The following is a 57,671-nucleotide window of genomic DNA, read 5'->3' as shown; positions in this document are numbered from 1 at the left end:
TGGAGGCGCATCCGGCGGTGGCGGACAAACTTCGCCGCCGGTTCGATTTTATTTTTGTGGATGAGTTTCAGGATATCAACGCCGTCCAGAAGCGCATCCTCGACAGCATTCGCCGTCCGGACAATGTGTTTGTCGTCGGCGATGTCAAGCAGAGCATCTATGCCTTCCGCCGAAGCCGTCCGGAGCTGTTTCTGGAAGCGCTGCAAGAGGCCAGGGAGGACCCGACGGAGCCGCTGGTCCCGCAGCGGATTGACTTGGGAGACAATTTCCGCTCGCGCCCGGAAATCCTGGCCTTTGCGAATGCGGTGTTTGGGCGGATTATGACGCAGGAGACCGCCTCGATGGATTATGACGAGCGGGCGGCTCTGGTCTGCGGGCGGACGGACGTCAAGCCGGATGACATTTCGATGCCGGTGGAAGTGGTTGTGCTGGATGAGGAGGGGCGGGAACCTGAAGAAGAGGAGTTTGAGAAAGAGGAGAACGGGGCTGACGAGGGTTCAGAGTCTGTCCTGCCGGAAGCGGAGAATTTGTCTGCCGAGCAGCGGCAGGCGATGTGGATAGCCCGGCGCATCCGGCAAATCGTCGGGGCCGACAGCGGAAAACCTGAGTTTCAGATTTTCGACAAAGAGTTGGGCTGCCGCCGTGATGTCCAGTATCGCGACATTGTGATTCTGATGCGTTCGCCGGCCAATCGGGCTCAGACATATACGGAAATCCTGCGGCTGGCGGGCATTCCGCTGCATTCCCAAACCTCGGAGGGCTATTTTGAAACGACGGAAATCGCCGACCTTCTGGCTTTGCTGAAGGTTCTGGACAACCCCATCCGGGATATTGAGCTGGCCGCCGTGCTCCGCAGCGCCCTGTTCGGCTTTACGGATTCCGAGCTGGCCCGGATTCGTCTGTCGGCCGGCAAGGGCGATACGTTTTATGAATGCGTGCAGAAGGCCGCCGGAGCCGACGGTCCCCTGGCGGAAAAGGCACGCCGAGCTCTCGAGCAGCTTTCCGACTGGCGCCGAAAAATTCGAATCGGTTCGCTGTCGGATGTGCTGGGCTCGATTCTGGACCAGACCGGCTATCTGGCCTTTGTTTCGGCCCTGCCCAACGGTCGGCAGCGGCGGGCGAATCTGCTCAAACTGCATCAGCGGGCCGTCCAGTTTGAACATTTCAGCACGGGCCCGCAGTCGGTCTCTCTGGCTCGATTTGTGGAGTTTCTCGAAGAGATACGCCGGGAAAAACAGGACTGGGCCCCGGCCCAGCCCGACAGCGCCGCCGAAAACGCCGTGCGGCTCTTGAGCGTGCACAAGAGCAAGGGGCTGGAGTTCCCCGTTGTCTTTCTGGCGGAGCTGAATGCGAAATGGAATTTCCGGGATTTGAAGCGGACGTGCCTGGCCGATGAAGATGCCTTCGGCATTCAGGCCGTCTGCTCCGAACGCAATATCCAGTTTCCCACACTGGCCTGGCAGGTGCTGAAGGAGCGCAAGCGAAAGACAATGCTCGAAGAGGAAATGCGGATTCTCTACGTGGCCCTCACCCGGGCCCGGGAGAAACTGATTCTGACGGCCTCCCGCCGACGCTCGGCCTGTGAACGGATTGTGCAGGAGTGCGCCCTGCTGGGCGACAGGGGCATTCTCGGCGGGCGCCTTTTGGAGGGTTCCTGTCCGATGGACTGGATTCTGTTTGGGCTGGGCCATCAGCCGCCGATGAAAGAGGTCTTTCTGAACGAGCCCTCTGCGGGACCTACGTTTTTTACCGTCCAGTGTGTGGAGCGAGAGGGTCTGGAGGCGTGCAGCCGGGAGATTGAGGCCGCCTGTCAGAAAAAGCGTACCGCAACTGTGCCGACTTTGACGGAGGCCGAACGGAAGCAGCATCAGCCCGTTATTGAAGAGTGTCGGCGGATACTCGATTGGAAATATCCTTTTTCTTCCGCCGTTGGGCTTGTTGCCAAGCTGTCTGTCAGCGGGGCGCTGGAGATGATGGATGAGTTTGCACCGGCCGTCGAGACAGATTCGTTCGGGTCTGTTCCCAAGGCAGTCCTCGAAAAAGCCGGCAAAAAAAGCACCCTTTCTTCCGCCCAAATCGGCTCGGCGGTTCATTTGCTTTTGGCCCGGCTGGACCTGCATTCCAAACCCGACAGGCAGCAAATCGAAAAGACAATAGAAACCCTTGCTGCAGAAGGACTTATCAATTCACAAACGGCCGCCGCGCTTCAGCCGGAATGGATTTTGGCCTTTTTTGAAAGTGAATTGGGACAATTGGTCCTGAAATATCCGGACAAGGTTCATCGGGAATGGGCTTTTACCATATCGGTTTCGGCCCGACAGGCCCGAGTTGCTCCGGCGGATGAAAAAATCATTATTCAGGGCATTGTGGACCTTCTTCTGGATACTCCGGATGGGTTTCTTTTGGTTGATTTTAAGACAGACCGGGTCTCAGAAGGCGAATTGCCGGGGCGAATCGACCGGTATCGGCCGCAGCTGCGGCTGTATGCTTTGGCGGCGGAAAAGGTTCTCGGCCGGGTGCCTTCGCGGGCTTATTTGTATTTCCTCGCCCATTCAAAATCCATTCCAGTTGACCTGTCCTCTTGACTTTTTCCGGCGGGTTTGCCATACTGCGGCACTTTGCCGCATCAGACAAAACGGGTTCAAAAGGCCCGGCTGCGGTCGTGGGCCTCTTCAAAGCGGAGATGAGTATGAAAGCGTCGGAAATGAAGAAAGGACAGACCATCAAGATGGATGGCGTCCTGTATGTGATTGTGGATTACCAGCATGTCAAACTCGGCAAGGGCGGGGCGGTCTATCAGACCAAACTGAAGAATCTGACGGACGGCGGCATCCGCGATGTCCGCATCCGGGCCGAAGAAGTGCTCGAAGAGGCCTTTCTCGAAAAGCGAAACTTTGAGTATCTTTACTCGACGGGCAATGAGCACGTCTTTATGGACCTGGAGACGTACGACCAGATTACGCTGGATGACGATGCCTTCGGCGAGGGGCCCAAGTACTGCAAGCCGAACACCCCGATTCTGATTAATATGTACAACGGCAAGCCCGTGGTTGTCCAGCTGCCCAATACGGTGGACCTGAAGGTGGTGGATACGGCCCCGGAAATCAAGGGGGCCACGGCGACCAACCAGTACAAGCCCGCCACCCTCGAGACCGGTCTGGTGATTCAGGTGCCGCCGTTTGTTAAGGTAGGGGAAGTAGTCCGCGTCGATACCCGCACGGGCGAGTATGTCACCCGCGTGAAGGAATAGGCCGCATCATTGACAAAAAAGACTGGTATTTTCTGCGGATTTTTGTTAGAATTATGATTTCGCACCCAGCAGGTCCTTATGGGAGCCTGTGAGGATGCGGGGAGTAGCTCAGCTTGGCTTAGAGCGCTGCGTTCGGGACGCAGAGGTCGCAGGTTCAAATCCTGTCTCCCCGATTCAGCTGCCGGAGCAAACAACCGGACGATTGGAGGAGAGGCATTCCCAGTCGGCCAGCCATTTTCGGCAAATCTTTCTTCTTCCAAAAATCTGTTGATTCTTTTTGAAAGATTGCTTTAGGATTCAGCGTTCTTGTTTTTAAGTAGATCGAGGGAGGCGGCGCCGAAACAGCGGCTAATAGATATAGTATATCTAATATAATTGTCATTAAAGGGGAATGATGGACGGGCGGACTCGAAAGAAACCATCCGCGGCGCGTTTGGGCGTTCTGGCAGCGGTTTTGTTCTGCATCGGCTGCCGGCAGCCCGAACCGCCTTCGATTCCCCTCGAAATCCCGCAACGGTTTTCCCAAAGCGGCACGGGCGTCCTGCCGGAAAAATGGTGGGAGTCGTTCAACGATCCTATGTTGAATGCTTTGGTAGAGGAGGCCCTCGGGAACAATTTTACGATTCGTTCCGCCTGGGACCGGCTCCGGCAGGCCGAAGAGGCGGCTGTCCAGGCGGGGGCTTCTCTGTTTCCTGCTGTTCAGTACTCGGCTCAGGCGGCCCGAACGCGCCGCGAGGTGTCCGAGCAGGTTCTGTATTCCAGCGGTTATACCGCCGGTCTGACGGCCTCTTATGAGGTCGATTTATGGAGACGTGTGCGTTCGACTCGTCAGGCGGCCCTGCTGGATGCACAAGCTGCCCGCGATGACCTGGCGGCGGCCGCCGTTTCGCTCAGTGCCTCAGCCGCTCGAACCTGGTATCGTCTTTTGGAGACCCGGCTCCAGCAGGCACTCCTTGAGGAACAGCGGCGGACCAATGAACGGGTTTTGGAGCTTGTTCAGATGCGCTTCGGACAAGGGCAGGGGACCGCCGCCGATGTCCTGCGCCAGCGTCAGCTGGTGGAATCGACCCGCGGTCAGGAAATTGAGGCCCAAAAAACACGGACGCTTTTGGAGTATCAGCTGGCGGTTCTGCTGGGCCGAATGCCGGCGCAGAACTCTTTTGACGTTCCGGATTCGCTGCCTGTGCTGCCTCCGCTGCCGGATGTCGGACTGCCTGCTCAAACGCTCCTGCGCCGGCCCGATGTGGCTTCCGCCTACAAAGCGGCTGCCGTGGCTGACCAGCGGCTGGCCGCAGCGATTGCCGACCAGTATCCCAAAATCACATTGACCGCCACGGCGCAGACCTCCGCCGAGCGGGTGCGCGAGTTGTTTGAAGACTGGCTGGGTCGGCTGGCGGCGGATGCGGTCGGCCCCCTTTGGGATGCCGGATACCGCAAGGCCGAGGTGCGAAAACGGCAGGCCGTTCGGTCTGAACGCCTTCATCAATACGCGCAGAAACTCCTGACGGCTCTGCAGGAGACCGAAGAGGCTCTCGAGGAAAACCGAAGTCAGCAGCAGCTGACGGACAATCTTCGTCTTCAGCTCCAGTTGGCCCGGCAGGCCCGTCAGACTGTCCAGACCAAATATCTGCAGGGACAGGTCGATTATCTGCGTGTGCTCGAGGCTCTGTTGTCCGAGCAGTCACTGGAGCGTCAGGTCCTGGCCGCCGAGCGCATTCATCTGGAGCGGCGAATCGATTTGTGCCGGGCTATTGCGGGACCATGGCCGATGACTGAACCTGCACAGTGAGGTTTCCGATGCAAAATCGTAAGGAATTAACTTCGTCAGCCGGAACGTGGAGAAAGGTGTTTCGGTTCTTTGTACAGTATCTTCTGCCGCTGCTGATTGCGGCGGCGGCGGTCCTGTATTTTCGGTATCAGCTGGAAACCCGCCCCCGGGCTCCGCGTCGTCCGGCTGACCAGCAGGCGCGGCTGGTGACGGTGCAGACTCTCTGCCGTCAGACGCTGCCGGTGGTGATTCAGGCGATGGGCACCGTCACGGCGGCCCGGGAGGTTGTGCTCTATCCGGAGGTGTCCGGTCTGGTGGAAACAATGGCTCCTGAGGTTCTGCCCGGCGGGATTGTGGAGGCGGGACAGATGCTGTATGAGATTGACCGACGCAATTACGAGACGGCTCTGGCGCAGAGGCAGAGTGAACTGGAGCAGGCGCGGCTGGCTCTGAAGATTGAGGAGGGCAGTCAGCGGGTTGCCCAGCGGGAATATCGGATGCTCGGGGAGGTTCCGGACGAAGCGGATGAGGACCTGATTCTTCGTCGCCCCTATCTGGCTGCTAAAAAAGCGGCTGCAGAAGCGGCGGAGGCGGCCGTGCGCCAGGCGCAGCTGGACCTGCAGCGGTGTACCGTCCGCGCTCCGTTTCGGGCTGTGATTCGGACCAAATATGCCGAACTGGGTTCTCGCGTTTCTCCCACCACCCCCTTGGCGGCGCTGGTTGGGGTGGATGAATTCTGGGTTCAGGTGCTGGTGCCGGTTGATCAGCTGGCCTGGATTGAGATTCCTGCGGATGGGTTCGAGGGCGGTGCGGAGGTGCGCATCACCGACCCGGCGTGGGGACAGCAGATTTTCCGCCTCGGACGGGTGCTGCGGCTTCTGCCGCATCTGGAAGAGCAGGGGCGGATGGCCCGGCTTCTGGTTTCTGTGTCTTCGCCGCTGGAGTCGCCCGAAGGACAGACGCTGCCGCCGTTGCTTCTGGGTTCGTATGTGCGGGCTGAAATCATCGGACGGGAGGCCCGCGATGTGTTTGCTGTTCCGCGCGAGTACATTCGAAACGGCAGTCAGGTCTGGCTGATGGATGAGCAGAATCGGCTGCGGATTCGCCCCATCCGGACGGTTTTTCGGGGCCAGGAGGTGCTTTATGTCCGCGACGGTTTGAAAGACGGAGAGCGGATTGTCACCACCGATTTGTCCGGTGCTGTGGACGGAATGCTTCTTCGAACGGAGCAGCCCTCCGGACCCCAGAACGTTCTTTCTGATTCGTCAGGAGGCGCTCTATGAATCATCGTCCGGCACCGGAGGATACCCGCGGTCTGATCGGCTGGATGACGGACAACCGTGTCACGCCGAATCTGATGATGATTGTCTTTCTGGTCGGCGGCTTCTTTTTCGCCCTGAATGTTCGTCAGGAAGTCTTTCCCGAGTTTGATTTGGATTTGGTGATTGTCCGCGTGCCTTATCCGGGGTCCAGTCCGGAGGAGGTGGAGCAGGGCATCATTCTGGCCGTGGAGGAGGCGATTCGCGGTCTGGAAGGCATCAAAGAGATTACCGCAGTTGCCTCGGAAGGATTCGGCACCGTCACAGCGGAGATTATTGAAGGGTTTGACCGCCAGCGCGTCTATCAGGATATCAAACAGGAAATCGACCGCATCACAACCTTTCCGGAGGATGCCGAACGGCCGAGGGTCTCTTTGGCTATGCGCCGCCAGCAGATTGTCGAACTTCAGCTGTACGGGGATGTGTCCGAATGGGTTCTGCGGGAGGTGGCCGAGGAGGTCCGCGACGGGCTGCTGCAGGAGCCGGGCATTACCCAGGTGGAACTGGCCGGCGCCCGCGATTATGAACTGCAGGTTCTGATTCCGCAGGAGACGCTTCGGGCCTACGGCCTGACGCTTCAGGCGGTAGCGGACCGCATTCGGGCGGCGGCACTGGAGCTGCCCGGCGGCCATGTGGAAACCAGCGGCGGAGAAATCCTGCTGCGAGTGACCGAACGTCGCCTCTGGGCAAGGGAGTTTGCTCAAATTCCGATTGTCACAACCGCCTCCGGCACGGTCCTTCGGCTGGAAGATATCGCCCAGGTGCGGGATGATTTTGCCGATGTGGACCGGATGGCTTTCTTTGACGGCAAACGGGCCGTCGGCATCAGCGTCTTTCGGGTGGGAGACCAAACCCCGATTGGAGTCTCCGAGGCCGTTCAGCGGGCGATGAGAAGGCTGGAACCGCAGCTGCCCGAAGGAGTCCGCTGGGTCATTACACAGGATAGGGCGGATGTCTATCGGCAGCGGCTGACCCTGCTGTTGAAAAACGCCTTTTATGGTCTGATGCTGGTGATTTTGCTGTTGGGGCTGTTTCTGGAAATCAAGCTGGCGCTGTGGGTGATGCTCGGCATTCCGATTTCGTTTCTCGGTTCCTTTCTCTTCCTGCCCAGTCTGGATGTCACCATCAATATGATTTCCATGTTTGCCTACATCATCGCCCTGGGTATTGTGGTGGATGATGCGATTGTGGTCGGAGAAAATATTTACGAGTACCGCAAGCGGGGCATGGGGTTCTTTCGGGCGGCCGTGCAGGGGGCCCGGGATGTCGCTATGCCCGTCAGTTTCAGCATTTTAACCAATATTGCAGCGTTTCTGCCTCTCTACTTTATCCCAGGTGTCATGGGCAAAATCTGGAAGACGGTTCCGCTGGTGGTTATTACGGTTTTTCTGATCTCCTTGGTGGAGAGTTTGCTGATTCTGCCGGCGCATCTGGCCCACACCCGCCCGCGGAGCCGTCATCCTCTGGCGGTTTTTCTCCACAGCCGCCAGCAGGCCTTCAGCCGTCAGTTTGAGCGATTTGTGGACTCGGTCGTGGCTCCGCTGATTGACCGCAGCATTCATGTACGGTTTTTGACCGTCGCGGTCGGGTTTTCCGGTTTTCTGATTGTGCTGGGGATTGTGCTCAGCGGACGAATCGGGATGATCCTGATGCCGCGGGTCGAGTCGGATTTCGCCGCCGTGCGGGCGACGCTGCCCTTCGGAAGTGCTCAGGAGCGGGTGATGGCGGTCTGCCGCCTGCTGATGGAAAAAGCGCAGGAAATCATCGAGGAAAACGGAAAGGAGCGGCTCAGCAAAGGGGTCTTTGCCGTCGTGGATGAAGACAGCATTGATGTCCGAATCTTTTTGACGGACCCGGGTGTGCGGCCCATCAGCACCACACGCGTCGCGCAGCTGTGGCGGGAGAAGGTCGGGCAGATTCCCGGTCTGGAGTCCATTCTTTTTGAGGCCGACCGCGGCGGGCCCGGCTCGGGAGCGGCGCTGACGATTGAACTGAGCCATCGGGATATCGAGGTGCTGGACCAGGCCAGCGAAAAACTGGCGGCTCTGCTGGCGGATTTTCCCAATGTCAAGGATATCAACGACGGGTACACTCCCGGCAAGCAGCAGCTCAATTTCCGCATGACCCCGGAAGGCCAGAGCCTCGGGCTGACGGTTCGGGAAATCGCCCGACAGATTCGAAACGCCTTTTACGGGGCTGAAGCCCTCCGCCAGCAGCGGGGACGCAATGAAATTCGAGTTCGGGTTAAATTTCCCCCGGAACAGCGCCGCAGCGAATACGATGTCGAGGAGCTGCTGATTCGAACGCCTTATGGAACGGAAATTCCTCTCCGTCAGGCGGCCTCGGTGGAGCGCGGACGTTCCTATACGAGTATCAATCGGCGCAACGGACGCCGCACAGTGACCGTAACCGCAAATGTCGAACCCATCGGCCAGACCAATCAGGTCAAAGAGACCCTGGTTCAGGAGATTCTCCCGAAGCTTCAGTACGATTTTCCCGGGCTGTCGTACGCCTGGGAGGGGCGCCAGGCCGACTGGGCCGAGAGCATGCAGTCGCTGTGGCGCGGGTTTCTGATGGCGCTGGCGGCCATTTATGCGATGCTGGCCATCCCGTTTCGCAGTTATGTCCAGCCGGTGATTGTGATGGTGGCCATCCCATTCGGAATCGTCGGGGCGGTTCTGGGCCATTTGATGATGGGCTATGAGCTGTCGGTGATGAGCATGATGGGGATTGTGGCCCTGTCCGGCGTGGTGGTGAATGATTCGCTGGTGCTGATTGATTATGCCAACCGGCTCCGGCGGGAAGATTCGGCCCTTTCGGCCTTTGAGGCGATGCATCAGGCGGCTGTCCGCCGCTTCCGTCCCGTGATGCTCACCACGCTGACGACCTTCGGCGGACTGGCGCCGATGATTTTTGAAACCTCCCGGCAGGCTCGCTTTATGATTCCAATGGCAATCTCGCTGGGATTTGGAATTCTCTTTTCCACGGTGGTGACGCTGATTCTGGTGCCTTGTCTGTATGTGATAGTGGACGATGCCGTCCGCCTGATTCGGCGGTTTGTCCCTGCGGAGCCGTCGGCGGTTTCAGAGGGAGAAACGGCGTGATTGCCGGCTTTTTCTGCGGAAGGGCAAAAAGGAGGAAGGCGGAAGGCCGCACCGGTGTGGAGAAAACGGATGAATAAAAAGACAAATACACAATCCTGGACGTCTCGAGAGCGTCTTCAGGCGGTTCTGGACCACAAGATACCCGATCGGCTCTGTGTGGATTTCGGGGCCGGGGGGCAGACGGGAATGGGGGTTTGTGCCGTCCATCGGCTCCGGCAGGCAGTGCTGGGAGAGCCGGATTATCGTGTTAAAGTCATCGAGCCCTATCAGATGCTCGGGGAAATCGACGAGCCGCTGCGCCGGGCACTGGGTCTGGATGTCGTGGGCGTCCATCCCCGCTGCAATATGTTCGGCTTTGAAAACACCGGCTGGAAACCCTTCCGAATGCCCGCCGACGGCACGGAGGTTCTTGTGCCGGAGCGATTCAACTGGACCACGGATGCCAAAGGCGACCTGCTGATGTACCCGCAGGGGGATACAACCGTCCCGCCCTGTGCCAAAATGCCCAAACACAGCTGGTTCTGGGATTCGATTCGGCGTCAGGAGCCGATCGTGGAGGAGAAACTGGACTGGCGGGACAACTGCGAGGAGTTCGGGCTGCTCTCCGAGGCCGACATCGCCCATTTCAAGCGGCAGGTCGATTGGTATTACGAAAACACTGATGCCGGAATCTACCTGACCTTCCCCGGGCTGGCCTTTGGGGATATCGCCCTCGTGCCCGCCCCGTGGCTCAAACACCCCCGGGGCATCCGGGATGTCGAAGAATGGTACGTCTCTACGGTAACCCGCCGGGATTATGTGTATAAGGTGTTTGAATATCAGTGCGAAATCGGCCTGAAGAACATTGAACGGCTGGCCGCCGCGCTGGGCGATAAGGTGCAGGTGGTCTTTGTGAGCGGCACGGATTTCGGCACGCAGCGGGGGCCGTTTCTCAGCCCGCAGATGTACCGCGATTTGTACAAGCCATTCCAGAAGGCCGTGAATGACAAAATCCATAAGCTGACGAAATGGAAAGTCTTCATTCATTCCTGCGGCTCCATTTATCCGCTGATTCCGGACCTGATTGATGCGGGGTTCGATGTGCTCAATCCCGTCCAATGTTCTGCGGCGGACATGGACCCCGTTCGGCTCAAGAACGAGTTCGGCGACCAATTGGTTTTCTGGGGCGGCGGCGTCGATACCCAGCAGACCCTGCCGTTCGGAACGCCCGAGGAGGTCTATCGGCAGGTGCGGGAGCGCATCGACATCTTCAGTCGAAACGGCGGCTATGTCTTTAACAGCATCCACAATGTCCAGAGCAATGTCCCAACCGAAAACCTTCTGGCGATGTTTCGGGCGATTGATGATGCACGGAAATAATAAACACAAGGAGCACGATGACACACAAAGAATCGAACTTGGATGCCGGGGCCGTTGAATACAACCGGGCCTTTTTGTGGCGGGTTTGTCTGGTGGCCGCCATGGGAGGGCTGCTCTTCGGCTATGACTGGGTAGTTGTCGGCGGCGCCAAACCCTTTTACGAACCCTATTTCCAAATTACGGATGACACCCCGTTTCTGCGGGGCTGGGCCCAGAGCAGTGCTCTGGTCGGCTGTATCTTCGGGGCCGTGCTGTCCGGCGTGCTGTCCGACCGGTTCGGACGCAAACGCCTGCTGATTGGGGCGGGCTTTCTGTTTACCGTCTCGGCCCTCTGGACGGCCTTCAGCCAAACGCTTACGGATTATTCGCTGGCCCGCATCCTCGGCGGACTGGGCATCGGGCTGGCCTCCAACCTGTCCCCGATGTACATTGCGGAGATGTCTCCGGCACCCATTCGAGGCCGTTTGGTCTCCATCAATCAGCTGACCATCGTCATCGGGGTTCTGGCGGCGCAGTGGGTCAACTGGATGCTGGCCCGCTCGCATCCCTTATCGCCGGAGGCCTCTTCTGCGGATATTCTGGCGGGCTGGCACGGCCGGGTCGGCTGGCGGTGGATGTTCGGAGCAGAGACCCTGCCCGCCTTCGGTTTTTTTGTCCTGATGTTCCTGCTGCCGGAAAGCCCGCGCTGGCTGGTCAAATACGGCAAACTCAATCAGGCCCGAACCGTTCTGGAAAAAATCGGCGGGTGGGAATACGCCTGTCAGGAGGCCGACAGCATTCAGGCCACGCTTGCCCAGGAGGAAATCGCCTCCGTCCGATTCCGCGACCTGCTGGAGCCGGGTTTGCTGAAAATCATCGCACTGGGGGTCTTTCTGGCGGTCTTCCAGCAGTGGTGCGGCATCAATTCCATTTTTAACTACGCACAGGAAATCTTCGCCGCGGCGGGCTATTCCGTCGGCGATATCCTGTTCAACATTGTCATCACCGGCACGGTCAATCTGCTCTTTACCTTTGCGGCGATTTATACGGTGGACCGCCTCGGACGCAAGGCCCTGATGCTCCTGGGCGCCGGCGGTCTGGCCGGCATTTACGCCGTTCTCGGCACGGGCTATTTTCTGCAGGTCCGCGGCGTCTTTATGCTCCTGCTGGTCCTGGCGGCCATCGCCTTTTATGCGATGTCCCTGGCCCCGATTACCTGGGTGATTATCTCCGAGATTTTCCCCAACCGCATCCGCGGGGCGGCTATGGCCGTCGCCGTTCTTTCCCTCTGGATTGCCTGCACCCTGCTGACTCTGGCCTTTCCCTATCTGAACCGCTCGCTGGGGCCTCACGGTACATTCTGGCTGTACGGGGCCATCTGTCTTTTCGGGTTTTTTGTCATCCTCCGATTCCTGCCGGAAACCAAAGGCAAGTCGCTGGAAGAAATCGAGCGGGAGTTCGCAGACAAAAGGAGTTAATTTTGACTTTGCGCCGAAAGGGAGGTATTATGAAAATGAAATTGTAAATATTTGCGGCTCAAAAAAGGATAATTTATGCAGAAACTTATGCTGTTTTTCTCGGCTCTTATCCCGCTGGCGGGTGTTCTTCAGGCGGCTTCAGAAGAAATGGACATTTTTACACTCAATCAGAAAATCGGACGCGGCGTCAACATTATCGGCTATGACCCGATTTGGCGTTCGCCCCAGCAGGCCCGCTTCAAAGAGCCGTATTTCAAGATGCTCAAAGAGGCCGGCTTTTCGAGCGTCCGCATCAATCTTCACCCGTTCCGGTTTATGCGGGACGAGCCGCCGTATTCGCTGGACCCGCAGTGGCTTGGGACCCTTCGCTGGGCAGTGGAGAAGTCCCTGGACGCCGGTCTGGTGGCCATCCTTGATCTGCACGAATACAATGCAATGGGTTCCGACCCGGCTGCACACAGGGCCAAATTTCTGGCCTTTTGGGAGCAGATATCCGCCGAGTTTGCGACCGCCCCGCCGACCGTGCTCTTTGAGATTCTCAATGAGCCCAACCGGCAGCTGACGGAGGAGCTCTGGAATGAATACTTTCGTGAGGCCCTGGCCGTCATCCGAAAATCCCATCCGACACGGGGCGTTATCATCGGTCCGGCACACTACAACTCCGTCGATGCCCTCCCATCGTTGCAGCTGCCGGAGGATGACCGCAAACTGATTGTCACCGTTCACTACTACAAGCCGATGGAGTTTACCCATCAGGGGGCACGCTGGACACCCGCCTACGCCGACAAAACCGGCATCATCTGGCCGCGAAGTGCCGCCGATGAGGAAGCCGTTGTGGAGGATTTCCGAAAAGTCAAGGAATGGGCCCAGAAGAACAATCGCCCCATTTTCCTCGGCGAGTTCGGAGCGTATGACAAGGCCGATATGGACTCACGCGTCCGTTATATCTCCTTTGTCGCCCGCACCGCCGAAAAATGCGGATTCAGCTGGGCCTATTGGCAATTCGATTCCGATTTTATCCTCTACGATGTGGTTAACGAAAAGTGGGTACAACCGATATACAATGCCCTGATTCCGTAAACAACAGAAAACCTCCGTTGGAACCTTCTGTTAAAATAGAGAAATGTTTAGCCGCCTTAGCTGGCAAATGAGGCCATTTGCCGGTCTTTGATTTCTTGGGCTACCTTAAACCCGACATCCAATGTCAGGGAAAATGCCGGGTCCAGAACATCCGTAATTCGGTGTTCCTGCAGAAAACTTTCCGCCAGCGACGTAGCGTTTGTAAAACCGTCCCGTTTAATCTTCTCGTACATCCATTGGATGATTTGTTCTTCCGTCATCTCTGCAATCTCCTGATTTTCCTCTGAATCAAACCTTTTCAGCAGGAATAAACCTCCTATTTTATCGGCAAACGGCCGCAAAATCATCTACTTTTTTCCGGCTGCTTACGGAATGAATCAGAGTCCCAATGTCTCCAAATAGGCCCCCTTCTTAATATTAAAAACGGCTTTTTTCTTTTTTTGTCCGATAAAAAACTAAAGATTCCGCCATAGTTTGACGAAAATTAAGATACGAACGCCAAAAAACAGCAACCCCTTGCGGGACTTAGAAAAGGGAGTTTCTATGAGAACCGTAGCCATCATCAATCAAAAGGGCGGATGCGGGAAGACAACAGTTGCCATCAACCTCTCCAGTGCCCTGGCTGCCAAAGGATATCGGACACTTTTGGTGGATTTGGACCCGCAGTCCCACTGTGCGGTCGGTCTGGCCGTCCCCGAAGAGCAGATTGAACAGAGCATTTATGATGTCTTAATCGGCAAAGCACGCGGTGAGCCGCTTCGGCTCAAGGAAATTCTCTGGCAAATCAGTGAGCGGTTCGAACTGGCCCCCTCCAGCATAGACCTGGCAGCCTTTGAATCCCAAATGTCCGGCATTATGGACCGGGAAAACTGCCTTAAATCCGTTCTCGAGGAGGTCCGGGCCGATTACGATTATGTGATTATCGACTGTCCTCCGTCGGTGGGGCTGCTGACCTTCAATGCCCTGCGGGCGGCTTCCGATGTGATTGTGCCGGTCGAGATGGGCTACTTTTCTCTGCACGGCCTCAGCAAACAGCTGGAAACCCTTCAGGTACTCTGCGAACAGTGCCGGCAGAAGGTCAACCTGATGGTGCTGGCCAGCATGTATGACATTCGCACCAAAATGGGACGCGAGATTCTGGCGGAGCTTCGCAAGCACTTCGGCGACCGGATGTTCCAGACGGTTGTCAACTTCAATACCAAACTGAAGGAAGCCGCCAGCCTTGGACAGCCCATCAGCGAATACGACCCGGCCAGCAAGGGGTATAAAGATTTTCTCAATCTGGCTGAGGAGCTGATCGGCACCGATACATTGGTTCACAAGGCTGAACTGGTTGATACCCTCGAGGCACGCCTCCAGTCCATCAGCGCCAGCGCCGAAGAACTGCTGGCTACCATCAAAGAACCCCGCAAGGCGGCGGAAGAACCCGCGGCGGTCTCCGCTGCAGCGCCGCAGCCCAGGGACACCCGCACCTTCGAAGAGAAAATCGCCGACTTCTACGGTGTTCGTCAGGAAGGCGATACGGTCATCTTCTCGACCCTGTATCCGCGGGCCAAGACCGTCCAGATTGCCGGCGACTTCAACGACTGGATTCCGGAACAAACCCCGATGCAGCGGGCCGGCGAAAACGGCAAGTGGATTCTCAAGCTCCCGCTCAACAAGGGAACCTACCGGTATCGGCTGGTTGTGGACGGCCAGTGGCAGCAGGACCCCTACAACGAAAACGCCGAGCCCAATCCGTTCGGAGAATACAATTCCGTCCTGCACGTCAAGTAGGTTCAGACAGATTCATGCAATAAAAAACCCGGCCCTGCAATCGGCCGGGTTTTTTTGTGAATGGAACGGACTCCGCCGGACGGGTCTGTCTGCAGAATTCCGCCGAAACAGTCAGGAGGTTTCCTCGTTGATGATTTCCGTCGGGGAAAGGTACTCATCCTCGTCGGAGTCCTCCGACTCCTCGTTCTCTTCGTCAGTGCGGACTTCGTGCTTTTCTTCCCGTCCGGAGAGGTCTTCATACTGAGCCACCTGGTCGGGCAGCTGATTGCGTTTCATCTGTTCATACTCTTCGAGGGTCATTGTGACTTCGCGGGCCTGGCTGCCTTTGTATTCCCCCAGAATCCCCGCCGCCGCCATCATTTCAATGATTCGGGAGGCCCGGGCATATCCGATGCTCAGCCGCCGCTGCAGCAGCGATACGCTGCCCCGCTGGGTTTCCAGCACAATCCGAACAGCTTCGTCGAACAGCTCGTCTTTTTGTCCGGCGGTCAGGTCGGCCCGGTTCAGCTGCATCAGCTCCGGATGGAACTGCGGCTGAGCCACGTCCTTCAGGAAGGTGACGATGTTGCGGATTTCGTCGTCTTCCAGATAGGCTCCCTGTGCACGAATCAGGTCGCTTGTGCCCGGAATCAAAAACAGCATATCGCCCTGCCCGAGGAGCGATTCGGCGCCGTTCTGGTCCAGAATGATTCGGCTGTCCATCCGAGCCGCCACGCGGAAGGCGATGCGGGCGGGCATATTGGCTTTAATCAGGCCGGTGACGACCGTTGCCTGCGGACGCTGCGTCGCCAGAACCAGGTGAATCCCGACCGCCCGGCTCTTCTGAGCAATCCGCACAATGTACGACTCCACCTCCTTGGCGCTGGTCATCATCAGGTCCGCCAGCTCATCAATCACAATGACAATATGAGGCAGCTTCTTGGGGATTTGGGCCTCTTCCTCCTGCGTGCTCGGCTGGAACCGTTCAATCAGCTCTTCCGGCGTCAGTTTGTTGTAGGAGGCGATATTGCGAACCTTGGCCTCCGCCAGCAGTTCATACCGCTCATCCATCTTTTCCATCGCCCACTGAAGAATCTGTTCGGCCCGGCGCATTTCCGTCACTGTCGGGCACATCAGGTGCGGAATCGATTCAAAGGCCGCCATCTCCACCATCTTCGGGTCAATCAGAATCAGTTTGACCTCGTCCGGCCGGCGGGTCATCAGAATCGATGTGATGATGCTGTTAATGCACACACTCTTGCCTGAACCGGTCGTGCCGGCAATCAGCAGATGCGGCATCGCGCCCAAATCCGATACGAGCACCTCGCCGGAGGACCCCTTGCCCAAAAACAGCGGAATCTGCATCTTGGAAGCCGCGGCGCCCCCTTTGAGAATCAAATCCCGCAGCCGAACAATCTCCCGCTGACTGTTGGGCACCTCAATGCCGATGGTGCTCTTGCCCGCCAGCGGGGCCACCACCCGCACCATTCCCGAGCCCAGGGCTCGGGCGATGTCGTTGGCCAGGTTGGAAATCTGATTGACCTTGACGCCCGCCGCCAGCTGCAGCTCATACATCGTAATTGCCGGGCCCGGCTCCGCATTGACTACCTCCGCTTCGATGCCGAACTCCTGCAGCAGTTCCTCCAGCGTGCGGGCCTTCTGCTCGACCATCTTTTCCTGAACGGCCGTAAAGTTCGGTTCCGGTTCCCGCAGCAGCTCCAGCGGCGGAAACTGATAGTCATCATAGGTTCGCGGGATATAGGGTTCCGGTTTGGCCGCCGGCTGTTTGGGTTTTTTGGCGGGTTCTGCCGGAACGACGGTTTGCTCGTCCTGTTCTTTGGAGGCGGCAGAGACCGGCTCGGAAGCAGCTGCCGGCTCCATCGGCTTTTCCTCGGCGATGGGCTGAACCGGTTTGGCCGGCAGGACCGCTTTGTCCTTTTCCTTCTCTTTCTCTGCGGCGGCGGCACTGTCCGATGCCTCTCGCTTTTGCCGCAGGGCTTCCTGAAGCTTCGTGGTCTCTTTCTTTTGTTTTTCGCTCAGCCGCGACCAGATGTCTCCGAGGGCCTGCGAATGCTTTTGCGCCGCCGTCCAGGCCGGACCGGCCAGTCCGAAGATGCGCAGCATCAGATGACCAAAGCCGCGGACGGCAGCCAGCACAAAACTGTCCGCCAGCAGGACAGCTCCTACGGCCCAGGCCGAGACCAAAACCAGAGCCGTACCGAACAGCGCCAGATTTTTTCGCAGAAAGATTCCGGCGGCCATGCCGAGAATTCCGCCGTTGCCGCTCGGGAAGGACCCGTGCCGGTACAACAGGAAGGGCTCGTGCGGCCACAGCAGAAACCAGCTTGCCGAAGTCGAGACGGTCAGCAGCAGCAGACCAATCAGACGCAGATTGATTTGGGTAATCGGATGACCGCTAAGATGAATCACCAGCATCAGAGCAGCGGCAAACACCGCCAGGACGGCCCCCGGGCCGACATACACCATCAGGTAGTAGGCGCAGAAAGCTCCGACACGCCCGCACCAGTTGCTGACCGGATTGTTGGTCGGCCAGATGTACCCGGCCGGTTCATCCCCGAGGTGAAAACTGATCAAGCTGAAGAAAAGGAAAATACAAAAAGCCAGCAGGATGCCCTCAATAGCCAGTTTATACAAATGAGCCGCCTGTTCGGCGGAGCGGCTCTGGCGGTCACGCGTTTTCTTTTTACTTTTGGGAGCCATTGCTTTCGGTCCTATAATCATCCAAAAATAAAGATTTTAATACTGATATGCCGTTTAACGGTTCTAAAAGTATATCGGCATTCCCTCCGTTTTCACTGAAAAGGTTCCTATTTTCATAAATGCAGATAAAACAGAGCCGCATTCCCCTGAACACTGCGAGCAATTGGTTCAGTTAAAATGCCTGCCGAAGGAATCGTCGGATTCCGGGGTGCTTCCAAAGAAAAGGAATGTGACAAGAACCAGGCCGCAGCCGGCCAGAAAGAGAGACAGGCGAATTCGGGGCTGAATGCATCGTTCAAACCATGCCGGCAGCGGGGCTTGTTCGGGTTTGGAATCAATCTCCTCCAGGACGGCTTTGGCGGTTTCCTGCAGATTTCTGTCAAATGTCGGTACCGTTGCGGCATCCCCGCTCCCGGACCGGTAAGCCATTCCGAATGTAACCAATTCAAGCCGGCGGAGGAGATTCGGCTCCTGATGAATCAGGTCGATCTGCATCTGGTACTTTTCCGTCAGCTCCGCCAGCCGCCTGTTTTCCTCCTCCAGCTGAGCGAGGGCCTGGCGGTTGCGGAAATAGGTGCTCAATTCCGGTTCCAGAAGAATGGAAAATGTGACGGTGCCGGCCCCGATGGTGAAAAACACGCAAAAAAAGAGAAAACGAATTATCAGATTGATTCGAGTCGGCATAGAAATTCTATCGGTTCTGGACCGCCGAAAGACTAAAAAAACAGAGACCCTTGGCAAACCAAGGGCCTCTGTTGTCATTTTTTCGGTCTGGCTATGACACGTAGCGGAAAATCTCGCCGCCGTACCGGGCGCTGGTTCCCAGCTCCTCGTGAATCCGCAGCAGCTGGTTGTATTTGCAGATTCGGTCGGTTCGGCAGGGGGCCCCGGTCTTAATCTGCCCCACACCGGTAGCCACAGCCAGGTCTGCAATGGTTGAGTCTTCCGTCTCGCCGCTGCGATGGCTGATGACGGCCGTATAGCCGTTCCGCTGGGCCAGCTGAATGGCCTCAATCGTCTCGGTCAGGGTGCCGATCTGGTTGACCTTGATGAGAATCGAGTTGGCACAGCCCTTTTCAATTCCCATCGCCAGCCGTTTGGTGTTGGTGACAAACAGGTCATCGCCGACCAGCTGGCATTTTTGGCCGACCTTTTCCGTCAAATAGGCCCAGCCTTCCCAGTCGTCTTCGGCCAGTCCGTCTTCCAGACTGACGATTGGATATTTGCGAATCCATTCCGCCCAATAATCCGCCAGCGCCTTGCCGCTGATTTCTTTCTTCGGGTCGGACTTAAAGAAGCAGTATTTTTTCGTTTTGCCCGTCCACATTTCCGACGTAGCCGGGTCCAGCGCGATAAAGACTTCCTTGCCGATTTTGTATCCGGCCTTCTTGACCGCCGCCAGAATTACTTCAATGGCTTCTTCATTGCTCTTGAGCGACGGAGCAAAGCCGCCTTCATCACCCACCGCCGTATTATAGCCGCGGCTCTTGAGAACTCCCTTGAGGCAGTGGTAAATCTCGGCGCACATCTGAAGAGCCGTCGGGAAGTCCTTGGCGCCGATGGGCATCACCATAAACTCCTGGAAGTCCACGTTGTTGTCGGCGTGCTTGCCGCCGTTGAGGATGTTCATCATCGGCACCGGCAGCAGGTTGGCGTTGCAGCCGCCGATGTATTTATACAGCGGCAGCCCGCACGAGGCGGCGGCGGCCTTGGCGGCAGCCAGTGAAACACCCAGAATCGCGTTGGCGCCCAGTTTGGCCTTGTTCGGCGTGCCGTCCAGCTCACAAAGGAACTTATCCAGTTCTTCCTGAGCCGTGGCGTCCATTCCGAGGATTTCCGGGGCAATTACCTCGTTGACGTTCTTGACGGCCTTTAAAACGCCCTTGCCCAGATACCGTTTGGACTTGACGTCCCGCAGTTCCACCGCTTCATGAGCCCCTGTGCTGGCCCCGCTCGGCACGGCTGCCCGCCCCAAAGACCCGTCTTCCAGAAGAATATCCACTTCAACGGTCGGATTGCCTCTGGAGTCGAGGATTTCTCGGGCGGTTACATCTACAATAGTGGTAAACATACAATTTCCCTTTCGATTTCCGGCCGCATTCTGCGGCTTTGATGATATTGGACGTTGTCGCTTGTGCACGGACTTTCAACAGGTCCAAACTGTATCCGATGAAACTGGATGCGTCAAGAAGTGTTTTAGGAGAAAATCGGACGCAAAATATCAGAATCCCCCGCACACCATAAAAAAACCTTCGGCAGAAATTCTCCTGCCGAAGGTCCCGCCAAAATAAGCCAAACCTCCCTTGGCTCACCGTCCATATTATATATCGCACTTTTCTGGGTTTTTCGCAATAAGGAAAAATCCCTATTTTTGAAAATTATTTTCCCCATCGGCATCTACGGAACAGACCATCTGGACCGCCCGGCAGGCAAAACTGTATCTTCTTTTTTTTACAAAGAGTTATCGTTCAACTTCTTCGAGGCCGACGCGGCAGGTTTTTTGAGTTGTTCCAGCCATTCCGTCCAAAGCGTTTGATATGTTTGTAAATCCTGAAGAAACCCTTCATTGTGGCTGCCGGAAATTTTGGAAAACTGTTTGGGAGGGTTGGCGTTTTCGAAGATTTTTTGTCCGAGTTCAAACGGGACAATTTCGTCATCCGGGCTGTGAATGACCAGGATGGGAATGTGAACCTTTCGCACGGCCTGGACTGTATCAAACCGAAACCGGGCAAACCAGCGGACCGGAAACCACGGATAATAGTGCCGACCGATATCGACAATCGAGCTGAATGTACTTTCGATAACCAAACCGGCCGGCTGCGGCCCCGTCTGTTCGGCCAGTCGCGCCGCCAGATTGGCGGCGACCGAACCGCCCAGCGAGCGTCCGAACAAAATGATGTTTTCCGGCGGAATCCGGCGCATCTCCGTAAGCCATTTCCAGCAGGCCGCTGCATCCCGATACATTCCTTCTTCCGAAGGACGGCCGCCGCTGCGTCCATACCCGCGGTAGTCAAAAATCAGACAATTCAGCCCCAGGTCTCGAAAGAGCAGCAGCGAATCAAGCCGATGGCTGATATTGCCCGCATTGCCGTGACAGAAAAGAATGGTATAAGAAGCGTTTGGGGCAGGCACGAACCATGCGTCCAGTTCAATCCCGTCCTCTGTGTGAATCCTGACGGGTTCATAGGCCAGCCCGACCTCTTCGGGACGCCAGTCGTGCTCCCGCGTCGGATAAAAGACAAGCCGCGGCTGAAACATCCAAAGCATCAGAGCCAGGCCGACATAGACGGCCGCGGCAACGCTCAATACAGATATCAGAACACTCATCCATCGGCCCTTCCGAAAACGCTGATACAGAAAGAAAAGATACAGCCCCGCCGCGGCCAGCAGAAGAACAAAGCGGACGGGCGGCTGTCCGGCGGCGGTCTGGTTCAGCAAAAATCTCAGACTTGTCATGTGCGATTCCTTTTTACAGAATCAGCATGGCATCGCCGTAGGAGTAAAAACGATAACGCTGACGCACAGCGTGGCGATAGGTGTCCAGAATCGTTTCCAGGCCGGCGAAAGCGGCGACGAGGGCCAGCAGAGTCGAGCGAGGCAGGTGAAAGTTCGTAATCATCGCATCGACAATTTTGAAGGAATACCCCGGCCTAATGAATAAATCGGTCCGTCCGGAGGCCGCACGGACCTGTCTGTTTTCCGCAGCGGTTTCGAGGGTCCGCACCGAGGTCGTGCCGACGGCGATAATGCGTCTGCCTTCTTTGGCTGCCGCATTGATAATTTCGGCCGCCTGCGGGCTGATTTCATACCGCTCGCTGTGCATTGTGTGCTCTTCGAGATTGTCGGTCTGAATGGGGCGAAAGGTCCCGATCCCGACATGAAGCGTCAGATACGCTGTGCGGACTCCCATTGTTTCCAGGCGGGCCAGAAGGGTTTTGTCAAAATGAAGCCCGGCGGTCGGTGCGGCCACGGCTCCCGGCCTGCGGGCATAGACCGTCTGGTAGCGGGCCAGGTCTTCTTCGGGGTGTTCGGGGACGGCGGGCCGTTTGATATAAGGCGGAAGGGGAGCCGTGCCGATGACCTCCAGAATCGTTTCCGCACCCGCCCGCAGAGTCGGACGGATGACCCATTGCCCTTCGGGAAGTTTTTCGAGAACCTCGAAATCCTGCCACAGCCGTCCCCGGCGGTCCAGAAAGGTCAGCCGAGCCCCCGTTTTAATTTTCCGGGCGTTTTTCAGCAGGACTTTCCAGCATCCGTCTGCGGTCTCTTCCAGAAACAGCCCCTCCAGCAGTCCGCCGGTAGCTTTGCGGCAGAAAAAGCGGGCGGGCAGCACTTTGGTATCATTGAGCACCAGACAATCACCCGGCCGAAGGTAGTCAGGCAGGTCGGTAAAATGGCGGTCTTCAAGCCGTCCGTCGGCACGGTGCAGGACCAGCAGCCGTGACTGCGGCCGCCGCTCGGACGGCTTTTGGGCAATCAGCTCTTCCGGTAAATCGTAATCAAACAAGTCGGTTCTCATCGGCCCAGAAGGTATCATCTCCGGGGGCAATAGACAACGTTTTTTTCATCCGAAACACCTGTAGCGTTTGTAGGGACGGCTCCGGTCGAAAAACCCCTTTTTTCTTCCGTCTGCATGATTATTCCGCCTGCCTGAAAACACGATACATCCAAAGGATGTTCAAAACCCGGAGTGATGCAAAATGAGTGTGCAAATTACGTATGAAAGTATTTGTTCGGAGGTGTCTTCCTTAAGCCGTCAGGATCTGAAAGATCGGCTGCTGAATTTCAAGGGCCGCCTGAAACTGGATTTTACCGAGCCGTATCTGGACAGTCTCTCAGATGACAAACTGCGGCATATTCTTCTGGCGGTTTATTTAACGGAGTACGGAATTTCTTAACGGCGGCGGGGGACATCGCCGGAACAGGGGGCGCATAAAAAAAGGCAGATACAATCGTATCTGCCTGGGCAAGACGTGGGTTTCAATAAATAGAACAAGCTTATTTACTCAAATCCGTCTTGACCCGCTGAATAGGGTATTAAAGAAAAAGAGCATTAATCTACAATTACTATATCGGCCGCCGGAGCATTTTGCAAGAAAAATTCCTCCTTAATTTTAAAAATTAAATTAGTTCAGGACATACCTGCTCTTTTTTTAAAAATGTTTTTTCTTTTTTTCTTGAATTGCGGCAAAGCCCGTATATACTGGATATATATAGTCTTATACTGGTTTTTTTGAAAGGACTCACTTATGAAACAATTTCTGATTTTCACAGCGGCGGTTGTTCTGGCGGTTTGGGGCTGCTCAAAGAAAGAATCATCATCGGCCTCAGCACCTTCCGGGGCTGCAACAACCAAAGCGGCGGGGATTGATTTGACCTCCTCCATCGAGCAGCTCAAAGAAGCCGCTGCCAAAATGGACCTGGCTTCCCTCGAAAAGACAGCCCAGAAGTATGTGGACGAAATCACATCCAAGCAAGCTCAGCTGGAAAAACTGATGGAAAAGTTTGCCGCCATCCCGCTGGCGCAGAAGGCAGGCAGCGAGGCCCAGGCCATTCAGAAAGACATCCTCAACCTCACCAATGCCGTCAGCGACTTGACAGCCCGGCTGAATGTTTATGTGCAGTACATTGCCGAAAAGGGCGGGGATATTTCGAAATTTAAGCTCGGCGATAAATAGGGTTAAAAAAAAGAAAACATCAGGAAATCCTGATTTCCTGATGTTTTCCGGAGGGGAGAAAACTCTTGCTTTTAGTGTTTCGGCTATGGGTTTAATTTTTCTTTAATAAACCCGCCGCCGGAAATCATTCTCTGTCCTAAAAAATCTCACTCCGCAGAAAACAGTAAAAAATTTTGTAAAAAGTAGGGATTTTATAGGACGATGTCAAGAAAAATTTCCAATAAAAAAGAAAATATTACCGGATTTTGAGCCAACTTTTCCGGAAGATGTCTCGGATTTGTTCCGTGAATCGGACGCCGATTCGTTGTGCAGAATCCTTAAAAGAGCTTTTTGGAGTATCGACAGGCGGGGTTTTCGTGCCGAGGAACAGTCCTGTGACCAACCCGAAAAACCGTTGTTTAAGGGAATATTTGGGATTCATCGAACGAGTGCCTTTTTCGCCGCTTCCAAAAGCGCCTGCCCGCGAAAAGCAACAGACCGGCTGTTAAAGAGCTGTGTTCGTTCCAGAACGACAGGGTTCTGTCGGTAATACAGTTCCACCTGTCCGACGCCGCCTGCCGCCGGTCCGGCGGTTCTGTAATCACAATCCAGCAGCCATCGGCTGAATTCCTCCTCATATTCCGCCGGATAAATCAGGGCTGTAAGATATTGTTCGGACGGCAGTTGTGCCAAATGGAGTTTGGCCCGGGCGGGGGGCTCAATCTGTCCGGCACAAGCGGCCAGACGGCTGTAGTCCTGGCGGGCGTTTTCTTCATCGGCGGCGTAAAAAAACATCCCGGATTCCAGCTGAAAGACTTCCCGGCGAACGCCCCGAATTTCCAGGGTCCCGTCCGGAAAGGCCCGGTGAATCTTATAAATCGTAATATGGGCGTACTGTTCGCTTTCGAGCAGTTCGGCCACTTCTTCGGCCAGGAAACCGACTCCGCTGTGGTCCCCGAAATCGACAATATATAACCCGCTGTACCGCTGGGGATTATCCATTTTCGGCAGTTTCATTGCTTTTCTCCGCGCAAAGTTTGTCGGGTATTATACCAGTGAAGCGGGCGGTTGGAAAGCGGCGGATGAGAAAACCGAATGAATCAGAGGTCTGCCCGGGGACTTTCCGGACGGGCCAGAACCAGGGCGGTTTTTCGCCAGGAGGCCTCGAACGTCCGCCTCGGCAGCGAGCACAGCCCATTGCTCGGGTCGGCAAACACGACGGTTTCCGGCGTAATGTCGAGGACCGCAACGCAGTGGTCCAGCCAGAACGTCTGGCGGAGAACCGCCAGAATGACCTGTCCGTCGGGCAGGTCGTCCAGCGATTCTGTGCGGACATAGCGGCACAGCAATTGTTCGGGGCCAAAGAGTTTTTGCAGTCCCTGACAGAGGTCCCACATTCCGGTTCCAACGGCGGGGATGGTACCCGCGGCCACAGCGATTTGGTATTCGGTGGCCTCCAGCCCCAATGTTTTCAGGGCAGTTACGGCGGCGGCCGGGCCGCAGGTAAAAGAGGTGGACTGCCGGCAGACCCCGTTTTCATCCAGGTAAACCGGCATCCGGCGAAGGCGATGACTGTACAGCGGGGGGACAAGAAACGGCAGACCGAGGAAAATCAGCAGAAACACCATCAGCATAGACAGTGTAAAAGTCTTTTTCCATGGTCGGTTCAGGTGGGGAATCGGGCCCAGAAGCCCATAACACAAGGCAAAACCGATCAGAAGAAACTTATTTCGGGAGCCGGCGACCCAGTCAAGCCCGCTGTAGGTGGTGTTCAGATGTACCAGATGGGCCGTCAGGACAAATGCGAGCCATGCGATTGCCGCCAATCCTCCCCAAACGGCCCGCTGATAGGTGCGGGCAAAATAAAAGCGGCCCAGAGACAGGGCAGCTGCCGCGGTGATGACTACAACAAGGGCCTGCATCCATAGTATCATTTTGACGGGACCTTATAAGGGTTTCTTACTCTATTATACCTGCACAAAACAGATGAGCAAAGACGGCAGCGCAGATGCTGGGGGACCGGCAAACTTCAAGAGCGCAAACAAGGCTCTGCCGTGCTCATGCACCGGATTTTATCGGACCTCTGTCCGAGAAAAGGATGAAACGGATAAAAAATTTTTAATGTATCAGGAGAGATTCCCCCCAGAGATTCAGAATGCCGGCCAGGACGGATATGAAGGCGGCCAGCCGCAGAATCGAGGGGGCCAGCCGTCGGATATAGAAGAGGATGATTAGACCGGCCAGGAATTTAAAGAGAAAGGCAAACAGCAGCGGGCCCGCCACAGGGCCGTAGATAATCGAACCCCAGCGAACCAGGGGGTGCAGTTCCAGCTCCACGCCCCCCCGATGCATAAAATGAATGGTGCTGATGGTGTCAAAAAAGATTGCCAGGCCGTACAGCAGAAGCAGACTGCGGTGCCGAACGATGAGTTCTGTCGGTGAATAATCAGAATAAGATTCTGTATTCATGACATATCCCCTCTGTATTCTGTCGAATACAAAATATCTGCTTTTTCTTTTTTACGAAACAGACACTGTATTAGACGATTCAAAGACCGTGAGCATTTCAGAAAAAATGGATAAACCGGAGCAAAGGAGAAAAAGGGAAACCGTTCTTATTAACCACGGATTTCGCAGATTGGGGAAGGGACAAATTCAGAATAAAGGACAGCTTCCAGCAACCGGAAACCAGCGTCCAGCGGATGGAAGGCAACAGTCATCAGTTATCAGTGACCAGTTATCAGAAAAAAGGGGAGAGGCGTTTCTTTTCTCTGGGTTTTGTGTTTGCGGTTAATGGGTAGTGAAGGAGGATGATCAGAACCCTCGGGAGAAGCAAAAGGTTCAAGGAATAGAAGCCGGTGGAGGATTTCCTTCAATCGGCCGACTTTAAAACAGGGAGTGAATTGGATGCCGGATGCGTGTTATTGAAAAAAACGGCAGCTATCCCTGTTTTTTGTAATAGTTATTATTTTATTATTGCAGAAATTTTTCCTTGAAAACGGTATATATTTTCTGGGCCATCTGCTTGTCCCCATTTTCGTTTAAATGGCACAGATCAATAAAAAGAGGTTCTTTGCGATCCGAGAGGCTGCCGCTCAAATCAACAAAGTTTTTTAACTTTTTCTGACGCATCAGTTCGTAAGTATATAGATACAGCATTTTTCTTTTTTCGTTTTTAAGATTTACAGGATCCCGGAAGTCGGAGTCTTTCTCTATCAAAGGACCTTCCGTAAAAATTACCGGCTGCCATATGCATAAATATTGAAAACCAAAACCAACCGAGAGGCAATCGAGCAAAGAATATGATTTTAAGTAATTTTCAGCAATTTGCTCTGCAAACTCCCTGGCCGCTGTTTCATCTTTAGGAAAGTCGGAAGTCACTGCGTTGTCAATCCGACGGGTAATCTCCTGAAGCAATGAACCGATAGCGGAATATTTATAAAAACCCTCCTCTATTCCGATTAAGAAATGTTCAAGGGGGGATGGATAACGATAAGCCACTTTCTGCCGAATTTGCTCTTCTTCTTTGGTTGAGCCGGCTTTCCTTGTGTGATAGGCCTGTGTGACTTCATTGACACCGTCATAAAAAATGACATAGTCAGGCCGTTTTCCCTCCCGGAGCAGGAGAAGAAGCTTCACAATTTCCTGCTGTATAGTGTACCCAAACTGCCCATAATTGTATACATAATAGCGCCCCGAAGGATTCTGATTTATTAGCTGGGAGAATACGGATGGAATGGTGCGTTCGTCACGAGAACCGTATCCAAAAAGGGCGGAGCCGCCGAACATAAAGATTACAATTGAATTAGGCTCCGGCGGGGATGATGGATTCCAGGTTTTTCTGCAGGCGTCTTCGTTTACATTAATATGCATCCCATGAAAATTTTTTCTGGTTACATTAACATAAGGCGCAAATTCTATACTTTTTCCGTATGCAGTCAGTTCCTCCGTAAATTGTCGGGCCCACTCCTGGTCCTGATAGTACGGGAGAAGGTAGATGGGTTTCATCTGGTTGGGATTATTCAGGGAAGCAAAGGGGACAAACCAACTGACCAGATGCAGTGTTCCCTCAACAAAAAGAATCATCAAAAACAAAAGGACAACGGAGAAATAAGCCCGCTTGACATCTTTGGAGGTACGGCTTCGGTAGAATAAAAAGCCAAAAAAAAGAAAAACAATTTGAAAGAATCCAATCAGAATTTTATTTGATGCTTTCAGACTGTCTCCGATGTAGGAAGGAAACAGCCATTCCAAAAGCCATGGATTGAAGACAATACCGAAGACAATCAAACTGATTCCTAAATATTGCGCCGCCCCCTTTTTTTTGAGAGCCTTCTCGTTTTGACTGTTTTCTGCCATTGTTTTGGTCTCCATAAGATTAGGCTGCTTCACAATGATATTGAAGAAACCCGACTGATACAATCATTTTGCATGAGAGTCAAGATTCGTTTTCTGGGCCCCCAAGGGGTGCTTCCAGTCCTCAAAAGGGGATGGAGAAGGATGAACTCGATTGTTGTGTTTTTTTCCTGCCGTTGGGGGGAAAGAGAGCGGTTCATTCCGTTTCGAGGACGCGGTTGCGGTAGAGTTTGGTTTCGAGGGATTTCTGGTAGGAGGTCCAGTTTCCCTCGCCCGGGTCGTTTTCAATCAGCGTGGTGGTCTGATTCATCTTGGCGTCGAGGTTGTCGATGTAGTGGACCATAAAGGCCTCCGGCGTGGCGGGTACCTTGACCGCTCCAAACTCCGGCAGGCCGTGATGGCTGATGACGATGTGCAGCAGGTTGTCCAGAATCTCCTGGGGGACGGGTTTTCCCTCCTGGGCCAGTTTGTCGGCCTTCTGGGCAATCATCTGGCAGCCCTGAATAATGTGCCCCAAAAGCTGTCCCTGGTCGGTATAGCCGATGCTCACCTTGTAGGACAGCTCCTGTGTTTTGGCGATGTCGTGGAGAAAGACGGCCGCAATGACCAAATCCTTCTGAATCTTCGGATACATCGGAAAAACGGCCTTGGCAACCTTGAGCATGTTGAGCGTGTGCTCGAGCAGCCCGCCCAGGTAATTGTGGTGCATCTGCATCGCCGCCGGTGCTGTGCAGAACTGCTTCATCAGCTCCGTATCCTTCACAAAGGCCGATACGAGATTGCGCAGCGGCTCGTTCTCGATTTGGGCCAGAATGCCGAGCATTTCTTTGTACATCTGGGCGACGTCTTTTTCCGTGCGGGGCATATAGTCGGCCGGATTGACCTTCGACGGGTCCACCGGCTGGATGTCATTGATGACGATTTGCAGGGCCCCCTGATAGAGTTCACTTTTGCCGCGGATGTGGACATACCCTTCCGGGGGAATCTGCTGATAGATTTCCTCGGTGGCCTGCCACATTCGGCTGTTGAGCTTGCCGGTCTTGTCGGACAGGAACATGGCGATATAAAGGTCGCCGCGTGTGGTGTTGCGGAGGATGGGCTGGCTGACCAGGTAGATGTCGTTGATTTGCTGGTTGGGCTGGATGTCTTTGATAAACAGATGCGCCATACGTTTTCTCCCCGCAGCCGTGAGCTTTGCCGCCTGCGATAAAAAAGGCCGTCGCAGCGGACGGCCTCTGGGTTTCCGTCAGAGCAGGGTCTTCGGTGCCGACGGTTCAGCCGGCCTTCACCTGCATCTGATTGAGCCGGCGGGCCATGCGCGACTTGATGCGGGCCGCCGTATTTTTATGCATCGTGCTGGTGGAGGCCACTTTGTCCAGCTTGCGCACCAGCGCCTTAAACTCCTGCTGAGCAGTTTCCGTATTTCCAGCCGTTACGGCCGCCAGAAACTTCTTAGTCTGGGTCTTAATTGCACTCTTGCGAGCCCGGTTAATGGCCCGCCGCTTGGCGTTTTGACGAACACGCTTCTTGGCAGATAACGAATGTGCCACGTTTGTCTCCTGAAAACTGTTTTCCTGTCCGCCGGCCTGCCTTCAGACCGGCCCCTAAAGAATCAGCCATTATGGCCTTTGGAACGCAGTTTGTCAATACGCTGGCTGACATCTTTAAAGCTGTAATCGGTCTGGGCCAGTTTCCGGTAGATTTCGAGGGCTTTGTCGGTTTGGCCGGCGGCTTCATAAGCCCTTGCCAGATTGTACCTTATGTCTTTTGCAAGGGCGGTTTCATGCGGCGGGCACTGCTGGAGGGCCTCCTGAAAGAGGTCAATCGCATCTTCAAACCAGCCCTTCAGAAGAAAGCAGAGCCCTGCTTTGTCGAGGGCGGCCGGACGCAGACGCGGATTTTGCTGGGCCTCCTGAAAGAAGGGGATGGCCTCATCATAGCGGTGGTTTTTGAGGAGGCATCGGCCGTATTCGTATTTGACCTGATAGTCGGTCGGGTAGTTTTCCTGACATTCTTTGTAGTGTTCCAGTTCGGTTTTATCCAGAAGTGCCGTAAGGGCTTGAAAGCGGCTTTTGAGACCCTCATCGTCCGGTTTTTCCTGCAGTTGGCGGTGAAGCTGGCGGATTTGGTCTTTGAGACGCCGGATTTGAAGTTCCCCGAGTTTCCTTTTGAATGTGAAATCACGGGTTTTTTCGTAACTGTTTTGGAGGAGACTGACGACTTCGGCCCAGCTTTCCTCTGTATCCAAATCGGCCAGGCTCTGGGCAAGCTGGAGAATATTGGTAACGCTCGGCTCTTGTTTGACCAGTTTTCTGGCCTCGAGGACGGCTTTTTGTTTGTATTCTGCGCTTTTGACGGCCTGTTCCTGGCTATGGAGCCGGTCCTGAAGTTCTTTGTTTTTTATGGAGCTGCGGAAGTCGGCGGCTTTTCCGTACTTGCCTTCTTCCATTGTCATCCGTGCACAGAGGTCACGGAATTCATCGCGGAGGACGTCATCATTTGGTTTCAATTCGAGGGCGTGCTGGCAGGCGGCGACGGCTTTGCTGTAAAGGCCCATTTGGGCATAGGAGTCTTTCAGGAGAAGATAGGTCGCCAAAGAGGGTTTGCTGCTGGCCCGATTGGCATCGAAAATCAGCTGGGCAATCCACTCGGCGGTTCGATGATAACCTCCGGCCACACAGGCCTTTAGCATATCTTCGGCGTAGGCAAGACAGTCCGGGTCTTTGGCCAGAAGATATTCGGCGTTGAGCATTTGTTCGAGCGGGTTTTTTTTGGGGGCCAGCCGTTTGGCTTTCTCGATAATGGACGGCTTTTTTCCGCCTTTGGCCTGCCGAATGAGGGCCAGGCGGCGCAGGGGGGCATGTCCATCCTCCAGCGCATCCGGACAGAGCCGAAGCCCCTCCAGATAGAGGTCGATGGCATAATCGAAGTTGTCTGCGCTGGCCACCTCTTCCGCCCGGTTAAAGAAGGCCCGGGCCTTTTCGAGGTTGCGCTCAAACTGGTCTTCCTGCGGCTCGATGGACATTCTCCCGATTGAATCTATCGATTTTCTGTTTTTTTGTATGGTAGCCGCGGCGGGGGCATTTTGTCAAGAAGTTCCGGCTTGTCGAGGGGTTGCGGATGTGGTATAAAACCCTTTTCTAAAAAAACGGATATTTCATTTGGAGTTTGAGAATGGGTTCATCATTGGAACGAACGGATCATCAGATTTACGAACTGATATGCGGGGAAGAAGCCCGGCAGGCCGGTTCGATTCGGCTGATTCCTTCGGAAAATTATGTCTCCAAGGCAGTTCGAGAGGCCACCGGCAGCTGTCTGACCAATAAATATTCGGAGGGGTATCCGACCAAGCGGTATTATGAAGGTCAGCAGTTTACAGACCAGATTGAGATGCTGGCCTGTCGGCGTGCGATGGAGCTGTTCGGGGCCGAAGGGGCGAATGTCCAGCCGCATTCCGGTTCGGAGGCGAATCTGGCGGCCTACGGGGCGCTGGCGGAACCGGGCGATACGATTATGGGGCTGGCGCTGCCGCACGGCGGGCATCTGACGCACGGCTGGAAGGTCAGTTATACGGGCAAGTTTTTCAAGTCGGTTCAGTATGAGCTGGACCCGGCCACCGGACGGCTGGATTATGACCGGATTGAACAGCTGGCCAGGGAGCATCGTCCGAAGATTCTGATTTCCGGCTCGAGTGCGTATCCGCGTCAGATTGATTTTGCTCAGTTTGACCGGATAGCCAAGGCGGTCGGGGCCTATCACATCTGTGATATGGCTCATATTGCCGGTCTGGTGGCCGGAGGGGTTCATATGAGCCCGATTCCGTATGCGGATGTGGTGACAACCACGACGCACAAGACGCTTCGGGGCCCTCGCGGCGGGATGATACTGTTCAAACAGCAGCATGCGGCGGCGGTCAACAAGTCGGTCTTTCCCGGTCTGCAGGGCGGACCGCATATGCATACCATTTCCGCTGTGGCGGTGGCTCTGAAAGAGGCGGCGCTGCCTTCGTTTCAGGAATACGCCCGGCAAATCGTTAAAAACGCCAAACGGCTGGCCGAACGGCTGCTGGAGTACGGATTTAACCTGGTGTCCGGCGGCACGGATAATCATTTGATTCTGATTGATTTGCGGAACAAAGGTCTGGCGGGCAAGCCGCTGGCCAAGGCCCTGGACCGGGCCCATATTGAGTGCAATTACAATTCCGTGCCGGGGGATACGGCGCCGCCGTTCAATCCGAGCGGCCTGCGTCTGGGGACGCCGGCGACGACCACGCGCGGAATGAAAGAAGAGCAGATGGACCAGATTGCGCTGTGGATTAAGACCGTGGCGGAAAATCTGGACAACGAGTCGGTGATTGAAAAAGTCGGGCGAGAAGTCCGGGATTTGTGCCGGCAGTTTCCAGTGCCCGAAGTCTTTGTATAAATTTGCGGGTCTGACCGAATCGGGACTCCGGAAGGCAGGGAAGGCCGCAGGAACATGGGACAGAGCCGATGAATGAACGTCCGCTGAAAATCGCTGCGTTCGGTCTGACGAAGGAGATAGAGACGCTGCTGGAGTGTGCCTTTGCGCTGAAGGACAGTTTTGCGGTGTGCGGTGTAGCGGATTTGGACCCGGAACGGGCAGGGGCGGCGGCGCGGCGGTTTGAATGCACGGCGTATGATGATGTCCGGCGGATGCTGGTTCAGACGGGACCGAAGATTTTTCTGGCGGGGGGGCCTACGTACCAGTGTGCGGAATGGATTTCGCTGGCGATTGAAAAGCAGTGTACAGTGTTTAAGACGGCTCCGGCCGGACTTTCGTTTGAACAGGCCTCCGAGTGGATTCGAACGGCGTACCGACAGGGACGGCATTTTGTGGTTATTGAACCGCAGCGGTTTCATCCGCTGCTGCAGATTTTCGGAGAGGCCGCCGATCGGGAGGATGTTAATTACTGGCATTTGATTTCCCTGGTCTGCCGGGTGCCGCAGGACCTTTCGGAGCCGCAGGACCGATGGCGGTTTGACCCGTCGCTGGCCGGCGGGGGCGTTCTGATTCAGAATACCTACTGGCTACTGGACTGTCTGCTGCTTCATTTCGGCCTGCCGCAGCAGGTGTATATGCAGCGGTGCAGTCAGGCGCCGGACCGTCAGCAGCGGCTGAGCACCACGGAGGATACGGCGGCGGCGGTGATGCGGTTTTCGGATTCGCTGATTGCGGAGATTTCGGCCAGCCGCACGCTCGGACCGCCTGCGGAGTATCTGCGGGTATGCGGGAAGGAGCGTTTTGTTACACTGGAGCGTGAGCAGCTGACGGTTTGCGGGCATGACGGTCGGGTTCTGGAGCGGCGGCGGATTTGTGCAGAGCCGTCGGCGTGGGCGCGGGGATTCTGGGAGATGTATCTGGGGCATCTGGAAAATCCCCAGCGGCTGCTGTTTCCGCCGCCGGAGACGGATTTGCGGACGATGGCGGTTCTGGAGGCGGCGTATCTGTCGTCCAAAACGGGAATGCCGGAATCTCCTTCGCGGATTCTGGAGGTCGGCGGATTCAAGCCGGACGGTTTGTGGTAGGTTCCGGCGGGGTTCGGCGGGCTGAAATTTTTTCTTGCGGCAGGCAGTGGACAAGGGTATATAAGAATCCTTTATAGTATTTTCGGAAAGATACAGCGATGGATGAAGCGTGCCGCCGCTGCGGTTTGCAAAGAGACTGCCAATCTGTTTATGAAGCCCTCGGGAAGGCAAAGGGGCCGTCGGTTGTTTGGAAGTCCATTTTGATTTTTTTGGCTCCGCTAATTGTTTTTGCGGTTTCTGCGGCGGGGCTGGACATCTGGATGAAAGGTCAAATCGAGGACCCGCCGCTTCGTACGGCGGCGGTTTTTCTGCTGTCGGCGGTTTTCGGGATTTTGACGGCGGCGGCGGTTCGGCTGGCCGTTCCGAGCTGGACAAAACGCTGCATCGGTTCCGGGAAAAAACAAGATGAATTTCACGGGGAAAAAGACATTTAAGGGCGGAGTTCATCCGCTGGAGAATAAGCATTATACGGAGTCCTGTCCGATTGAGGCGGTTCCGACACCGCGTCAGCTTGTTCTGCCGCTGGTTCAGCACATCGGAGCGCCGTGCAAGCCGCTGGTTCAAAAGAAGCAGGCTGTTGCGTTCGGAGAGCCGATCGGCCGTTCGGATGCATATGTCTCGGCGCCGATTCATTCGCCGGTCAACGGCGTGGTGAAGGACATTGCGCTGGCCTCGCATCCGGTTATCGGGCGGACGATGGCGGTATATCTGGAGGTCAACCCGGAGGACAACCCGCCGCGGCAGCCGCAGCCGGAACGGTTTGGGGAGGAGTTTGACCCCGGCTCCTTTTCACCGGAGCAGATTTGCAATGCGATTCAGGAAGCGGGGCTGGTGGGGATGGGCGGGGCCGGTTTTCCGACCCGCGTTAAGGTCGAGCCGAATCCGGCGATGCCCAAGCATACGCTGATTATCAACGGCTGCGAGTGCGAACCGTATATCACCTGCGATTACCGGATTATGCTCGAGTGGACCCGGCAGATTCTGGCGGGGATTCGCCTGGCGGCCCGCGCCGCCGGCTGTCAGACGGTCCGGATTGGGATTGAGGACAACAAGCCGGAAGCGGTGAAGGCCTTTGAGCAGGTCTTGTCGCGCTGCCGATGTTCGGAAGATATTCAGATTGTTGTGCTGAAGACCAAATATCCGCAGGGCGGGGAACGGCAGCTGATTCGGGCCGTTCTGGACAAGCAGGTTCCCACCGGCGGGATTCCGCCGCAAATCGGGGTGTGCGTGCTGAATGTGGCGACCTGTGCAGCGATTGCCGAGGCGGTGGTTTTTCAAAAGCCGCTGACGCACCGGGTGGTAACGGTGACGGGACGGGCGGTTGCGCGTCCGGGCAATTATTATGTGCCGATTGGGATGAGCGTACAGGACCTGCTGGCGCACTGCGGGGGCCTGACGGAGCGGGCGGCCAAGGTGGTTTTGGGCGGGCCGATGATGGGCTTTGCGATTGCGGATATGAGCACGCCTCTGACCAAAACCTGCGGGGCGCTGACGGTGCTGACGCGGGAGGATGTGACGGAGGCCCAGTATGTCCGTCAGCAGACGGCGTGTATTCGCTGCGGCCGATGTCTGATGGTTTGTCCGGAAGGACTCAATCCGACCCGGATTGCGCATGCCGTCAAGCATTTCCGGATGGACCGGGCCGAGCAGTATTATCTGAGCGCCTGCATCGAATGCGGCAGCTGCAGTTATGTCTGTCCGGCGCATATTGAACTGTCGGGGTATATCAAAACGGGCAAACTGCTGAAGGCCCGGGAAAAGAAGCGGCTGGGATAGAAACGGGAACCAGAAAGCCATGTTAAGCCAAATTATTGTTTCACCGGCTCCGCATACGAGTCAGAATCTGACCACCCGCCGTGTCATGGCGGACGTGCTGATTGGACTGGTGCCGGCGATGCTGGCGGCGGCGGTGTTTTTCCGGCTTCACGCCGTGCTTGTGATAGCAGTTTGTGTGGCGGTTTGTCTGCTGAGCGAATGGGTCTGCAATCGCCTGCGCCGCAGGCCGAATTCGCTGGGGGATTTGAGTGCGGCGGTCACCGGGGTGATTTTGGCGCTGTCGCTGCCGCCGGCGGTGCCGCTGAGCGTGGCGGTCATCGGCAGCGTGTTTGCCATTGTGATTGTCAAGATGCTCTTTGGGGGGCTGGGAAATAACGTATTTAACCCGGCGATGGCGGCGCGGGCCTTTCTGACGGCTTCGTTCGGGGCGGCGATGACGACCTGGACGGTGCCGGCCACGCTGGATGCGGCGATGCCGACGGTGCAGGCGTCGAATGTAGAGGCTGTCACGCAGGCGACCCCGCTGGCCTGGAGCAAGATGGCGCTGAAGGGACAGGCAAAGGCCGAACAGGTGCACAGTCAGCTGAAGGCGGCGTTCTGGGGCCAGGTGGGCGGCTGCATCGGGGAAACCTCCGCGGCGGCGCTGCTGCTGGGCGGCCTGTATCTGCTGGTTCGCCGGACGATTACGTATCATATTCCGCTGGCGGTGCTGCTGTCGGCGGGGATTTTTGCCGGGGTCGGCTGGCTGTTTAAGCCCGAGGTGTTTGTCCGGCCCGATTTTCATCTGTTCGGCGGCGGGCTGATGCTGGGGGCCTTCTTTATCGCAACGGACCCGGTGACGGCTCCGCTTTCCGTTCGAGGCAAATGGATTTTCGGGGCGGGCGTCGGACTTTTGATTATGCTGATTCGCACGGCAGGAGAGTATCCGGAGGGCGTGATGTATGCCGTTCTGATTATGAATGCCTTCACGCCCCTGATTGACCGGCTCTGTCATACGGCGCCGGTGGGAGGCAAGCCCCGTGTCTAAACTGCGATTTTTTTGGGAACAAAGCTGGCTGCTGCTGGTTTCGTCGCTGATTTTCGGTGTGCTGCTGGCGATAGCCGATACCGCCTGGGCCCCGCGAATCGCCCGCAACGAGGTGGAAAAGTTTACGCGTCTGGCCGGCGGGATGCTCCCGGAGGCGAAACGGTTTGAGCCGATTGAATCCAAGATTCCTGTCGATGCGGGCAAAGGCAAGACGGTTCAGGTGGAAGTCTACCGGGCCGTGGATGATTCGGGGCGGCGCGTCGGCTGGGCGTTTGTGTGCGAAGGGTCGGGGTTTGCCGACAAGATTAAACTGGTGGTGGCGGCGGATGCCGGTTTTGAGAAGCTGGCGGGCTTCGGGGTGCTCAGCAGCAATGAGACGCCCGGCTTCGGGGATAAAATCACGATTCCCGGCGGGTTTTATCAGAAACAGTTTGTCGGAGCCCCGGCCCAGACATTGACGCTGGTCAAGACCGGCGATGCCGAGCGGATTGACAGCGAAATTGTGGCCATCAGCGGAGCGACGGTGACCAGCCAGGCGGTGGTGGATATTCTGAACCGGTATGTCTCGGCGGTGCGGACGGCGCTGCAGGAACAGGGTTTGCTGAGGAACTAAGCATGGCGGACAATCAGACCCATTTGACTCGGACGTTTCTGGCGGGGCTGTGGCAGGAAAACCCGGTGCTGCGGCTGCTGCTGGGGATGTGTCCGACGCTGGCGGTGACAACCAGCGTGCAGGCGGCCCTGACGATGGGGGCCAGCGTGATTTTTGTGCTGATCGGGTCCAATCTGGTGGTCAGTCTGATGCGCAATCTGCTCAAGCCGCATCTTCGGATTCTGATGTTTACACTGACGATAGCGACGTTTGTGACGATTGCGGATTTGTTTTTGAAGGCCTATCAGCCGGCGATGAGCGCCAAACTGGGGCCGTATATTCCGCTGATTATCGTCAACTGCATCATTATCTGCCGGGCGGAGGCCTGTGCCAGCAAGAACGGGCTGCTGGTCAGTCTGGCCGATGCCGTCGGGATGGGGCTGGGATTTACCGGCGCCCTGACCATCCTGGCGCTGATTCGGGAGCTGCTGGCGACCGGACAGATTGTTTTTGAGTTCGGGCACAAAGTGACCCTGCTGACTCTGCCGGAGGTGCCGCTGTTTCGTATGGCGGGAATGGCGATGCCCGTCGGGGCGTTTCTGACGCTGGGACTGATGCTGGGCGGCGTGAAACTCCTGACCGAAAAACGGGCCTGAATGAAGGGAGTGTTCTGATGCATACCTTTGAAACCCTGCTGCTCGGTTTTCTGGGGATTGTGATTGTCAACAATCTGGTCTTTACGAAGTTTCTGGGGATTTGTCCGTATCTGGGGGTTTCCGGGCGGATTGATATGGCGTTCGGGATGGGCTGTGCGGTGACCTTTGTGGTGACGCTGGCGGGGACGCTCACGTGGCTGATTGACCATCTGGTGCTGATGCCGTACGGGCTGGATGTGCTGCGGTATGTGTGCTTTATTCTGGTGATTGCCGGGGCCGTGCAGCTGGTGGAGATGTATGTGCGGAAGTTCTTTCCGGTGCTGTATGACAGTTTCGGGATTTTTCTGCCGCTGATTACGACCAACTGTGCGATTCTGGGCATGTGTCTGTTTATCAATTTGTGGGGGATTGACAATCTGCCGGAGGCGGTGGTGCTCAGCATCGGAGCGGGGTTGGGCTTTACGCTGGCCATCTGCATGATGGCGGGAATCCGGGAGAATCTGGAGCTGGCGGATGTGCCGCCGGTGCTTCGGGGGGCGCCGATTACGCTGATTACGGCGGGGCTGCTGACGCTGGCGTTTATGGGATTTGCCGGAATGATTCGGTAAGGCGTCGGCCGCCGGCGGATGGTTTGGAAATGACAGGAACGAATGTATGATAGCTGCAACGGGAATGCAGGTGATTGGGCTGTCGGCCCTGCTGCTGGCGGGGCTGGGGGTTGTGTTTGCCGCTGTGCTGCTGGCGGCCAGCATCAAACTGAAGGTGGCGACGGACCCGAAGGTTGAGCAGATTCACGCGGTGCTTCCGAAGGTGGACTGCGGGGCGTGCGGCTTTGCGGGCTGTGCCTCTTATGCCAAAGCCGTGGCGGCCGATGCGTCGCTGATCGGGCGCTGCTCGCCGGGCGGGGCGGCGACCTCGGCGAAGATTGCGGCGGTACTGAATCTTCAGATTTCTGAGGGGAGTGCTCCGAAGCGTCCGATTGTGCACTGCCGGGCGGTTCGGGAGGACAAGACGTTTTATGCCGCCTACCGAGGCATCGAGGGATGCACCAGTGCGAATGCCCAGCCGAATGTGCAGGCCTGTGCGTTCGGATGTCTGGGCTTCGGCGACTGTGTCCAGCGGTGCCGCTTTGACGCCCTTCATATTGTCAACGGCCTGGCGGTGGTGGATTATGACAAGTGCACCGGCTGCGGGGCCTGCGTGGCGGGCTGTCCGCGCGGTTTGATTGAGATGGTGCCTTTCACGCACGAGCCGATGCTCACGGTGGCCTGCAGCAGCCGGGAGAACGGCAAGACGACGCGGTCGATGTGTGCCGTCGGCTGCATCGGGTGCGGGCTTTGTGCCCGTCAAAGCGATTTGTTTGCGGTCAAGGACAATCTGGCCCGGATGGATTATGCCCGCTATCAGCCCAGTGAGGCGACGGAAACGGCCCGTCAAAAGTGCCCCACCAAAGTGATTGTCTTTCGGGGCAAAGGGGCCCCGGCGGATGAGAAGGTTTCCAAAACACCTGCCGCCGCCGGTGCAGCTTCCTGAAAAAAATTAGGACGGAAACGCAGAGTTTTTTAACTCAAGAAAATCAATTTTCTGCAGTGCACGGCGGCCATTCCAGACATACTCTGTTATTTATCAGTTGTTAATTGGAAACAAAAGTATATGATAATCTTATAGTGCAGTATAGGATTGTCATAGATTAAAAGGTGAATATAGGGGATTTGGGCAGGCAGGGAAGCACAGTTTTGAGCCGTTCATTTATCCGGAGGCGGATTTTCGACAGGTGAGGCTGGAACGGGGCTGGGCCTGGCTTCGGATTTCCTCCAGAAGCGGCGGGAAGTGCAGAGCCGGCCGGATAGGCATCTCGGGCTCAAGATTTAAGATGCGGTAGATTTTCCATCGTTCAGTTTCCACCGGATAAATCAGCAGGTCGGCCTCAAATCCTTCCGGTGTCGGAGAGGGCAGCAACGGGGCCGGCAGAGGCGAAGGGATGGCATCCGGGCAGATTCCGGGCACCAGCAGCGGGACGACGGGTCGAAAGCCGAGCCCGGTGGCAAAATTTCGTTTTTTCATTTCTACGAAGAAATAGAATCCGCCGCTGTACCATTTGCCTTCAATCTGACGGGCCGCTTCTCTGGCGACAGAGGCGGGCTGGACCTCCAGATGGGCCAGGGCACGCTGGAGCGCTTCGGTCATTCCTTTGTTGTAGGATTGTTTCGAACGAATCACGTGCCCGGCCAGAGAAATGCCGAGCAGGTCGGAGTACGTGTCCTCCCACGAGAAGGCGGAGATGTGTTCGGAGAAAATTCCGCTGGAGGCAAACCCGAACCAGGTAAGGATTTCGTGCCAGACCAGGCTCCAGTGCGTGAAGGTTTGCGCCATTCGCACGGATGCTTCAAAGGCAAGGGCCTTTTTCTTTTCTTCAGAAAAGGTATGCCAGCCGGGCGGATAGGCAATGAGGGCGGTATAGCGGGACGGTTCAATCACGCGATAGGAAACCTGCGTTTTTTCGTCCATTATGGCTTCGTAGAGCAGTCGCTGTAAATATAAAGTTCGGTCGGAGGCCTCCCGAACATGTCCGATGTCAATAAAGCCGCCCCGGCAGGTATAAACCATTCCGACCTTTTCCCTGCGTGGGGACTGATAATTGTGTTTGCCGAGCTGGTCCGGCTCCGGAAAATAGATTCCCCCCGGTGCTCCGAAAAACGAGCCCAGCCGGCTTCGCGGCCCTCCGGGCTGACCGCACCCGACGGCCAGGCACAAAGCCGGTGCAGCAAACCAAAACAGCCATCGTTGACATGTTTTATCGGACATCGCGATTTTTCGTTCAGGTTGAATATCTCTAAAATACAGCCTTGACCGGCAAAAAGCAAATCCGGCGCTGCAAAAAGCCGATAAAGCCAGGAAACAATAGACGGCAAAAACACTGGTTTCCCAAATGCGGAACAGGTATAATCGGCCCGATATGGAAGAGCGCACGTTGGATTTGTCGATTGTGATTCCGGTTTATAATGAGGAACCGAATCTGGAATCTCTCCATCGGGAGCTGGCTGCCGTTCTTTCCGGACTGGGGCTGACCTATGAGATTTTGGCCGTCGATGACGGAAGCACCGACCGGAGTTTTGAAATCCTCCAGGAGATTCAGAAAACGCAGCCCCATCTGCGGATTATCCGATTTCGGCGCAATTTCGGCCAGACAGCGGCGCTGAGTGCCGGCTTTACGTATGCGCGGGGACGGGTGATTATTCCGATGGATGCCGACGGGCAGAATGACCCGGCGGATATTCCGCGTCTGCTCAGCAAGCTGAATGAGGGCTATGACATTGTCTCCGGCTGGCGGAAAGAGCGCAAGGACAATACGGTTACGCGGACGCTGCCGAGCCGGATCGCCAATGGGCTCATCGGACGGATTACAGGGGTGCGGCTGCATGATTACGGCTGCACGCTGAAGGCCTATCGGGCGGAATCGCTCAAACACATTCGCCTCTATGGCGAGATGCATCGGTTCATTCCCGCTCTGGCCCGCTGGAGCGGCGAAAAGGTTGCCGAGATTGTCGTCAATCACCGGCCGCGGCTGCACGGAAAGACCAAGTACGGCCTGAACCGAATCTTCAAGGTTCTGCTGGATTTGATTACGATTAAATTTCTGTCTTCTTTTTCCACCAAGCCGATTTACGTGTTCGGGGGTCTGGGAATGATTTGTCTGCTCGGCTCGTTTGTCTGCGGTGCGGTGGTGCTGTATATGAAGCTGGTGCAGCAGTATTCGATGAACCGCAATCCGCTGCTGATTGTTTCGCTGATTCTGATGACGACGGCGGTTCAGTTTGTTCTGATGGGGCTTTTGGCGGAGATTCTGGTGCGGACCTATCATGAATCGCAGGACCGCCCGACCTATGTGATTGAACGGATTCTGGAGCCGACGGGGTCCGCCCAAGAGGTCAAGGGGTAAAGGCGATGCGGGCCGAACGGCGGAGGAAAACGGCGGCTGCGGCTGCCGGAGCAAAAACAGGCGGAAAAGGGCTGTATTTTGTTTCGCTCGCGGCAGGACTGCTGCCGGCGGTTTTGTTTTTTGCGGCGGGCAAGTATCTCGAATTTCGTCAGGATGACCCCTTTGACAGCGGGGCGTATGTCTATTCAGCGGCTCACCTTCTGCAGGGAGGACGGCTGGGGGTCGATGAAGTCCCGTCCGCTCAGCCCGGCACGCTGCTGGTCAATGTTCTGGGGGTTGCCTGTTTCGGGTTCAATGAAACCGGTCCGCAGGTTATTCAGACCCTGCTGCAGGGGCTGGCCCTGACGGCGATGTTTTGGGCGGTGCGTTTGCTGTACGGGACGACGGCGGCGATTTTTTCCGTGACGGCGGCGGCCGCTTATTTGTCCTCCCCGCATCTGGCCAAATTCGGCAACACCAAAGAGCAGTATATGATTGCGATGATGGTGCTGTCGGTGTGCCTGTGGATTTTTTATGAGCAGACCGGCCGGAAAGTCTGGCTGGTTCTGACGGGAGCGGCACTGATTTGGCCGTATTATTTTAAGGCAACGGGGCTGTCGGTCGATGCGGCCTTTGCGGTTTACTTTCTGGGGAGGGCATTGTGGGGGAAAATCGGATTTCGCCGTTTTCAGCAGGAACTGGGGCTGCTGCTGGCGGGGACGGCGGCGGGCCTTCTTCCGCTGGCGCTGTTTTTCTTCTGGCAGCGTCAGGCGGGCTGGCTGTGGAACAGTTTTCCTGTGCTGGTTTTGCGAACGGTTGTGTTGGCGGATGCGGCGGTTCTGGCGGTTTGGGGGATTCGGCGGACCTCTGTATTGCCGCGGGCGGCTGAGCTGTTCCGTCGGGTGCGTCCGTTCGTTTGGGCGGCGGGTCTTATTGCTATAACAGCTGCGGCGGCGGTTGGTTCGGTTCTGGTTTATCAGGCCGACGGCAGCGAGCCGAATGATGTGCGTTCGTATCTGCTGAATCTTGCTTTTGTGAAGATTTCTTTGGACAGCTGGTACTGGGTGTCCGGGCAGATTCGTTCGATTATTCGCTCCGTCGGGGCCGATGTGCCGTATGTGGTTGACAGCCGGCGGGTGTTTCCTCTTTCCCGGCAGACGCCGATTGTCCTGCGCTATTATGCCTCTGTGGGTCTGCCGATAGCCGCAGCGCTGGTTTCGCTGGGGGCGGCCCTGGTTCGGTTTCTTGTGAAACTCCGCAAGGTGCGGCCGGTTCCGCTTCCGGAGCGAATCATCTGGCTGCTGGGGCTCTGGTGGCTGCTGGATACGGCGTTTGTGTGGATTAGTCCGCATTCGTATGAACAGTATTATCTGCCGCTGTGTGCCTCCGGGGCGATGACAGGGGCGTATGCTGTGTGGCTGTATGTTCGCCGGATGCGGCAAAGCACGTTTCGTCTTGTCTATTGGATAGGAGCGGCGGCGGCCGGGCTGGGAATGACGGCGATGGTCTGGCCGCTGGTGTTCGGCTATTCGAAGAGCCCCTATTCCGGGCAGCCCTATCAGGACCCCCGGACGGGGCAGCCGATACGCCAGCGCGGCTATGTGCAGGCCTTTCAGGAGCCGCAACAAATCGGGCTGTGGGAAAAAATCGGCGACTACATTCGAACGCATTCGAGTCCGCAGGACCGCATCTATGTCTGGGGGTGGTATCCGGGAATTTATGTGCGGGCGCAGCGGCTGGCCCCGACGCCCAGTGCGTTTGAGCAGGGGATGCATATTCTGCCGCCGGAGCGTCTGGCCGGGTTTGTTCTGCATCTGATCGAATGCTTTGAGAAGCAGCCGCCGGCCTTTCTGGTGGACAGCCGCAAGCGGCATTTTCCGTTTGACCGGCCGCCGCTGGAGCTGTGGCCGGTGATGCCAAGCCGACAGGCCGGACAGATGCCGGCATTTGTCCCGTCGGACCCGACGGTTCTCGGCACGTATGAACAATCCTGGCGGGCGTTTCTCGAAAGGCAGTTCGGGGCGGAGGAGGCCCGGCGGTTTGATGCGATGAAGCCCCTGCGGGACTATGTGATGACGCACTACCGGATTGTGCAGGAGGTTTCTTCGCCCTACAGTCATGTGCTGCTGGAGCGAAAAACGAAAGAGTAGTGCTGCAGGAGAGCCGGCGGACGGAATGAATATCCTGACGTTAAATTATGAATTTCCTCCTATCGGCGGCGGCGCCGCTCCGGTGACGCTGGAGCTGTGCCGTCAGTTTGTGCGGCTGGGCCACAGCACGGATGTGGTGACGATGCGGTTTGGGGATTTGCCGGTTTTGGACGAAATCGACGGCGTGAGGGTTTATCGGGTTCCGGCCTTTCGCCGCCGACCGGATTTGTGCCGGATTCCGGAGATGGCTTCGTATCTGGTCGGGGCTCGTCCGACCATTCGTCGGCTGCTCGGCGCAAATCGCTATGATGTGATTCATACGCATTTTATTTTTCCGACCGGCCCGCTGGGGGTTTGGGTGAAAAAAAAGACCGGCTGTCCGCTGGTGATAACCGCCCACGGAAGCGATGTGCCTGGACACAATCCCGACCGGTTCCGTTGGGCCCATCAGATTCTGCATCCGTTTTGGCGCCGGATTGTGCGGCGGGCTGATCAGCTGGTCAGCCCCAGCGGTTCGCTTCGGCATCTTCTGCAGCGGCACTGTCCGGAGGTCGATGTGCAGGTGATTCCGAACGGGATTGACAGCGGATTTTTCGGGCCGCCGGGGCCCAAGAAGGCGCAGATTCTTGCCTGCTGCCGTCTGCTGCCCGGCAAGGGCATTCAATATTTGATTGAAGCGGTGAAAAACACAGCGCTGGGCTGGCCGGTGCACATCGTCGGAGACGGCCCGTATCTGCCGACCCTGCGGGCCCTGGCCGAAGGGTCCAAAACTCCGATTTATTTTCACGGATGGCTGGACCGGCAGGAGAAGCGTTTTCAGGACTTGTATGCGTCCAGCTCGATCTTTGTTTTTCCTTCGGAGGCGGAGAACTTTCCGACGGTGCTGCTGGAGGCGATGTCGGCGGGCTGTGCGGTGATTACCTCGGATGCGGGGGGCTGTCCGGAGGCGGCCGGCGAGGCGGCTGTTTATGTCAGGCCCCGGGATGCGGAGGGACTGCGGGCGGCCCTGATGAAGCTGACGGCCGATGAGCCGCTTCGGCAGAGTCTTTCGCAGAAGGCGCGGCAGCGGGCGGCGGAGTTTTCCTGGCCGGGGATTGCTCGAAAATATCTGGAACTTTTTGAACGGCTGTGCCGCCGGTCCGACGGCGGCAGTCGGGAAAGGCGTTTGTGAAAACCGAAGAAGCGAATCTGTCCATTTGTTTTGTCTGTCCGAAGGCCTACGGTCTCTTTGACCCGTCGGTCAAGACCTATTACGGCGGGGCGGAAGTGGATTTGTATATGCTGGCGACGGAGCTGGCCAAGGACCCTGCTTTTTCGGTTTCGTTTATTTGTGCGGATTACGGGCAGCCCGCCGAGCAGGTACGGGAGAATGTGCGGCTTTTGACCGGTTTGGATTTTCGCCGCAATCCGGTCTGTTCGGCCTGGCGGCTGTGGCGGACTCTCAAGAAAGCCGATGCGCAGTTTTATATGCTCGAAACGGCCTCGCCGGGTGTGCCGCTGGTGTATGCTTTCTGCCGTGTGCACGGACGGCGGTTTCTGTACCGAACGGCCCATCAGTACGAATGTGACGGAACCTATCGGGCCGAGCATCCGGTGTTGGGGCGTCTGTTTTACCGGGTGCTGCGCAGGGCCGACTGTGTGTTTGTTCAGAATCGCCAGGACCAGGAGCAGCTCCGAAAGGCGGCGGGCGCCGAGTCTGTTGTGATGCCGAACGGACAGCGTCTGACGGAGCCGGCCGAACAGCAGAAGGCCTTTATCCTGTGGGTCGGCCGTTCGGCGGATTTCAAGCATCCGGAGCGGTTTGTGGAGCTGGCCCGGCATTTTCCGCAGGAATCGTTTGTGATGGTGTGCCGGCCGGCCACCGGTGATACGGAGTATGAAGCGCTGCGCCGGCAGGCCGAATCGACACCCAACCTGCGGTTCTATCCGGATGTCGATTTTTTTGAACTGGGGCGTTTTTTTGCCGGCGCCAAGGTTTTCGTGAATACCTCGGATGCCGAGGGCTTTCCGAATACGTTCATTCAGGCGGCGGCGGCCGGCACCGCTATTTTGTCCTGGCAGGTCAATCCGGACCAGTTTCTGACAAGCCGCCAGTGCGGTCTGGCCTGCGGCGGGTCGATGGAGCGGCTGGTCAAAGGGCTTGCCTTTTTGCTGGAGCGGCAGCGCTATCTGGAAATCGGGCAAAACGGGCTGGGGTATGTTCGGCGGCATCACAACATTTCGGAGCTGGCCGAACAGTACAAGAAGATTCTGCGGACCCTTGCCGCGGGTGCCGGCGGCAGGACGGCCGCTCAATGATGCGGCGGAGTTTTGCCGCTTCCGAGGACAAGACGGAAGATTTCCGCCAGACGTTCGGTGAGAATTTCAGTGGAGAAGAATTGTTCCACAACCCGTCGACCGGCCCGGCCCATGGCCTGCCGAAGGGAGGGATTCTGATAGAGGACTTCGAGGGCGTCGTACCATTCGTCCGGGGTTTGGGGGGCCAAGCCGACATCCCCTTTTTCGAGGACCTGGCGGTTCATTCCGACGGGAGAGACCACGGCGGGCAGACCCGCCGCCATGTACTGAAGCATTTTGAAACTGCATTTGCCTCGCGTCCAGGGGTCATCCGGAAGGGGCATCAGGCCGACCGTCATGCGGTGAAGCAGGCGGCTTTCGTCCACGGGGTTCCAGAAATGAAAGTCAATCCGTTCGGGTGCAATCAGGTCGGATTTCCAGGGTGCATTGGAAATCAGCATCAGGCGGCTGTCCGGGTGTGCATCCAGAAATCGCCGGAGAATCGGCTCAATGGGGCGCAGGTATTTGTAGTTGGAGCGCAGACCCGTCCAGCCGATGACAAACGGCTCGGGGGATTCGTCGGAAGCCGGCTTCGGTGTAAACCGCCGGGTGTCGATTCCGGTCGGAACAACGAAAATGCTTCGGCAGTAGCGGCTGTAGTAGTCGGCCAGGTAATCGTTGCCGGCAATGACGGCATCCATCCCGCGGGCGACCCAGGGCTGACCGAGGCGGCCCAGCGGCGGGCGAAGCCAAATCGCATCGTCCACATCGAGAATGCGGGGACGCTTCAGAAGCCGCTCAAAGGTGGCATAGCCCTGCACCAGCTCCCGGCTGAGCCAGATGAGGTCGGCCCGGCGGGATTGGAACAGGGCGGGGATTCGGGCGGCCATCTTAAATGGACTGGGCAGGCCGCAGCTTTCTCCCCAGCGGGGGATGTATTCCGTGACGGTGATGCCGAATCGGCTCAGGGGCTGGATGTACTGGCGGACGCGAAAGCGGGTGGAGGCGGTTTCCAGTCCGCCGGTCAGGGCAGCGATTTGGATGGGGGATTGAGCGGTCATAGCGGTTTATCCGGATAGAGGCGGCGGTTTGCGGACAACCCGTCGGCGAAGTCCCATCTTGCGGACAACAAAGGAAAGACTGCGGCAGCCGACGGCGGTCAGAGAAGGAAAGACGGTCAGCAGGGTATATTGCAGGCGGACGCCGATTGGCAGCAGGTCGGAAAAATCCTTCAGCAGGGTCCGAATCTGAGAGGCGTTTGCCGGCTCAAACAGCATTCCCCGCATCCACCTGCGGAGGAGAAAAACTGCCAGCGGACGAAAGGCATCCAGCCGATTCATCCGGGCGGCCGTTTCCAGATGCCGCTGAATCAGGAGCCGGGCTGCATCTGCGGCGGGATAGATGACGGACGTATGCCGGCCCGCTTCGAGGTGGTGAATGGCCAGCGGACGAGCCGTATAGCCGATTTGCGGATGTCTGTAGGCGATGCGGAGCCACAGGTCGAGGTCTTCAAACCGCCGCAGATCCGAAAAGCCGCCCGCCTCCTGAAGAACCGACCGGCGAATGAGCATCGTATCTGTGTGGCCGGTGAGGTCTTTGGGGTAGGTTTTCAGATAATCGGGGCTGATTTGTCCGCCGTTTAGGACGGCAAGAATCCGCTGTTCCGGGAGGGCGGGGGCCCGGCGTCCGTCCTGACAAAGGCATTCGATGTAGTTGCCGCAGGTCCATTGCAGCTGGGGATGCTTTTGCAGCTGTTCGGTCTGCAGGGCCAGTTTATCCGGCAGCCATTCGTCATCAGCGTCCAGAAAGGCAATCCATTCGCCCGATGCCGCCTGAATGCCGGCATTGCGTGCCGCACCGGGGCCTCGATTGTCCTGACGGATACAGCGGATTTTGTCTCCGAAGGCAGCGGCCACCTCTGCCGTTCGGTCGGTTGAGCCGTCATCCACCACAATGATTTCATCGGCCGGACGGCTCTGAGCCAGCACACTGTGAATCGCTCGGCTCAAATGCTGCTCATTGTTGTAAGCCGGAATGATGACACTGATATTCATAAGGGCTCCCGGGTTTGTTCCGGGTCTCGAATCGGTTTTCCCGTCAGCTTCCGCCAGAAGCGCTGAATCGGCGGTCGAATATACAATCCGCCGAACCGCTTGAAAAGCACCCAGTATTTCAGCAGCGGGCTGAAGGCAATCTGGACTCGGCAGAGCTGATAGAGGCCCTTGAACTGCCGGGCATTCGGGAAGCGCTCCAGCAGGTCTGCGGCGGTTTTTCGAAATCCGTTTCGGGCCTGATGATGGGCGGTGCGCAGCGCCAGATAACAAAGCACATCCTCCGCCAGCTTCTTTTTCTCCGGAGGGCACCAGTCCAGCAGCAGGGAGGGATTCCAAAGAATCGGGGCGACGGCCCGAGATATATCATTGGACAGGGCGCTGTCCTGCCGGTTGTGCCGTACGGAGACGGAGGGAAGAATCAGGAAGGGTTCATTAAAAACCAGCCGGGCAAGAAAGACGGTATCTTCGCCGAAGGTGCATTTGTTTTCCGTGTAGAAGCCGCCGTACTTGCGGGCGATGTCGGTGCGAAGAATGGTGGTGCCCACGTGGAAAAACATCATCAGGGCCTCGGCCAGCGGGGCGGGCTCACGGCCGGTGAGCTGATAGAGTCCGGGTTTGACGCCTCGGCGGAGCCAGTAACCGGTCATTTCAATCCGCCGCGGCCATTCTTCGTACATCGTGCCTGCAAAAGAGGCCGCCGGCTGGTTTTCGAGGGCTGCAATTCCGTTTTGCAGATAGTCGGGGTACCACTGGTCGTCGGCGTCCAGAAAAGCGATGTACGGGGCCTGAGCCGCTTCAATGCCCCGATTGCGGGCGGCGCCGGGGCCCTGATTGGCCTGGTGAATCAGAAGGATTCGGGAATCGTTCAGCTGCAGAACCCGCTGAGGTCCTTCGTCGGTCGAGCCGTCGTCAATGACAATCAGCCGCCAGTGCGGATAGGTCTGCTGCTGGACGGAGCGGACGGCCCGAAGAATCGTTCCTTCCTTGTTGTAAAGCGGAATGACCACATCCACCGGCTTCATTCGGCCTGATTCTCCCGACGTTTTTTCCAAGATTCCTTCCAGTGATTATACAGCGCCGCCGTCCGTGGGCAAAAGGAGGAGAGGTACAGTTTGCGGTAAGAAGAAGCGGAAAAGAGACTCCGATATTTGTTCAGGAGGAACCGGACCTGCTTTCCGTCGCCTTCCCGGAGGCGCTGTCCCAACCACCAGCCGAGCATGGCCGCCGCACAGGGGCGAAACGCTTCAAGCATTCCGGCCTGCTCGGCCAGTTCAAAATGCCGCCGGAGAAAGAGGTCTATATGGTCCGGCTGACGATGGGCCTTCAGGATGCTTCCTTCTGTGTCCAGATGATAGACCGCCAGCGGTTCGAAGACATATCCGAGCGGCTGGCGGAGATAGGCAATCCGCAGCCACAGGTCCACATCGTTAATTCGTTTTTGGCCGACCAGAAACAGCCCGGCCTTCTGCAAAAGGTCCCGCCGAATCAGCATGGTGTCCGTGCAGCCCATGGCGCTGTGCTGATGAGCGGAAAAGTAGCTGTCGAAAAAGGGCCGACCGTTCAGGACATTCAACAGGGCCTCTTGACGAGACCGCGGCAAATCGGGTGTTTGGCGATGTCCGCGCCGGCATCGGCAGCGGTAGAAATTGCCCGTGACCCAGTTGAGAAAAGGATAGTGCTGAAGCAGCCGGACCTGAAGGGCCAGTCGGTCGGGCAGCCATTCATCATCGGCATCGAGGAAGGCAATCCATTCGCCTGAAGCCGCCTGAATTCCCGCATTGCGGGCGGCGCTGGCGCCCTGATTGTCCTGACGGATATACCGGATGCGGCCGCCGTAGGATTGAACGGCTTGACGGGTGCCGTCGGCGGAGCCGTCATCCACGACGATAATCTCGCAGGGCGGGAGGGTTTGAGCCAAAACGCTGTCAATCGCCCGCCGAATCACTGTTTCGGCATTGTAAGCCGGAATGATGACGCTGATGCCGCCGACAGGGGCCGGAACGCTCCGAGCGGCTGTCTGCTCCGACGGCTGGTTCGGCTCCGGGCTGGCGTTTCGTTCGACCATTCGGCATCAGGAACCAAAAAAGATTCGATGAATGTCGTTGTAGGTAATCCACAAAAAGACGGCCAGCAGAAAGACCACACCGGCATAAGTTATCCCGGCCTGGATTTTTTCGGGGATGGGGCTGCCTTTGATTTTTTCAATCAGCAGAAAGAGAATGACGCCCCCGTCCACCACGGGAATCGGCAGCAGATTCATCACGGCGATGCAGGCACTGATGAGGCCCATAAAGTAAAGGAATTTGATGAAGGATTCCTGGGCGACCTGATAACTGATGGACAGAATGCCGACGGGGCCGCTCAGGGCGGAGGTCGGCACGTCGCGTGTGAACAATCCTTTGAGCGTCAGATAGGTCGTGGCGATGAAATACCAGGTTTTTTTGGCGCCCATGGCCACGGCTTTGGCGGGGTTGGAGGTTTTGACCGTTTCTTCCAGCAGCGTCAGCGGAATCGGACGAGTCGTCTCACTCCAGACGTGCATCAGGCCTTCAATGTTCGGAATCAGGAGAGCGGCGGAGCCGGCCTCGGTCTCTGAAAGCCGATAATCGATACCGATTTGCTGTCCGGTGTTGCGGCGAAAAATCTCCGCGATGTCATAGAAGTTTTTCACCGGCTGTCCGTCCACACGTTCAATTCGAGCCCCGCGCGGAATCGGCAGGGCATCCACGGAGACGGTGTCGATGCTCTGGGCTACGACCGGATTGTTCATATCAAACCGCAGTGAGATGCCCAGCCACAGCCGGTTTTTGGTCCCCGGCTGAATCGAGGGCTGAACGGCAAGGTCCACCAGCCGGCTTTGTCCGTCCGAGTCAGTTCGAAGCACCTTGACCGAAAGAGTTTTGTCTTTGTGATTCTCGACGGCCTGCCTGTATTCCGTGAAGGCAGGGAAGGGAATGTCGGCAATTTGGACCAGAATGTCTCCCGATTTGAACGGATTCGGAAGGGGGCTGACTTGCGTCGGTCTGCGAAGAACGGCGGCGGAGAACCAGCGGCGGAACCGCTTTACAATGCCTTCCGAGACGGACTGTTCAAAAACCTGATTGACCTGCAGTCGCGGGACAAGCGAATAAAAGTTGGCCAGGTCATGCTCTTTGCGGAAATTCGGATAGAGGATTTTCGGTTCGAGGGGAATGGCGACGGTGGTTAGCGGTTCGCCGGGTTTGGCGCCTTTTCGTTGGACCGTGAGGTTCACTTCGGGCTTGACGGAGCGTCGGATGGCTTCTTTGAGTTCCCAGGAGGTTTTAACGCTCCTGCCGTCCACGGCCAGAATCATATCGCCGGGCTTCAGTCCTGTTTCGGCCAGCTGTTGGAGATACCCCGGGTCGTTCCAGTCGGGAATCTCGAGGGTCGTGGCCGGTTCAATCCCGAATTGCCGTAATCCCTGTGTGTCGGCGGCGGCGAATTCCGATACGGCTTTGAGCCGTTCGACTCGGCCGTCCGGATGGCGCACGGTGAAGGTGGTTGTTTCACCTTTGGGGCCCAAAGCGGCGGCCAGCGAAATCATTGAAAAATCGACAAAATCATCCACAAAGGATTTGCCGTTGATGGCAATGATGCGGTCTCCCGGTCTGAATCCGGCGGCTTCAGCGGGGGAATTGGGGACAACCCCTCCGACAACAGCAGGCTGCTGGTCAAGACCGTGCAGGTACAGACCCATAAAAAGAATCACAGCGCTGAGAACATTGAAAAGGACGCCGGCGGCTACCACGCAAATGCGGATCCAGATGGGGCGGTTGGCAAAGGAGCGCGGGTCATCGGTTTTTTCCGCTGTTCCGGAGTCGGACTGACCGAGCATCTTGACAAAGCCGCCGAAGGGAATCAGGCCCAGCCAGTATTCCGTTTCAGAGTCGCCTTCCTGCAGAACCTCTTCGCTGTTTTTTCGGGGAAAGAGACGTACGCGAAATCCTTTTTTGAGTTTCCGTATTGAAAGAACCGTCGGCGGAAACCCGATGGAAAAGGCCTCGACTTTGATGCCGCCGAGTTTGGCAACCAGAAAATGGCCTAATTCGTGGACGAAAATGACGCCGCCGAACCCGAGCAGGACCAGGGCCGTCGTGCCGGCGATGCCGGGGGCACGCAGGATAAAGGCGATGACGGCGGCTACAAGAGCCAGCGCCGCAGCCAGGTCCAGCAGCTTGCTTAGACGGCTTTGCGGCGGCTGCGGAGACCCCTTCGTCTCTCCGGAAGGGGCGGGTGCAGCCGAATCGGACGGTTCAGGAATAGAAAGCGGTTGGTCAGTCATTCTCATTTTTCCTTTTGAGAAGTCAGTATGGTTCTGGGTTCAAGATTCCGATGAACCTCCTGTCGGGCCCAGCGGTCGATTTCGAGGAGGGCCTCCAGGGACAGACAGGTCTGGACGGAATGATTCTGAAGACACTGTTCAATCAGTTCGATAATTCTGCCGAAGCGGATTCTGCCTTCGAGAAAAGCGGCGACGGCTTCTTCATTGGCGGCGTTGAAAACCACCGGTGCCGAGCCGCCCATCCGGGCCGCCTCGTAGCCGATTGCCAGAGCTCGAAATCGGTTCAGGTCCGGTGCCTCAAAGGTGAGGCGGCCGAGCGTTTCCAGCTGGAGGCCTTTCGAAAGCCCCGGCCTTCGGTGCGGATAGGTGAGGGCGTACTGAATCGGAGTTTTCATATCCGGCGTGCCCATCTGGGCGATTACGGAGCCGTCGATAAATTCCACCATGGAATGGACGACCGATTCCGGATGAATCAGCACATCAATTTTGTCCACGGGCAGACCGAACAGCCATCGGGCCTCCATGACCTCCAGGGCCTTGTTGACCATCGTGGCCGAATCGACGGTAATTTTGGGTCCCATCCGCCAGGTCGGATGCGCCAGGGCCTGGGCGGCGGTTGCCTGCTCGATGTCTTCCGGCCGGCTGCGCAGGAAGGGCCCGCCCGAGGCGGTCAGGACAATCCGGCGGACTTCCTCCGGCCGTCCCGCCTGAAGGGCCTGGAAGACGGCGGAATGTTCGCTGTCAATCGGCAGGATTTCGGCGCCGCCGGCGGCGGCCTGGCGGGTGAGCAGTTCGCCGGCTATCACCAGCGGCTCTTTGTTGGCAATCGCCAGGCGTTTTCCTGTTTGGGCGGCGGCCAGCAGGGCCGGCAGTCCCGCCGCCCCGACCACGGCACAGAGGATAATATCGATGTCGTCCCGCGAGGCAATTTCGGTAAGGGCTTCGGGCCCGAAGAGAAGTTTTCCACGGAAGCCGTTCAGAGACGGGCTGTGTCCGGACGAAAAATCCGGATGGGTGACGGCGGCGATTTTGGGCTGAAAGCGGCGGACCTGCTCGGCCAGAAGGTCAATTCGGCTGTGGGCGGTCAGCGCAGCTACTTCGTACTCCGGTCCCAGTGCCCCCAGCACCTGCAGGGCATTCTGGCCGATGGAGCCGGTCGAACCTAAAATCGCAACACGTTTACCCATAAACCAATCAGTATCTCAAAATATACGAATCCCGTCAAGAAAAGGTCCTGTCTTTATCCGACAAAACAGGGAATATGGGTCGGATATGGCTGTTTTGAAGAGAACATTTTCACTTTCCTATACCTTCTTCGGCCAGTTTCTCCCGCAGGTATCGGGCGGTGTAGGAGTGGTTGTTTTCAATAATTTTTTCCGGAGTTCCGGCGGCGATGACACGTCCGCCTTCCTCACCGCCTTCGGGGCCTAAATCGATGATATAGTCGGCCATTTTGATGACATCCAGGTTGTGTTCAATGACGATGACGGTATTGCCCATATCGGTCAGACGCCGCAGCACGGTCATCAGGTTGTCAATGTCGGCAAAATGCAGACCGGTGGTGGGTTCGTCGAGGATATAAAGGGTATGTCCGGTGCCGGGTTTTCCCAGTTCGGCAGCCAGCTTGACCCGCTGGGCTTCGCCGCCGGACATCGTGGTCGAAGACTGCCCGAGGGTCATATACCCCAGCCCGACATCGCACAGGGCCTTGATAAGCCGGAGAATCTTGGGGAAATTGGCAAAAAACTGCCGGGATTCATCAATCCGCATATCCAGAACATCGGCAATGTTCTTGCCTTTGTAGGTAATCTGGAGGGTTTCGGGATTGTAGCGTTTTCCCTTGCATTCCTGACAGGTGACGTACACATCCGGCAGGAAGTGCATTTCAATCCGGCGGGTCCCCTGGCCCTGACAGAATTCGCAGCGTCCGCCTTTGACGTTGAAGCTGAAGCGGCCGGGTTTGTAGCCGCGAATGCGGGCCTCGCGGGTCATCGCAAACAGCTGGCGGATTAAATCGAACACGCCTGTGTAAGTAGCCGGGTTGCTGCGGGGCGTGCGTCCAATCGGGGTTTGGTCAATTTCGATGACCTTGTCGATATTGGCGATGCCGAGGATGTTTTTGTGTTTGCCCGGTTTTTCGCGGGAGCCGTAGAGCCGGCGTTTGAGCCCCTTTAGGAGGATTTCGGTAATCAGGGTGCTTTTGCCGGAGCCGGAAACGCCGGTCACGCAGGTGAGCACACCCAGCGGAAATTTGACGTCGATATTTTTCAGATTGTGTTCGGCGGCTCCGCGGACTTCGATGCAGTAAGACATTTTGACTTTGTGCCGGCGCGGGGGCATTTCGATGCGTTTGGCGCCGCTGAGGTACTGGCCGGTGATGGACTGCGGGCATCGGCAGACGTCTTCCAGCGAGCCGGCGACCACGACTTCGCCGCCGTGGCTTCCGGCGGCCGGCCCGATGTCGATAATGTAGTCGGCCTGGCGGATGACCTCTTCATCGTGTTCGACGACCAGCACGGTGTTGCCGATGTCGCGCAGGCGTTTGAGGATATTCAGGAGCCGGTCGTTGTCGCGCCGGTGCAGGCCGATGGTCGGTTCATCGAGGACATAGCAGCAGCCGACCAGCCCGCTGCCGACCTGCGTGGCCAGGCGAATCCGCTGGGCTTCGCCGCCGGAGAGCGTGCGGCTGGTGCGGTCTAACGTCAGATAGCCCAACCCGACATCAATCAGGAATTGGAGCCGGGCGCGGATTTCCTTCAGGGGCTGTTCGGCGATGACGGCCTGTTCGGGGTTCAGCGGCAGTTCAGAAAAAAACTTCTGGGCGGCCTGCACGGTCATTTCGGTGATTTGGCTGATGTTTTTGCCGCAGATGGTGACGGCGGAGGCCTCCGGACGCAGCCGTGTTCCTTTGCAGGCCTGACAGGGCGTTTCGGACAGATAGCCGTGCAGGCGGGCCTTGACGTATTCGCTGGTGGTGTTTTCCCAGCGTCTGCGGAGATTGGGAATGACGCCTTCGAAGGCCATTCCGTATTGGGCCTCGTCTTCAGGGGTGGTTCCGTACAGGAGAATCTGCCGAATCGGCGCGGGCAGATTGCTGTAGGGCTCGCTTTTGCTGATGCCGAACTGGCGGCAGAAGCGGTTGATGAGCCGATTGTAGTAAATGTTCATCCGTTTGCCGCCCTTGCGCCAGGCCTCGACGGCGCCGTTTTCGAGCGAGACGCTTTTATCCGGCACGATGAGGTCCGGGTCAAACTCGAGGATGGTTCCCAGTCCGTCGCAGGCCGGACAGGCGCCGTAGGGACTGTTGAAACTGAACAGACGGGGGCTCAGTTCCGGCAGAGAGGCCTCCGGATGTTCGGGGCAGGCGAATTTTTCGCTGTAGAGGACGTCGCGCCACTGGCCGTCGCCGCCGTTGTCTTTTTTCTCTTCGGGCGTCTGCACCATCACCAGCACGAGCCCGTCTCCGATTTTCAGGGCGGTTTCGATGGAGTCGGCCAGCCGGATGCGGATGTTGTCTTTTAGAATCAGCCGGTCCACAACAGCGGCGATGTCGTGTTTTTTGTTCTTGTCCAGTTTGGGGATGTTTTTGATGTCATAGATGACGCCGTCCACCCGGGCCCGGACAAAACCGTCCCGCTGAATCTGGGCGAAGATGTCCCGGTGTTCTCCTTTTTGTCCGCGAACAATCGGGGCGCAAATCTGAATGCGGGTATTCTCCGGCAGAGACAGGATGGAATCGACAATTTGGGTGGCGTGCTGCGACTGAATCGGCCGGCCGCATTTCCAGCAGTGGGGCTGTCCGATGCGGGCAAACAGGAGGCGGCAGTAGTCGTAGATTTCCGTCGTGGTCGCCACGGTCGAGCGGGGATTGCTGGAGGCGCTTCGCTGTTCGATGGCAATGGTGGGGGGCAGCCCCTCGATGTGCTCGACGTGGGGCTTCTGCATCTGTTCGAGGAACTGGCGGGCGTAGGCGCTGAGGGATTCGACGTATTTGCGCTGGCCTTCTGCGTAGATGGTGTCGAAGGCCAGCGAACTTTTTCCCGAACCGCTCAGGCCGGTAATGACAACCAGTTTGTCGCGGGGAATATCGACGTTGATGTTTTTGAGGTTATGTTCAGCCGCACCGCGGATGCGGATGTATTTCTGCGAATCATTCATTGTTGTCAAACCTGTTTTGAGGTTGATGTTCTCTTATCTCCATTTAAAGAGAATACGCCAAACCTACCATTGTACCGAAAAAAGCGGCCGTGTACAATAGCCGGAGGAGTTTTTTGCAGGATGCAATAACGCTGTGCAAATCAAACACTTACATTCGTGGCAGGTCAGCCCGAAAGAGGCCGCATTGATTCAGAGCCGACTGGCCGGTCAGGTACAGTTTTGCCCGCTTCCTAAATCCATCCGAACGGTTGCCGGCCTGGATTGTGCTTTCAGCGCGGATGGGCTGCAGATTGCGGCGGTGATGGTGGTGCTGTCGTTTCCGCAGCTGGAGGTGCTGGAGGTTGCAGAGGCCCGGGACAGAGTGCGTTTTCCGTATGTGCCGGGTCTTCTTTCGTTTCGCGAAGCGCCGGTCTGTCTGAAGGCCGCTGAAAAACTCAAAAACCGGCCGGATGTGTTTCTTATCGATGGACAGGGTGTTGCTCATCCCCGACGGCTTGGGCTGGCCTCGCATCTGGGGCTGTGTCTGGATGCTCCGGCCATCGGGTGTGCCAAAAGCCGCCTGTGCGGAGTGTATGAAGAACCCAAAACAGAAAAGGGTTGCTGGAGCCCGCTGTGGGTGGATGGTCAAACCGCGGGGGCTGTGGTGCGGACTCGCAGGGGCATAAAACCGCTGTTTGTTTCCGTCGGGCATCGGGCGGTTCTGGAGGAGGCGGTTGGATTTGTGCTGGCCTGCTGCCGGCGATACCGCCTGCCGGAGCCGACGCGCCTGGCCCACCAGAAAGTGAGCCTGCTGAAGAAACAGCTTTAAATCAGCATCCGGCGTCCAGCGGCCAGCAGCCAGTTATCAGTTATCAGTTATCAGTGAGCAGTTATCCTGTAAATTCCTTTGCTCTCTGCCTTTGCTTTTTTTCGAATCTGTGAAATCTGCGCAATTTGGAGTTAATTGTTTCGGATTTCGAGATTCGGATTTCGGATTTTTCCGGCCGCTGGATTCCCGCCTTCCTCCTTCGCTGAAAGCTTCGGAGGGCAGGTCGCGGGAAAGACTGGATTCCCGCCTTCGCGGGAATGACGGTGGCCTTCGCGGGAAGGACAAGTGCAGGCCAAAATCTATTCTGTCAATTTGCGCGAAATCTCGTTGAGAAAAATAGCCCCGGGCGAAAGTCCGCAGCTAATTCCTGCACGCGAAATAGCCCCGGGCGCCAGCCCGGGGGAAAGGGAATGGCGCTTCGTTTTTCTTTTTCCCCGCCCTTGCGGGCGGGGCTATTCGATGCTGCCCGTTTTCGTTTTTCGGTGAAGCTTCGGAGGGCAGGTCGCGGGAAAGACTGGATTCCCGCCTTCGCGGGAATGACGGTGGCCTGCGCGGGAAGGACAAGTGCAGGCCAAAATC

At 56.8% G+C, this 57,671-nt stretch carries 47 protein-coding genes and 1 tRNA gene (1 of these 48 running past the window's edge); 26 read left to right on the top strand and 22 right to left on the bottom strand.

Annotated elements, in window-relative coordinates; all coding sequences use genetic code 11:
* The 9 genes from addA to WHS88_09110 all read left to right on the top strand — a co-directional run.
* Window positions 1-2,585, top strand: partial view of a helicase-exonuclease AddAB subunit AddA gene (addA, locus tag WHS88_09150; protein MEJ5260341.1) — the 3' portion only. Its footprint begins 1,111 nt before the window's first position; 2,585 of the gene's 3,696 nt are visible here — the last part of the coding sequence; its start codon lies beyond the left edge, outside the window; the stop codon is at window positions 2,583-2,585.
* A gap of 104 nt (window positions 2,586-2,689) precedes the next feature.
* Window positions 2,690-3,250 carry an elongation factor P gene (efp, locus tag WHS88_09145; protein ID MEJ5260340.1) on the top strand — a complete coding sequence of 187 codons (561 nt, stop codon included), beginning with the start codon at window positions 2,690-2,692 and terminating at the stop codon, window positions 3,248-3,250.
* Between the two features lie 97 nt (window positions 3,251-3,347).
* A tRNA-Pro gene (locus WHS88_09140) sits at window positions 3,348-3,423 on the top strand.
* 218 nt (window positions 3,424-3,641) lie between these two features.
* The gene (locus tag WHS88_09135) at window positions 3,642-5,039 is read left to right on the top strand and encodes an efflux transporter outer membrane subunit (protein MEJ5260339.1); all 1,398 of its coding nucleotides are present in this window, start codon (window positions 3,642-3,644) and stop codon (window positions 5,037-5,039) included.
* 8 nt (window positions 5,040-5,047) lie between these two features.
* Window positions 5,048-6,301 (top strand): efflux RND transporter periplasmic adaptor subunit, encoded by a 1,254-nt coding sequence (locus WHS88_09130; GenBank protein MEJ5260338.1) that lies wholly within the window; start codon window positions 5,048-5,050, stop codon window positions 6,299-6,301.
* Entirely contained in the window at window positions 6,298-9,441 is a 3,144-nt protein-coding gene (locus WHS88_09125) for an efflux RND transporter permease subunit (protein MEJ5260337.1), read from the top strand. The genes WHS88_09130 and WHS88_09125 overlap by 4 nt, the downstream gene beginning before the upstream one ends.
* A 69-nt stretch (window positions 9,442-9,510) precedes the next feature.
* Window positions 9,511-10,800, top strand: coding sequence for a uroporphyrinogen decarboxylase family protein (locus WHS88_09120; protein ID MEJ5260336.1), 1,290 nt, complete (start codon window positions 9,511-9,513; stop codon window positions 10,798-10,800).
* A 17-nt stretch (window positions 10,801-10,817) separates the two neighbouring features.
* Window positions 10,818-12,257, top strand: coding sequence for a sugar porter family MFS transporter (locus tag WHS88_09115; GenBank protein ID MEJ5260335.1), 1,440 nt, complete (start codon window positions 10,818-10,820; stop codon window positions 12,255-12,257).
* Window positions 12,258-12,332: 75 nt separating this feature from the next.
* Complete coding sequence (locus WHS88_09110) at window positions 12,333-13,337, top strand: glycoside hydrolase family 5 protein (protein MEJ5260334.1); 1,005 nt, start codon at window positions 12,333-12,335, stop codon at window positions 13,335-13,337.
* 56 nt (window positions 13,338-13,393) lie between these two features.
* On the opposite strand, the gene WHS88_09105 is transcribed toward WHS88_09110, so the two are convergent.
* Window positions 13,394-13,597 carry a hypothetical protein gene (locus WHS88_09105; GenBank protein ID MEJ5260333.1) on the bottom strand — a complete coding sequence of 68 codons (204 nt, stop codon included), beginning with the start codon at window positions 13,595-13,597 and terminating at the stop codon, window positions 13,394-13,396.
* A 283-nt stretch (window positions 13,598-13,880) separates the two neighbouring features.
* Between WHS88_09105 and WHS88_09100 the strand changes: the two genes are divergently transcribed.
* Entirely contained in the window at window positions 13,881-15,113 is a 1,233-nt protein-coding gene (locus tag WHS88_09100; protein ID MEJ5260332.1) for an AAA family ATPase, read from the top strand.
* 111 nt (window positions 15,114-15,224) lie between these two features.
* Here WHS88_09100 and WHS88_09095 read toward each other — a convergent pair whose 3' ends face one another.
* The 5 genes from WHS88_09095 to queA form a co-directional block, all read right to left on the bottom strand.
* Window positions 15,225-17,813 carry a DNA translocase FtsK 4TM domain-containing protein gene (locus WHS88_09095; GenBank protein MEJ5260331.1) on the bottom strand — a complete coding sequence of 863 codons (2,589 nt, stop codon included), beginning with the start codon at window positions 17,811-17,813 and terminating at the stop codon, window positions 15,225-15,227.
* 168 nt (window positions 17,814-17,981) lie between these two features.
* On the bottom strand, window positions 17,982-18,497 hold the full coding sequence (locus WHS88_09090) for a hypothetical protein (protein ID MEJ5260330.1): 516 nt from the start codon (window positions 18,495-18,497) through the stop codon (window positions 17,982-17,984).
* Between the two features lie 91 nt (window positions 18,498-18,588).
* On the bottom strand, window positions 18,589-19,884 hold the full coding sequence (gene eno / locus WHS88_09085) for a phosphopyruvate hydratase (protein MEJ5260329.1): 1,296 nt from the start codon (window positions 19,882-19,884) through the stop codon (window positions 18,589-18,591).
* A gap of 380 nt (window positions 19,885-20,264) precedes the next feature.
* Window positions 20,265-21,269, bottom strand: a complete 1,005-nt coding sequence (locus tag WHS88_09080; GenBank protein ID MEJ5260328.1) for an alpha/beta hydrolase — start codon at window positions 21,267-21,269, stop codon at window positions 20,265-20,267.
* Window positions 21,270-21,282: 13 nt separating this feature from the next.
* On the bottom strand, window positions 21,283-22,350 hold the full coding sequence (gene queA, locus WHS88_09075; GenBank protein MEJ5260327.1) for a tRNA preQ1(34) S-adenosylmethionine ribosyltransferase-isomerase QueA: 1,068 nt from the start codon (window positions 22,348-22,350) through the stop codon (window positions 21,283-21,285).
* A gap of 163 nt (window positions 22,351-22,513) precedes the next feature.
* Between queA and WHS88_09070 the strand changes: the two genes are divergently transcribed.
* Together WHS88_09070 and WHS88_09065 are read left to right on the top strand one after the other, a co-directional pair.
* Entirely contained in the window at window positions 22,514-22,711 is a 198-nt protein-coding gene (locus WHS88_09070) for a hypothetical protein (protein ID MEJ5260326.1), read from the top strand.
* A 351-nt stretch (window positions 22,712-23,062) separates the two neighbouring features.
* The gene (locus WHS88_09065) at window positions 23,063-23,491 is read left to right on the top strand and encodes a hypothetical protein (protein ID MEJ5260325.1); all 429 of its coding nucleotides are present in this window, start codon (window positions 23,063-23,065) and stop codon (window positions 23,489-23,491) included.
* Between the two features lie 417 nt (window positions 23,492-23,908).
* Here the strand turns inward: WHS88_09065 and WHS88_09060 are convergent, their stop codons facing one another.
* From WHS88_09060 to WHS88_09030, 7 genes are all read right to left on the bottom strand, one after another.
* A complete protein-coding gene (locus WHS88_09060) occupies window positions 23,909-24,487 on the bottom strand; it encodes a hypothetical protein (GenBank protein ID MEJ5260324.1) in 579 nt (192 codons plus the stop codon).
* Between the two features lie 83 nt (window positions 24,488-24,570).
* Complete coding sequence (locus tag WHS88_09055; protein ID MEJ5260323.1) at window positions 24,571-25,404, bottom strand: cysteine peptidase family C39 domain-containing protein; 834 nt, start codon at window positions 25,402-25,404, stop codon at window positions 24,571-24,573.
* Between the two features lie 184 nt (window positions 25,405-25,588).
* A complete protein-coding gene (locus tag WHS88_09050) occupies window positions 25,589-25,939 on the bottom strand; it encodes a hypothetical protein (protein ID MEJ5260322.1) in 351 nt (116 codons plus the stop codon).
* A 504-nt stretch (window positions 25,940-26,443) separates the two neighbouring features.
* On the bottom strand, window positions 26,444-27,844 hold the full coding sequence (locus WHS88_09045; GenBank protein ID MEJ5260321.1) for a hypothetical protein: 1,401 nt from the start codon (window positions 27,842-27,844) through the stop codon (window positions 26,444-26,446).
* A 178-nt stretch (window positions 27,845-28,022) separates the two neighbouring features.
* Entirely contained in the window at window positions 28,023-28,994 is a 972-nt protein-coding gene (locus tag WHS88_09040) for an HD domain-containing protein (protein MEJ5260320.1), read from the bottom strand.
* A gap of 106 nt (window positions 28,995-29,100) precedes the next feature.
* Complete coding sequence (gene rpsT, locus WHS88_09035) at window positions 29,101-29,376, bottom strand: 30S ribosomal protein S20 (GenBank protein MEJ5260319.1); 276 nt, start codon at window positions 29,374-29,376, stop codon at window positions 29,101-29,103.
* 62 nt (window positions 29,377-29,438) lie between these two features.
* On the bottom strand, window positions 29,439-30,851 hold the full coding sequence (locus WHS88_09030) for a tetratricopeptide repeat protein (GenBank protein MEJ5260318.1): 1,413 nt from the start codon (window positions 30,849-30,851) through the stop codon (window positions 29,439-29,441).
* Between the two features lie 149 nt (window positions 30,852-31,000).
* Between WHS88_09030 and glyA the strand changes: the two genes are divergently transcribed.
* The 9 genes from glyA to WHS88_08985 all read left to right on the top strand — a co-directional run bounded on the left by glyA (window position 31,001) and on the right by WHS88_08985 (window position 38,956).
* Window positions 31,001-32,248, top strand: a complete 1,248-nt coding sequence (gene glyA / locus WHS88_09025) for a serine hydroxymethyltransferase (protein ID MEJ5260317.1) — start codon at window positions 31,001-31,003, stop codon at window positions 32,246-32,248.
* Between the two features lie 68 nt (window positions 32,249-32,316).
* On the top strand, window positions 32,317-33,372 hold the full coding sequence (locus WHS88_09020) for a Gfo/Idh/MocA family oxidoreductase (GenBank protein MEJ5260316.1): 1,056 nt from the start codon (window positions 32,317-32,319) through the stop codon (window positions 33,370-33,372).
* A 98-nt stretch (window positions 33,373-33,470) separates the two neighbouring features.
* Entirely contained in the window at window positions 33,471-33,806 is a 336-nt protein-coding gene (locus WHS88_09015; GenBank protein ID MEJ5260315.1) for a hypothetical protein, read from the top strand.
* The gene (gene rsxC / locus WHS88_09010) at window positions 33,778-35,148 is read left to right on the top strand and encodes an electron transport complex subunit RsxC (protein ID MEJ5260314.1); all 1,371 of its coding nucleotides are present in this window, start codon (window positions 33,778-33,780) and stop codon (window positions 35,146-35,148) included. Before WHS88_09015 ends, rsxC begins: the two co-directional genes overlap by 29 nt.
* A 19-nt stretch (window positions 35,149-35,167) precedes the next feature.
* The gene (locus WHS88_09005) at window positions 35,168-36,175 is read left to right on the top strand and encodes an RnfABCDGE type electron transport complex subunit D (GenBank protein ID MEJ5260313.1); all 1,008 of its coding nucleotides are present in this window, start codon (window positions 35,168-35,170) and stop codon (window positions 36,173-36,175) included.
* Window positions 36,168-36,788, top strand: coding sequence for an FMN-binding protein (locus tag WHS88_09000; protein ID MEJ5260312.1), 621 nt, complete (start codon window positions 36,168-36,170; stop codon window positions 36,786-36,788). The genes WHS88_09005 and WHS88_09000 overlap by 8 nt, the downstream gene beginning before the upstream one ends.
* A 2-nt stretch (window positions 36,789-36,790) precedes the next feature.
* Window positions 36,791-37,423 carry an electron transport complex subunit RsxE gene (gene rsxE / locus WHS88_08995; GenBank protein MEJ5260311.1) on the top strand — a complete coding sequence of 211 codons (633 nt, stop codon included), beginning with the start codon at window positions 36,791-36,793 and terminating at the stop codon, window positions 37,421-37,423.
* Between the two features lie 17 nt (window positions 37,424-37,440).
* On the top strand, window positions 37,441-38,031 hold the full coding sequence (locus WHS88_08990; GenBank protein ID MEJ5260310.1) for an RnfABCDGE type electron transport complex subunit A: 591 nt from the start codon (window positions 37,441-37,443) through the stop codon (window positions 38,029-38,031).
* Between the two features lie 46 nt (window positions 38,032-38,077).
* Window positions 38,078-38,956 (top strand): RnfABCDGE type electron transport complex subunit B, encoded by an 879-nt coding sequence (locus WHS88_08985; GenBank protein ID MEJ5260309.1) that lies wholly within the window; start codon window positions 38,078-38,080, stop codon window positions 38,954-38,956.
* Window positions 38,957-39,172: 216 nt separating this feature from the next.
* Here WHS88_08985 and WHS88_08980 read toward each other — a convergent pair whose 3' ends face one another.
* The gene (locus WHS88_08980; protein ID MEJ5260308.1) at window positions 39,173-40,228 is read right to left on the bottom strand and encodes a DUF4056 domain-containing protein; all 1,056 of its coding nucleotides are present in this window, start codon (window positions 40,226-40,228) and stop codon (window positions 39,173-39,175) included.
* 151 nt (window positions 40,229-40,379) lie between these two features.
* Between WHS88_08980 and WHS88_08975 the strand changes: the two genes are divergently transcribed.
* Genes WHS88_08975 through WHS88_08960 form a run of 4 tightly spaced genes read left to right on the top strand, consistent with a single transcriptional unit; the run spans window position 40,380 to window position 45,790 of the window.
* The gene (locus tag WHS88_08975; protein ID MEJ5260307.1) at window positions 40,380-41,363 is read left to right on the top strand and encodes a glycosyltransferase family 2 protein; all 984 of its coding nucleotides are present in this window, start codon (window positions 40,380-40,382) and stop codon (window positions 41,361-41,363) included.
* 5 nt (window positions 41,364-41,368) lie between these two features.
* On the top strand, window positions 41,369-43,492 hold the full coding sequence (locus tag WHS88_08970; GenBank protein MEJ5260306.1) for a hypothetical protein: 2,124 nt from the start codon (window positions 41,369-41,371) through the stop codon (window positions 43,490-43,492).
* Window positions 43,493-43,517: 25 nt separating this feature from the next.
* Window positions 43,518-44,663: a glycosyltransferase family 4 protein gene (locus WHS88_08965; GenBank protein ID MEJ5260305.1), complete on the top strand. Its 1,146-nt coding sequence runs from the start codon at window positions 43,518-43,520 to the stop codon at window positions 44,661-44,663.
* A complete protein-coding gene (locus WHS88_08960; GenBank protein ID MEJ5260304.1) occupies window positions 44,660-45,790 on the top strand; it encodes a glycosyltransferase family 4 protein in 1,131 nt (376 codons plus the stop codon). Before WHS88_08965 ends, WHS88_08960 begins: the two co-directional genes overlap by 4 nt.
* On the opposite strand, the gene WHS88_08955 is transcribed toward WHS88_08960, so the two are convergent.
* The 7 genes from WHS88_08955 to uvrA form a co-directional block, all read right to left on the bottom strand.
* Window positions 45,784-46,830 carry a glycosyltransferase family 4 protein gene (locus WHS88_08955; GenBank protein MEJ5260303.1) on the bottom strand — a complete coding sequence of 349 codons (1,047 nt, stop codon included), beginning with the start codon at window positions 46,828-46,830 and terminating at the stop codon, window positions 45,784-45,786. The two genes, WHS88_08960 and WHS88_08955, sit on opposite strands and share 7 nt — an antisense overlap.
* 6 nt (window positions 46,831-46,836) lie before the next feature.
* Window positions 46,837-47,823 (bottom strand): glycosyltransferase family A protein, encoded by a 987-nt coding sequence (locus tag WHS88_08950; protein MEJ5260302.1) that lies wholly within the window; start codon window positions 47,821-47,823, stop codon window positions 46,837-46,839.
* Window positions 47,820-48,845 (bottom strand): glycosyltransferase family 2 protein, encoded by a 1,026-nt coding sequence (locus WHS88_08945; GenBank protein ID MEJ5260301.1) that lies wholly within the window; start codon window positions 48,843-48,845, stop codon window positions 47,820-47,822. Before WHS88_08945 ends, WHS88_08950 begins: the two co-directional genes overlap by 4 nt.
* On the bottom strand, window positions 48,842-49,888 hold the full coding sequence (locus WHS88_08940; protein MEJ5260300.1) for a glycosyltransferase family 2 protein: 1,047 nt from the start codon (window positions 49,886-49,888) through the stop codon (window positions 48,842-48,844). The genes WHS88_08945 and WHS88_08940 overlap by 4 nt, the downstream gene beginning before the upstream one ends.
* A gap of 6 nt (window positions 49,889-49,894) precedes the next feature.
* Window positions 49,895-52,126 carry a site-2 protease family protein gene (locus tag WHS88_08935; GenBank protein MEJ5260299.1) on the bottom strand — a complete coding sequence of 744 codons (2,232 nt, stop codon included), beginning with the start codon at window positions 52,124-52,126 and terminating at the stop codon, window positions 49,895-49,897.
* Window positions 52,127-52,128: 2 nt separating this feature from the next.
* Window positions 52,129-53,313, bottom strand: a complete 1,185-nt coding sequence (locus tag WHS88_08930; protein MEJ5260298.1) for a 1-deoxy-D-xylulose-5-phosphate reductoisomerase — start codon at window positions 53,311-53,313, stop codon at window positions 52,129-52,131.
* A 109-nt stretch (window positions 53,314-53,422) separates the two neighbouring features.
* Entirely contained in the window at window positions 53,423-56,284 is a 2,862-nt protein-coding gene (uvrA, locus tag WHS88_08925; protein ID MEJ5260297.1) for an excinuclease ABC subunit UvrA, read from the bottom strand.
* Window positions 56,285-56,417: 133 nt separating this feature from the next.
* Between uvrA and nfi the strand changes: the two genes are divergently transcribed.
* A complete protein-coding gene (gene nfi / locus WHS88_08920) occupies window positions 56,418-57,092 on the top strand; it encodes a deoxyribonuclease V (GenBank protein MEJ5260296.1) in 675 nt (224 codons plus the stop codon).
* 307 nt (window positions 57,093-57,399) lie between these two features.
* Here nfi and WHS88_08915 read toward each other — a convergent pair.
* Window positions 57,400-57,671: hypothetical protein (locus tag WHS88_08915; protein MEJ5260295.1), on the bottom strand; the 272-nt coding region annotated here is incomplete at its 5' end.

Source organism: Anaerohalosphaeraceae bacterium (genome assembly GCA_037479115.1).
In the GTDB taxonomy this organism is placed as follows: Bacteria; Planctomycetota; Phycisphaerae; order Sedimentisphaerales; family Anaerohalosphaeraceae; genus JAHDQI01.
Note: the sequence above shows the minus strand (reverse complement) of the source record. Positions and strands in the feature narration are given on the sequence as shown.

Excerpts from the sequence above, each read along its gene's own strand:
- WHS88_09100 (MEJ5260332.1), top strand. The coding sequence starts at position 13,881 with ATGAGAACCGTAGCCATCATCAATCAAAAGGGCGGATGCGGGAAGACA.
- WHS88_09015 (MEJ5260315.1), top strand. The coding sequence starts at position 33,471 with ATGGATGAAGCGTGCCGCCGCTGCGGTTTGCAAAGAGACTGCCAATCT.
- WHS88_09040 (MEJ5260320.1), bottom strand. The coding sequence starts at position 28,994 with ATGGCGCATCTGTTTATCAAAGACATCCAGCCCAACCAGCAAATCAAC.
- WHS88_08990 (MEJ5260310.1), top strand. The coding sequence starts at position 37,441 with ATGCATACCTTTGAAACCCTGCTGCTCGGTTTTCTGGGGATTGTGATT.
- WHS88_09130 (MEJ5260338.1), top strand. The coding sequence starts at position 5,048 with ATGCAAAATCGTAAGGAATTAACTTCGTCAGCCGGAACGTGGAGAAAG.
- rsxE (MEJ5260311.1), top strand. The coding sequence starts at position 36,791 with ATGGCGGACAATCAGACCCATTTGACTCGGACGTTTCTGGCGGGGCTG.
- WHS88_09005 (MEJ5260313.1), top strand. The coding sequence starts at position 35,168 with ATGTTAAGCCAAATTATTGTTTCACCGGCTCCGCATACGAGTCAGAAT.
- WHS88_08935 (MEJ5260299.1), bottom strand. The coding sequence starts at position 52,126 with ATGACTGACCAACCGCTTTCTATTCCTGAACCGTCCGATTCGGCTGCA.
- WHS88_08980 (MEJ5260308.1), bottom strand. The coding sequence starts at position 40,228 with ATGTCCGATAAAACATGTCAACGATGGCTGTTTTGGTTTGCTGCACCG.
- WHS88_08930 (MEJ5260298.1), bottom strand. The coding sequence starts at position 53,313 with ATGGGTAAACGTGTTGCGATTTTAGGTTCGACCGGCTCCATCGGCCAG.
- WHS88_08970 (MEJ5260306.1), top strand. The coding sequence starts at position 41,369 with ATGCGGGCCGAACGGCGGAGGAAAACGGCGGCTGCGGCTGCCGGAGCA.
- WHS88_09120 (MEJ5260336.1), top strand. The coding sequence starts at position 9,511 with ATGAATAAAAAGACAAATACACAATCCTGGACGTCTCGAGAGCGTCTT.
- rsxC (MEJ5260314.1), top strand. The coding sequence starts at position 33,778 with ATGAATTTCACGGGGAAAAAGACATTTAAGGGCGGAGTTCATCCGCTG.
- WHS88_09090 (MEJ5260330.1), bottom strand. The coding sequence starts at position 18,497 with ATGCCGACTCGAATCAATCTGATAATTCGTTTTCTCTTTTTTTGCGTG.
- WHS88_08940 (MEJ5260300.1), bottom strand. The coding sequence starts at position 49,888 with ATGGTCGAACGAAACGCCAGCCCGGAGCCGAACCAGCCGTCGGAGCAG.
- WHS88_09060 (MEJ5260324.1), bottom strand. The coding sequence starts at position 24,487 with ATGAAACTGCCGAAAATGGATAATCCCCAGCGGTACAGCGGGTTATAT.
- WHS88_09055 (MEJ5260323.1), bottom strand. The coding sequence starts at position 25,404 with ATGATACTATGGATGCAGGCCCTTGTTGTAGTCATCACCGCGGCAGCT.
- WHS88_09135 (MEJ5260339.1), top strand. The coding sequence starts at position 3,642 with ATGATGGACGGGCGGACTCGAAAGAAACCATCCGCGGCGCGTTTGGGC.
- WHS88_09020 (MEJ5260316.1), top strand. The coding sequence starts at position 32,317 with ATGAATGAACGTCCGCTGAAAATCGCTGCGTTCGGTCTGACGAAGGAG.
- WHS88_09115 (MEJ5260335.1), top strand. The coding sequence starts at position 10,818 with ATGACACACAAAGAATCGAACTTGGATGCCGGGGCCGTTGAATACAAC.
- WHS88_09030 (MEJ5260318.1), bottom strand. The coding sequence starts at position 30,851 with ATGTCCATCGAGCCGCAGGAAGACCAGTTTGAGCGCAACCTCGAAAAG.
- WHS88_08975 (MEJ5260307.1), top strand. The coding sequence starts at position 40,380 with ATGGAAGAGCGCACGTTGGATTTGTCGATTGTGATTCCGGTTTATAAT.
- WHS88_09095 (MEJ5260331.1), bottom strand. The coding sequence starts at position 17,813 with ATGGCTCCCAAAAGTAAAAAGAAAACGCGTGACCGCCAGAGCCGCTCC.
- uvrA (MEJ5260297.1), bottom strand. The coding sequence starts at position 56,284 with ATGAATGATTCGCAGAAATACATCCGCATCCGCGGTGCGGCTGAACAT.
- WHS88_08950 (MEJ5260302.1), bottom strand. The coding sequence starts at position 47,823 with ATGAATATCAGTGTCATCATTCCGGCTTACAACAATGAGCAGCATTTG.
- WHS88_09080 (MEJ5260328.1), bottom strand. The coding sequence starts at position 21,269 with ATGACAAGTCTGAGATTTTTGCTGAACCAGACCGCCGCCGGACAGCCG.
- WHS88_09105 (MEJ5260333.1), bottom strand. The coding sequence starts at position 13,597 with ATGACGGAAGAACAAATCATCCAATGGATGTACGAGAAGATTAAACGG.
- WHS88_09110 (MEJ5260334.1), top strand. The coding sequence starts at position 12,333 with ATGCAGAAACTTATGCTGTTTTTCTCGGCTCTTATCCCGCTGGCGGGT.
- efp (MEJ5260340.1), top strand. The coding sequence starts at position 2,690 with ATGAAAGCGTCGGAAATGAAGAAAGGACAGACCATCAAGATGGATGGC.
- queA (MEJ5260327.1), bottom strand. The coding sequence starts at position 22,350 with ATGATACCTTCTGGGCCGATGAGAACCGACTTGTTTGATTACGATTTA.
- eno (MEJ5260329.1), bottom strand. The coding sequence starts at position 19,884 with ATGTTTACCACTATTGTAGATGTAACCGCCCGAGAAATCCTCGACTCC.
- WHS88_08945 (MEJ5260301.1), bottom strand. The coding sequence starts at position 48,845 with ATGAAGCCGGTGGATGTGGTCATTCCGCTTTACAACAAGGAAGGAACG.
- WHS88_08965 (MEJ5260305.1), top strand. The coding sequence starts at position 43,518 with ATGAATATCCTGACGTTAAATTATGAATTTCCTCCTATCGGCGGCGGC.
- glyA (MEJ5260317.1), top strand. The coding sequence starts at position 31,001 with ATGGGTTCATCATTGGAACGAACGGATCATCAGATTTACGAACTGATA.
- WHS88_09070 (MEJ5260326.1), top strand. The coding sequence starts at position 22,514 with ATGAGTGTGCAAATTACGTATGAAAGTATTTGTTCGGAGGTGTCTTCC.
- WHS88_09045 (MEJ5260321.1), bottom strand. The coding sequence starts at position 27,844 with ATGGAGACCAAAACAATGGCAGAAAACAGTCAAAACGAGAAGGCTCTC.
- WHS88_09125 (MEJ5260337.1), top strand. The coding sequence starts at position 6,298 with ATGAATCATCGTCCGGCACCGGAGGATACCCGCGGTCTGATCGGCTGG.
- WHS88_09050 (MEJ5260322.1), bottom strand. The coding sequence starts at position 25,939 with ATGAATACAGAATCTTATTCTGATTATTCACCGACAGAACTCATCGTT.
- WHS88_08985 (MEJ5260309.1), top strand. The coding sequence starts at position 38,078 with ATGATAGCTGCAACGGGAATGCAGGTGATTGGGCTGTCGGCCCTGCTG.
- WHS88_08955 (MEJ5260303.1), bottom strand. The coding sequence starts at position 46,830 with ATGACCGCTCAATCCCCCATCCAAATCGCTGCCCTGACCGGCGGACTG.
- WHS88_09065 (MEJ5260325.1), top strand. The coding sequence starts at position 23,063 with ATGAAACAATTTCTGATTTTCACAGCGGCGGTTGTTCTGGCGGTTTGG.